General features: G+C 75.0%; 54 protein-coding genes and 3 pseudogenes (1 of these 57 cut by a window edge). 45 read left to right on the top strand and 12 right to left on the bottom strand.

Annotated features, from left to right (window positions below):
- The 14 genes and pseudogenes from ftsZ to AB0F68_RS25680 all read left to right on the top strand — a co-directional run.
- Positions 1-135: the end of a cell division protein FtsZ gene (ftsZ, locus tag AB0F68_RS25745; protein WP_357342732.1), read on the top strand. The gene continues 981 nt to the left of window position 1, outside the view; only the last 135 of its 1,116 coding nucleotides appear in the window; its start codon lies beyond the left edge, outside the window; its stop codon occupies positions 133-135.
- A gap of 9 nt (positions 136-144) precedes the next feature.
- Complete coding sequence (locus AB0F68_RS25740) at positions 145-891, top strand: YggS family pyridoxal phosphate-dependent enzyme (protein WP_357342730.1); 747 nt, start codon at positions 145-147, stop codon at positions 889-891.
- Between the two features lie 193 nt (positions 892-1,084).
- A complete protein-coding gene (sepF, locus tag AB0F68_RS25735) occupies positions 1,085-1,777 on the top strand; it encodes a cell division protein SepF (protein ID WP_357342728.1) in 693 nt (230 codons plus the stop codon).
- 28 nt (positions 1,778-1,805) lie between these two features.
- Positions 1,806-2,111, top strand: a complete 306-nt coding sequence (locus tag AB0F68_RS25730; RefSeq protein WP_091268049.1) for a YggT family protein — start codon at positions 1,806-1,808, stop codon at positions 2,109-2,111.
- 41 nt (positions 2,112-2,152) lie between these two features.
- Positions 2,153-2,959 carry a DivIVA domain-containing protein gene (locus AB0F68_RS25725; RefSeq protein ID WP_357342725.1) on the top strand — a complete coding sequence of 269 codons (807 nt, stop codon included), beginning with the start codon at positions 2,153-2,155 and terminating at the stop codon, positions 2,957-2,959.
- A 73-nt stretch (positions 2,960-3,032) separates the two neighbouring features.
- Positions 3,033-3,758, top strand: a complete 726-nt coding sequence (locus tag AB0F68_RS25720; protein ID WP_357342723.1) for a hypothetical protein — start codon at positions 3,033-3,035, stop codon at positions 3,756-3,758.
- A gap of 11 nt (positions 3,759-3,769) precedes the next feature.
- Positions 3,770-4,069, top strand: coding sequence for a DUF167 domain-containing protein (locus AB0F68_RS25715; RefSeq protein WP_357342721.1), 300 nt, complete (start codon positions 3,770-3,772; stop codon positions 4,067-4,069).
- A gap of 22 nt (positions 4,070-4,091) precedes the next feature.
- The gene (locus tag AB0F68_RS25710; protein WP_357342718.1) at positions 4,092-5,597 is read left to right on the top strand and encodes a potassium/proton antiporter; all 1,506 of its coding nucleotides are present in this window, start codon (positions 4,092-4,094) and stop codon (positions 5,595-5,597) included.
- A gap of 223 nt (positions 5,598-5,820) precedes the next feature.
- The gene (locus tag AB0F68_RS25705; RefSeq protein WP_357342716.1) at positions 5,821-6,240 is read left to right on the top strand and encodes a TraR/DksA C4-type zinc finger protein; all 420 of its coding nucleotides are present in this window, start codon (positions 5,821-5,823) and stop codon (positions 6,238-6,240) included.
- Positions 6,241-6,307: 67 nt separating this feature from the next.
- On the top strand, positions 6,308-6,910 hold the full coding sequence (lspA, locus tag AB0F68_RS25700) for a signal peptidase II (protein ID WP_357342714.1): 603 nt from the start codon (positions 6,308-6,310) through the stop codon (positions 6,908-6,910).
- Complete coding sequence (locus tag AB0F68_RS25695) at positions 6,907-7,851, top strand: RluA family pseudouridine synthase (protein WP_357342712.1); 945 nt, start codon at positions 6,907-6,909, stop codon at positions 7,849-7,851. The genes lspA and AB0F68_RS25695 overlap by 4 nt, the downstream gene beginning before the upstream one ends.
- 7 nt (positions 7,852-7,858) lie before the next feature.
- Positions 7,859-8,719, top strand: coding sequence for a hypothetical protein (locus AB0F68_RS25690; RefSeq protein WP_357342710.1), 861 nt, complete (start codon positions 7,859-7,861; stop codon positions 8,717-8,719).
- 117 nt (positions 8,720-8,836) lie between these two features.
- Positions 8,837-10,441, top strand: coding sequence for an AAA family ATPase (locus AB0F68_RS25685; RefSeq protein WP_357342708.1), 1,605 nt, complete (start codon positions 8,837-8,839; stop codon positions 10,439-10,441).
- A gap of 47 nt (positions 10,442-10,488) precedes the next feature.
- Positions 10,489-11,398, top strand: a pseudogene (locus AB0F68_RS25680) (DUF2567 domain-containing protein).
- Here AB0F68_RS25680 and AB0F68_RS25675 read toward each other — a convergent pair.
- Positions 11,376-12,068, bottom strand: a pseudogene (locus tag AB0F68_RS25675) (LON peptidase substrate-binding domain-containing protein); the annotation flags it as partial. The pseudogenes AB0F68_RS25680 and AB0F68_RS25675 sit on opposite strands and share 23 nt — an antisense overlap.
- Positions 12,069-12,175: 107 nt before the next feature.
- Between AB0F68_RS25675 and hisD the strand changes: the two are divergent.
- The 12 genes from hisD (at position 12,176) to hisF (ending at position 20,330) form a co-directional block, all read left to right on the top strand.
- Positions 12,176-13,498, top strand: a complete 1,323-nt coding sequence (gene hisD, locus AB0F68_RS25670; RefSeq protein ID WP_357342706.1) for a histidinol dehydrogenase — start codon at positions 12,176-12,178, stop codon at positions 13,496-13,498.
- Positions 13,495-14,568 (top strand): histidinol-phosphate transaminase, encoded by a 1,074-nt coding sequence (locus tag AB0F68_RS25665; RefSeq protein ID WP_357342704.1) that lies wholly within the window; start codon positions 13,495-13,497, stop codon positions 14,566-14,568. Before hisD ends, AB0F68_RS25665 begins: the two co-directional genes overlap by 4 nt.
- On the top strand, positions 14,565-15,176 hold the full coding sequence (gene hisB / locus AB0F68_RS25660) for an imidazoleglycerol-phosphate dehydratase HisB (RefSeq protein WP_357342702.1): 612 nt from the start codon (positions 14,565-14,567) through the stop codon (positions 15,174-15,176). The genes AB0F68_RS25665 and hisB overlap by 4 nt, the downstream gene beginning before the upstream one ends.
- A 58-nt stretch (positions 15,177-15,234) precedes the next feature.
- Positions 15,235-15,408 (top strand): hypothetical protein, encoded by a 174-nt coding sequence (locus tag AB0F68_RS25655; protein ID WP_355637865.1) that lies wholly within the window; start codon positions 15,235-15,237, stop codon positions 15,406-15,408.
- Entirely contained in the window at positions 15,405-16,028 is a 624-nt protein-coding gene (gene hisH, locus AB0F68_RS25650; RefSeq protein WP_357342699.1) for an imidazole glycerol phosphate synthase subunit HisH, read from the top strand. The genes AB0F68_RS25655 and hisH overlap by 4 nt, the downstream gene beginning before the upstream one ends.
- Entirely contained in the window at positions 16,025-16,345 is a 321-nt protein-coding gene (locus tag AB0F68_RS25645) for a hypothetical protein (RefSeq protein WP_357342697.1), read from the top strand. The genes hisH and AB0F68_RS25645 overlap by 4 nt, the downstream gene beginning before the upstream one ends.
- A 19-nt stretch (positions 16,346-16,364) precedes the next feature.
- On the top strand, positions 16,365-17,093 hold the full coding sequence (gene priA / locus AB0F68_RS25640; protein WP_357342695.1) for a bifunctional 1-(5-phosphoribosyl)-5-((5-phosphoribosylamino)methylideneamino)imidazole-4-carboxamide isomerase/phosphoribosylanthranilate isomerase PriA: 729 nt from the start codon (positions 16,365-16,367) through the stop codon (positions 17,091-17,093).
- Complete coding sequence (locus tag AB0F68_RS25635) at positions 17,090-17,536, top strand: RidA family protein (RefSeq protein WP_357342693.1); 447 nt, start codon at positions 17,090-17,092, stop codon at positions 17,534-17,536. Before priA ends, AB0F68_RS25635 begins: the two co-directional genes overlap by 4 nt.
- Before the next feature lie 80 nt (positions 17,537-17,616).
- On the top strand, positions 17,617-18,063 hold the full coding sequence (locus AB0F68_RS25630) for a MarR family transcriptional regulator (RefSeq protein WP_357342691.1): 447 nt from the start codon (positions 17,617-17,619) through the stop codon (positions 18,061-18,063).
- Positions 18,064-18,068: 5 nt separating this feature from the next.
- Positions 18,069-18,494, top strand: a complete 426-nt coding sequence (locus tag AB0F68_RS25625) for an organic hydroperoxide resistance protein (RefSeq protein ID WP_357342783.1) — start codon at positions 18,069-18,071, stop codon at positions 18,492-18,494.
- A complete protein-coding gene (locus AB0F68_RS25620; RefSeq protein ID WP_357342689.1) occupies positions 18,491-19,489 on the top strand; it encodes an NADP-dependent oxidoreductase in 999 nt (332 codons plus the stop codon). Before AB0F68_RS25625 ends, AB0F68_RS25620 begins: the two co-directional genes overlap by 4 nt.
- Before the next feature lie 73 nt (positions 19,490-19,562).
- Positions 19,563-20,330, top strand: a complete 768-nt coding sequence (gene hisF, locus AB0F68_RS25615) for an imidazole glycerol phosphate synthase subunit HisF (RefSeq protein WP_355637853.1) — start codon at positions 19,563-19,565, stop codon at positions 20,328-20,330.
- A gap of 35 nt (positions 20,331-20,365) precedes the next feature.
- On the opposite strand, the gene AB0F68_RS25610 is transcribed toward hisF, so the two are convergent.
- Both AB0F68_RS25610 and AB0F68_RS25605 read right to left on the bottom strand, forming a co-directional pair.
- Positions 20,366-20,827 carry a hypothetical protein gene (locus AB0F68_RS25610; protein WP_357342686.1) on the bottom strand — a complete coding sequence of 154 codons (462 nt, stop codon included), beginning with the start codon at positions 20,825-20,827 and terminating at the stop codon, positions 20,366-20,368.
- A 142-nt stretch (positions 20,828-20,969) separates the two neighbouring features.
- Entirely contained in the window at positions 20,970-21,635 is a 666-nt protein-coding gene (locus tag AB0F68_RS25605; RefSeq protein ID WP_357342684.1) for a hypothetical protein, read from the bottom strand.
- A gap of 58 nt (positions 21,636-21,693) precedes the next feature.
- On the opposite strand from AB0F68_RS25605, the gene AB0F68_RS25600 reads away from it, so the two are divergent.
- The 3 genes from AB0F68_RS25600 to AB0F68_RS25590 all read left to right on the top strand — a co-directional run bounded on the left by AB0F68_RS25600 (position 21,694) and on the right by AB0F68_RS25590 (position 26,088).
- Positions 21,694-23,151, top strand: coding sequence for a PLP-dependent aminotransferase family protein (locus AB0F68_RS25600; protein ID WP_357342682.1), 1,458 nt, complete (start codon positions 21,694-21,696; stop codon positions 23,149-23,151).
- A gap of 70 nt (positions 23,152-23,221) precedes the next feature.
- Positions 23,222-24,499 (top strand): low temperature requirement protein A, encoded by a 1,278-nt coding sequence (locus tag AB0F68_RS25595; RefSeq protein ID WP_357342680.1) that lies wholly within the window; start codon positions 23,222-23,224, stop codon positions 24,497-24,499.
- A gap of 80 nt (positions 24,500-24,579) precedes the next feature.
- Entirely contained in the window at positions 24,580-26,088 is a 1,509-nt protein-coding gene (locus AB0F68_RS25590; protein ID WP_357342678.1) for a low temperature requirement protein A, read from the top strand.
- Here the strand turns inward: AB0F68_RS25590 and AB0F68_RS25585 are convergent.
- The 3 genes from AB0F68_RS25585 to AB0F68_RS25575 form a co-directional block, all read right to left on the bottom strand.
- Positions 26,012-27,838, bottom strand: coding sequence for a long-chain fatty acid--CoA ligase (locus tag AB0F68_RS25585; RefSeq protein WP_357342676.1), 1,827 nt, complete (start codon positions 27,836-27,838; stop codon positions 26,012-26,014). The two genes, AB0F68_RS25590 and AB0F68_RS25585, sit on opposite strands and share 77 nt — an antisense overlap.
- Positions 27,839-27,976: 138 nt before the next feature.
- Positions 27,977-28,927, bottom strand: coding sequence for a terpene synthase (locus AB0F68_RS25580; protein ID WP_357342674.1), 951 nt, complete (start codon positions 28,925-28,927; stop codon positions 27,977-27,979).
- A gap of 128 nt (positions 28,928-29,055) precedes the next feature.
- Positions 29,056-29,685: a TIGR03085 family metal-binding protein gene (locus AB0F68_RS25575; RefSeq protein ID WP_357342672.1), complete on the bottom strand. Its 630-nt coding sequence runs from the start codon at positions 29,683-29,685 to the stop codon at positions 29,056-29,058.
- A gap of 214 nt (positions 29,686-29,899) precedes the next feature.
- Between AB0F68_RS25575 and AB0F68_RS25570 the strand changes: the two genes are divergently transcribed.
- Positions 29,900-31,774 (top strand): ABC transporter ATP-binding protein, encoded by a 1,875-nt coding sequence (locus tag AB0F68_RS25570; protein WP_357342669.1) that lies wholly within the window; start codon positions 29,900-29,902, stop codon positions 31,772-31,774.
- Positions 31,771-33,552, top strand: coding sequence for an ABC transporter ATP-binding protein (locus tag AB0F68_RS25565; RefSeq protein WP_357342667.1), 1,782 nt, complete (start codon positions 31,771-31,773; stop codon positions 33,550-33,552). Before AB0F68_RS25570 ends, AB0F68_RS25565 begins: the two co-directional genes overlap by 4 nt.
- Here the strand turns inward: AB0F68_RS25565 and AB0F68_RS25560 are convergent.
- From AB0F68_RS25560 to AB0F68_RS25550, 3 genes are read right to left on the bottom strand one after another with little or no spacing between them, the layout of a single operon-like run.
- Complete coding sequence (locus AB0F68_RS25560; protein ID WP_357342665.1) at positions 33,549-34,142, bottom strand: TetR family transcriptional regulator; 594 nt, start codon at positions 34,140-34,142, stop codon at positions 33,549-33,551. The genes AB0F68_RS25565 and AB0F68_RS25560 overlap by 4 nt on opposite strands.
- Positions 34,142-34,897 (bottom strand): ABC transporter permease, encoded by a 756-nt coding sequence (locus AB0F68_RS25555; RefSeq protein ID WP_357342663.1) that lies wholly within the window; start codon positions 34,895-34,897, stop codon positions 34,142-34,144. Before AB0F68_RS25555 ends, AB0F68_RS25560 begins: the two co-directional genes overlap by 1 nt.
- Positions 34,894-35,619, bottom strand: coding sequence for an ABC transporter ATP-binding protein (locus AB0F68_RS25550; RefSeq protein WP_357342661.1), 726 nt, complete (start codon positions 35,617-35,619; stop codon positions 34,894-34,896). Before AB0F68_RS25550 ends, AB0F68_RS25555 begins: the two co-directional genes overlap by 4 nt.
- A 105-nt stretch (positions 35,620-35,724) precedes the next feature.
- On the opposite strand from AB0F68_RS25550, the gene AB0F68_RS25545 reads away from it, so the two are divergent.
- The 6 genes and pseudogenes from AB0F68_RS25545 to AB0F68_RS25520 all read left to right on the top strand — a co-directional run bounded on the left by AB0F68_RS25545 (position 35,725) and on the right by AB0F68_RS25520 (position 40,728).
- Positions 35,725-36,114 carry a MerR family transcriptional regulator gene (locus AB0F68_RS25545; protein WP_262282487.1) on the top strand — a complete coding sequence of 130 codons (390 nt, stop codon included), beginning with the start codon at positions 35,725-35,727 and terminating at the stop codon, positions 36,112-36,114.
- Positions 36,111-37,115, top strand: coding sequence for an aldo/keto reductase (locus AB0F68_RS25540; protein WP_357342659.1), 1,005 nt, complete (start codon positions 36,111-36,113; stop codon positions 37,113-37,115). The genes AB0F68_RS25545 and AB0F68_RS25540 overlap by 4 nt, the downstream gene beginning before the upstream one ends.
- 213 nt (positions 37,116-37,328) lie before the next feature.
- Positions 37,329-38,003, top strand: a pseudogene (locus tag AB0F68_RS25535) (phosphoribosyl-AMP cyclohydrolase); the annotation flags it as partial.
- Positions 38,004-38,183: 180 nt separating this feature from the next.
- A complete protein-coding gene (hisI, locus tag AB0F68_RS25530) occupies positions 38,184-38,618 on the top strand; it encodes a phosphoribosyl-AMP cyclohydrolase (protein ID WP_357342782.1) in 435 nt (144 codons plus the stop codon).
- Positions 38,615-40,168, top strand: coding sequence for an anthranilate synthase component I (locus AB0F68_RS25525; RefSeq protein WP_357342657.1), 1,554 nt, complete (start codon positions 38,615-38,617; stop codon positions 40,166-40,168). Before hisI ends, AB0F68_RS25525 begins: the two co-directional genes overlap by 4 nt.
- On the top strand, positions 40,165-40,728 hold the full coding sequence (locus AB0F68_RS25520) for a Trp biosynthesis-associated membrane protein (RefSeq protein WP_357342655.1): 564 nt from the start codon (positions 40,165-40,167) through the stop codon (positions 40,726-40,728). The genes AB0F68_RS25525 and AB0F68_RS25520 overlap by 4 nt, the downstream gene beginning before the upstream one ends.
- 37 nt (positions 40,729-40,765) lie before the next feature.
- Here the strand turns inward: AB0F68_RS25520 and AB0F68_RS25515 are convergent, their stop codons facing one another.
- On the bottom strand, positions 40,766-41,041 hold the full coding sequence (locus AB0F68_RS25515) for a hypothetical protein (protein ID WP_357342653.1): 276 nt from the start codon (positions 41,039-41,041) through the stop codon (positions 40,766-40,768).
- Positions 41,042-41,530: 489 nt separating this feature from the next.
- On the opposite strand from AB0F68_RS25515, the gene trpC reads away from it, so the two are divergent.
- The 3 genes from trpC to trpA are packed head-to-tail and all read left to right on the top strand — an operon-like array spanning position 41,531 to position 44,415.
- Positions 41,531-42,334 (top strand): indole-3-glycerol phosphate synthase TrpC, encoded by an 804-nt coding sequence (gene trpC / locus AB0F68_RS25510; protein WP_210406325.1) that lies wholly within the window; start codon positions 41,531-41,533, stop codon positions 42,332-42,334.
- Positions 42,335-42,374: 40 nt separating this feature from the next.
- Positions 42,375-43,607, top strand: a complete 1,233-nt coding sequence (trpB, locus tag AB0F68_RS25505) for a tryptophan synthase subunit beta (RefSeq protein ID WP_357342651.1) — start codon at positions 42,375-42,377, stop codon at positions 43,605-43,607.
- Between the two features lie 4 nt (positions 43,608-43,611).
- Positions 43,612-44,415 (top strand): tryptophan synthase subunit alpha, encoded by an 804-nt coding sequence (gene trpA / locus AB0F68_RS25500; RefSeq protein ID WP_357342649.1) that lies wholly within the window; start codon positions 43,612-43,614, stop codon positions 44,413-44,415.
- A 2-nt stretch (positions 44,416-44,417) separates the two neighbouring features.
- On the opposite strand, the gene AB0F68_RS25495 is transcribed toward trpA, so the two are convergent.
- Positions 44,418-44,921, bottom strand: a complete 504-nt coding sequence (locus AB0F68_RS25495) for an NUDIX domain-containing protein (protein ID WP_357342647.1) — start codon at positions 44,919-44,921, stop codon at positions 44,418-44,420.
- Between the two features lie 103 nt (positions 44,922-45,024).
- On the opposite strand from AB0F68_RS25495, the gene lgt reads away from it, so the two are divergent.
- Together lgt and AB0F68_RS25485 are read left to right on the top strand one after the other, a co-directional pair.
- A complete protein-coding gene (gene lgt / locus AB0F68_RS25490; protein WP_357342645.1) occupies positions 45,025-46,242 on the top strand; it encodes a prolipoprotein diacylglyceryl transferase in 1,218 nt (405 codons plus the stop codon).
- Between the two features lie 11 nt (positions 46,243-46,253).
- Positions 46,254-47,441 carry an NAD(P)/FAD-dependent oxidoreductase gene (locus tag AB0F68_RS25485; RefSeq protein ID WP_357342643.1) on the top strand — a complete coding sequence of 396 codons (1,188 nt, stop codon included), beginning with the start codon at positions 46,254-46,256 and terminating at the stop codon, positions 47,439-47,441.
- Positions 47,442-47,490: 49 nt separating this feature from the next.
- On the opposite strand, the gene AB0F68_RS25480 is transcribed toward AB0F68_RS25485, so the two are convergent.
- Positions 47,491-48,336, bottom strand: a complete 846-nt coding sequence (locus AB0F68_RS25480; RefSeq protein WP_357342642.1) for a GNAT family N-acetyltransferase — start codon at positions 48,334-48,336, stop codon at positions 47,491-47,493.
- A gap of 146 nt (positions 48,337-48,482) precedes the next feature.
- Here AB0F68_RS25480 and gltB point away from each other — a divergent pair, with 146 nt between their 5' ends.
- From gltB to AB0F68_RS25465, 3 genes are all read left to right on the top strand, one after another.
- A complete protein-coding gene (gene gltB, locus AB0F68_RS25475) occupies positions 48,483-53,150 on the top strand; it encodes a glutamate synthase large subunit (RefSeq protein WP_357342640.1) in 4,668 nt (1,555 codons plus the stop codon).
- Positions 53,143-54,651, top strand: a complete 1,509-nt coding sequence (locus tag AB0F68_RS25470; RefSeq protein WP_357342638.1) for a glutamate synthase subunit beta — start codon at positions 53,143-53,145, stop codon at positions 54,649-54,651. The genes gltB and AB0F68_RS25470 overlap by 8 nt, the downstream gene beginning before the upstream one ends.
- Before the next feature lie 212 nt (positions 54,652-54,863).
- A partial coding sequence (locus AB0F68_RS25465) for an MFS transporter (protein WP_357342636.1) occupies positions 54,864-56,188 on the top strand: 1,325 nt, incomplete at its 3' end.

The raw sequence follows: 56,188 nt of genomic DNA, 5'->3' as shown, positions 1-56,188 counted from the left end.
ACCAACCAGAACCCGCCGACCCAGGCGAACGCGCCGGTCAGCCCGCCGGCCACCATGCCGGCCCCGCAGCAGTCGCCGCGCCGGGTGCTCTTCGACGACGTCGACGTGCCGGACTTCCTGAAGAACGGGTCCTGAGCCGCGCCGATGACCGACTCACCCACCACGGTGCGACCCGACCGTCGCGCCGAGCTCGCGGCCGGCCTCGCCCGGGTCCGGGCCCGCATCGCCGACGCCTGTGCGGCGGCGGGCCGGGACCGGGGCGAGGTCACCCTGGTCGCGGTGACCAAGACGTACCCGGCCGCGGACGTGGTCGCGCTTGCCGGGCTCGGGGTGACCGACGTCGGGGAGAACCGCGACCAGGAGGCGGCGCCGAAGGCCGCCGAGGCGGCCGCCGCCGGGGCCGCGCCGCGCTGGCACTTCATCGGCCAGCTCCAGCGCAACAAGGCCCGCTCGGTGGTCCGCTACGCCGACGTGGTCCAGTCGGTCGACAGCGTGCGGCTGGCGGCCGCGCTGGACGGCGCCGCGGCTGCCGGCCGGGAGCGGCCGTTGGACGTGCTGGTGCAGGTGAGCATCGACGGCGACCCGGCCCGCGGCGGGGCGCTGCCGGACGCGGCCGACCCGGACCGGGGGCTCGGCCCGGTGGCCGCGGCGGTGGCCGGCGGCGGCGCGTTGCGACTCGCCGGCCTGATGGCGGTCGCCCCGCTCGGCTGGGAACCGGACCGGGCGTTCGCCCGGCTGGCCGAGGTGACGGCGCGATTCCGCGCCGACCATCCCGGTGCGACGGTCCTCTCGGCGGGCATGAGCGGAGATTTGGAAATCGCGATCGGATATGGCGCGACACATGTCCGCGTCGGCAGCGCGTTGCTCGGAATGCGCCCCACGCTGCGGTAGCCTGACCGCGAAAGAGCAAATTACAGCAGTGTTGTTTCAGGAACGGCGTTCCCGTAGTCGGGGGCCGTGGCGGGCGGACCGCGAATCGCTCGCCAGGGGATTGCCGATCCGGTCCGGTGGGCAGTTGTCCACCCGTGATCAAGCGACACGGCAACGGGGGCGCGTGCCGCACGGCGGACGGAAGGGCGCGGGGATGGGTGCACTGCGCAAGGCGGGGGTCTGGCTCGGTCTCGTCGAGGAGGACGATGAGCGGGCGTACGAGGACGGTGGCTACGACAAGGGTGGCTACCGCGAGTCGCGCTACCGGTCGAGCCGTTACTCCGAGGAGTTCGCCGACGACGAGGACGACGAGTCCGAGGAGCCGCCGGCGACCCGGGGCCGGGTCGGCGACCGCGGGCGGCTGACCGAGCGCGCGTCGAGCCGCGCCGTCGAGGCCGACCGGGCCGAGGAGCGGCCGGAGCGGGCCGAGCGGTCCAGCGTCCGGTCGATCACCCGGTCGGGCGCGGGGGAGACCTCCGGCGCGCTGACCTACCACACCCGCGACAACCTCGCCCTGGCGCCGCAGGCCCAGCCGCGCGAGCGGGCGGTGGTGCCCGAGGACGAGCAGCGCTACCAGATCACCACGCTGCACCCGACCACCTACCGGGAGGCGCGCACCATCGGTGAGCACTTCCGCGACGGCGTGCCGGTGATCATCAACCTCACCGAGATGGATGAGGCGGACGCCCGCCGGCTGGTCGACTTCGCCGCCGGGCTCGCGTTCGGCCTGCGCGGTACGATCGAGCGCGTGACCAACCGGGTGTTCCTGCTCTCACCGGCCAACGTCCAGGTCACCGCGGAGGACAAGGCCAAGATCGCTGAGGGCGGCTTTTTCAGCCTGAGCTAGCCCGCACGACCGAGGGACGTCGCCTGCCGTGTTGTCGATCCTGTTCCAGGTGCTCTATTTGCTCCTGTATTTCTTCCTGCTTGTGCTGTTGGCCCGATTTGTCCTCGGCGCCGTTCTGGCCTATGGTCGCCGTTGGCAACCGGGCCGGGGAGCATCGGCGGGATTGGAAGTCGTGTGGAGCGTCACTGATCCGCCCCTGCGCGCGTTGAGGCGTGTGATCCCACCACTGCGAATTGGTACCGTGAGCATCGACCTGGCCTCCCTTGTGCTCCTGGTTATCCTGTTCGTGCTGATGGAGTTCGTGTTTAGGCGCCTGATCCTGGCCTTCGCCTGACCAGAGCGCTTTCGCGGCCGCAACTGACCCGAGGAGTTTCGATGCCGCTGACCCCGGCCGACGTCCACAACGTCGCCTTCAAAAAGCCGCCGATCGGCAAGCGGGGGTATGACGAGGAGGAGGTCGACGCCTTCCTGGACGAGGTCGAGCGCGAGCTGGCCCGTCTGATCGAGGAGAACAACGAGCTGCGCGCCCAGGTGGAGCGCGGCGGTCGGGGTGGCGCTCCCGCCGGCCCCGGCGGCGACGCCCGCCTCGCGGCGGAGCTCAACGACGTCAAGGCCCAGCTCGACCGGGTGCAGCGCGACAAGGCGGCCGCCGAGCAGGCGGCCCGGGCGATGCAGGCCGAGCTGGAGCAGGTCCGCGCGCAGGGTGGCCCGGCGGCCGCCGCCGCGGACGGCGAGCAGCAGGCGCTTCGCGTGCTCATGATGGCCCAGCGCACCGCCGACGACCACGTGTCCGACGCCCGGCGCGAGGCCGACCAGCTGCTCTCCGAGGCCCGTTCGAAGGCCGAGGAGGTCACCCGCGAGGCCCGCGCCAAGGCCGACGCCCTGGAGCGCGACGCCCGCCAGCGGCACCAGGAGGCCATGGGCGGCCTGGACGCCAAGCGCACCGCGCTGCAGAAGCACATCGAGGAGCTCAAGCAGTTCGAGCGCGAGTACCGCACCCGCCTCAAGGCCTACCTGGAGAGCCAGCTGCGTGACCTCGACGGTCGCGGCCAGGGCCTGGAGGCCGAGATGACCCGCTCCGAGGGCACCCGTGCCACCGGCGGCAGCAACGGCCTCGCCACCGCCGGCCTCGCCGGCTCCTACGGCGGCGGCCGCGCGGGCTCCCTCGAGTCCGGCCGCTGATCCCGCCGTCGGTGGCCGTCCCAGGGGCGGCCACCGACCGCGCAGACCGACACGACGCGGCCGGGGGTGAGCCGTGATAGCCGTCAGCATCCCGCTCATCCTCGTCGCGGTCGTGCTCCTGGTGGCCGGGCTGGCCGGTGGGTCCAGCCCGCTGCTGATCACCTCGATCGCGGCCAGCCTGCTGGCCGCCGTAGCCCTTGTCGCGGGCGCCCGCCAGGCGGTCGCGGCCCGGGGCGCGGCGGGCCGGGAGACCGGGTCGCGCCGCCGGACCGCGCCGACCGGCCCGTCCCACGACGGACCGCAGGTCGAGGTCCCGCACGTCACGTCGACGGTCGGCGCCGGTGCACCCGGGTGGCGGCAACCACCCGAGTCACCGGCGGCCGACCCGTTCGACGCTCCGGCCCGCACGGTCGACGCGCCGGCCGCCGCGTTCGAGCCGGCGGCCGACCCGTTCGACCCGCCGGCCGAGCCCTACTCGCCGCCCGCCCCGCGCGGACCGTCCCGGGCCGAGGCGGCGTCGGACGCCCCGGCGCCCACCTCGCCGGCGCCGGACGGCCCGTTCGAGGGCGACCCGCCCGCCGAGGTCCTCTCCGCCGGGGAGGTCGCCCGGCTGGTCCGGCTCGACGGCGAGGTCCGGGTGGTCGACGGCCACCCCCGCTTCCACCTGCCCGGATGCCCGCACCTGGTGGGCCGGGTCGACGAGCCGCTGCCGGTCGCCGAGGCGGTCGCGCTGGGCTTCACCCCGTGCGCCGGCTGCGCGCCCGCGACCACCCTGCTCGCCGAGGCCCGGCCGCACTGATCATGGTGGCCATGGACGACACGCTCACCGTCGCCGTACGCGTGAAGCCGGGGGCCTCGCGGGCCCGGGTCGGCGGCCGGTTCGACGGGCCGCACGGGCCGGCCCTGGTCATCGCGGTGAACGCGCCCGCGGTCGACGGCCGGGCCACCGAGGCGGCCCGCCGGGCCCTGGCCGACGCGCTCGGCGTACGGCCGGCGGCGGTCGCCCTGCGGGCCGGCGCGGCCAGCCGGGACAAGCTCTTCCTGGTCGAGCATCCGGCCCCCGGGCTGCCCGAGGTGCTCCGGCGGCTGCGGGACGGATCGGTCGGGTGAGGACCGTCCGGACCGGTCCCGGATGACGCCGGGGCTCGATGTCGCGCTGCTGATCGGCGCGGGCGTCCTGCTCGTCGCGGTGGGCGCGGTGCGGTTCTCCACCCGGCTCGGCGTGCCGAGTCTCCTGGTCTACCTGGCGCTCGGGGTGGCCATCGGCGAGGCCGGCCTGGGCATCCGCTTCGACGACGTCGAGCTGACCCGGGTGCTCGGCTTCTGCGCGCTCATCGTGATCATCGCGGAGGGCGGGCTGACCGCCCGGTGGAGCACCCTGCGGCCGGTGCTCGGCCTGGCCGCCGCGCTCTCCACGGTCGGCGTGACGGTCAGCATCCTGGTCGTCGGCGTGGTGGTGCACCTGCTGCTCGGCCTGGACTGGCGGCTGGCGCTGCTCTACGGCGCGGTGCTCTCGTCCACCGACGCGGCGGCCGTCTTCGCCACCCTGCGCCGGCTGCGCCTGCCGCCCCGCCTGGTCGCCACCCTGGAGGCCGAGTCCGGGATCAACGACGCCCCGGTGGTCATCCTGGTGCTGCTGCTGTCCCGGGCCGGGGTGGCGGCCTCCCACCCGTGGTGGCACGAGGTGCTCCTGGTCGGCTACGAGCTGAGCACCGGCGCCGCCGTCGGGGTGGCCGCCGGGATCGCCGGCCGGTACGTGCTGCGCCGGGCCGCCCTGCCGTCCGCCGGCCTCTACCCGATCGCGGTGGTCGGCTTCACCGTGCTGGCGTACGCGGCCGGCTCGGTGCTGCACGCCTCGGGCTTCCTCGCCGTCTACGTGGCCGGAGTGTTGCTCGGCAACGCCCGGCTGCCGCACCGGCAGGCCATCCTGGGCTTCGCCGACGGGCTGGCCTGGCTCGCCCAGATCGGTCTGTTCGTGCTGCTCGGCCTGCTGGTCTCGCCGAGCCGGCTGGACGCGGCGGTGCTGCCGGCGGTGGTCACCGGGCTGGCCCTGCTGCTGCTCGCCCGGCCGCTGTCGGTGGCGGTCTCCGCGCTGCCGTTCCGGCTCCGGCTGCCCGAGCAGCTCTTCCTCTCCTGGGCCGGGCTGCGTGGGGCGGTGCCGATCGTGCTGGCCACCATCCCGCTCTCGCTGCGGGTGCCGGGCGCCGACCGGCTCTTCGACGCGGTCTTCGTGCTGGTGGTGATCTTCACGCTGCTCCAGGCCGGGACCCTGGCGCCGGCGGCCCGCCGGCTCGGGGTGACCGCGCCGGCCGAGGCGGCGGAGATCCTGCTTGAGACGGCCCCGCTGGAGCGGATGCGGGCCGACCTGCTCCAGCTGGAGGTGCCGCCGGGCTCCCGGCTGGGCGGGGTGCACGTCGACGAGCTGCGGCTGCCGGTGGGCGCCTCGGTGACCCTGGTGCTGCGCGACGGGGTGGGCTTCGTGCCCGGCCCGGACACCCGGCTGAAGGTCGGGGACAGCCTGCTCATCGTGGCCACCGCGGAGGTGCGGGACGAGGCGGAGCGGCGGCTGCGGGCGGTGAGCCGGCGGGGTCGGCTGGCCCGGTGGTTTGGCGAGTACGGCGAGGACCGGACCGGCTGATCTGCTAGCGTTCCCTTTGCCCCAATTGGTGGCTGTTCGGGGCTGAATCGCGGTGCGACGGTGCGGCACGTTGTCGGAAGCCTGTACGTTCCGTATTCTTGCCACCCTCCGGAGTGCGCGGCCCCCGTCGCCGCGCGCCCGTTCTGTACATGGGGGACGCCGATGCCGGCGAGCCCCGCCCAGGCACGCTGACCGCCGCGGCACGCGGCTGAGGGAGCTGACGATGGCGAAGCCAGCCGACACCAGGACTGCCGGCCGTAAGCCGGTGGTGAAGGCCACCCGCAGCGCGGCGGAGACCGAGAAGATCCGGGCCGCCCTGGCGGCACGGCGGGACGAGCTCAACGCCGAGTACGATCAGACGCTGAGCGAGATCACCGAGCTGCAGCGCGACCGGCTGACCGACTCGGCCGGGGACGACCAGGCCGACACCGGCACCAAGACGTTCGAGCGCGAGCAGGAGATCTCACTCGCCAACAGCATCAAGGAGCGGATCACGCAGGTCGAACGCGCGCTGGAGCGCCTCGACGAGGGTGGCTACGGCTGGTGTGAGAAGTGCGGCAACCCGATCCCGGTGGAGCGGCTCGCCGCCTTCCCGTCGGCGACCCTCTGCGTGAGCTGCAAGCAGCTGGAGGAGCGGCGCTGACGTCCGTTCCCCGGCGGCCGAACGGCAGACGGTGACCGCCACCGTCGCGAGCGTCGATGGGGAGCAGATGACCGCAGCACCGCCCGCCGGGTCCGGCACCGCCGAATCGGGCACCGGCACGCCCCGCCGCAAGGCGACCGGCCTGCTGCTCGGCGTGGCCCTGGCCTCGCTCGTCGCCGACCTGGTCACCAAGCAGCTCGCGCTCTCGGAGCTCACCGGGCGGGGGCCGGTGTCGCTGCTCGGCGGCGCGGTCTACCTCAGCCTGACCCGCAACAGCGGCGCGGCGTGGAGCATCGGCTCCGGCCACACCTGGGTCTTCCCGCTGATCACCATCGGCGTGATCGCCTGGATCGCCTGGATGGCGCTGCGGCTGCGGTCGGTGCCCTGGGCCGTGTCGCTGGGGCTCGTGCTGGGCGGTGCGCTGGGCAACCTCACCGACCGGATCTTCCGGGCCCCCGGGCACTTCGTGGGCCACGTGGTCGACATGGTCAGCCTCTTCGACCCGTACGGGCAGGTCTGGCCGGTGTTCAACCTGGCCGACAGCTCGCTGGTCTGCGGCGTGCTGCTGGCGGTGTTCCTGGAGCTGACCGGCCGGCAGCGGGACGGCTCCCGGGCCACCGCCGAGCGGTCCGACGTCGAGGCCCCCGCCGAGCAGCGGGAGCGCGCGTGACCTCCGCCTTCGCCGCCGGCGGCGACCACCGGTCCCTGCCCGTCCCGGACGGGCTCGACGGCATGCGGCTGGACCAGGCCGTCTCCCGGCTCTTCGGGCTGTCCCGGACGGCCGCGGCGGCGCTGGTCGACGCCGGGGACGCGCTGGTCGACGGCGCGGCCCGGCCCAACTCGCACAAGGTCAAGGCGGGCTCCTGGCTGGAGGTCACGCTGCCCGCGCCGGCCGCCCCGCCGACCGTGGTGCCGCAGGCCGTGCCGGGCCTCACCGTGGTCTACGCCGACGACGACATCGTGGTGGTGGACAAGCCGGTCGGGGTGGCCGCCCACCCCAGCCCCGGCTGGACCGGCCCGACCGTGATCGGCGGGCTGGCCAGCATCGGCCACCGGATCTCCACCAGCGGCGCCGCCGAGCGGCAGGGGGTGGTGCACCGGCTCGACGTGGGCACCACCGGGGTCATGGTGGTGGCCAAGAGCGAGCAGGCGTACACCGCGTTGAAGCGGGCGTTCAAGTACCGCGAGGTGGAGAAGCGCTACCACGCGGTGGTGCAGGGCCACCCGGACCCGCTGCGCGGCACCATCGACGCGCCGATCGACCGGCACCCGCACCACGACTACCGCTGGGCCGTGGTCTCCGGCGGCAAGCCGAGCATCACCCACTACGACACCCTCGAGGCGTTCCCGTCGGCCAGCCTGCTCGACGTGCGGCTGGAGACCGGGCGTACCCACCAGATCCGGGTGCACCTCTCCACGCTGCGGCACCCCTGCGTGGGCGACCTGACCTACGGCGCCGACCCGACCCTGTCCGCCCGGCTCGGGCTGAGCCGGCAGTGGCTGCACGCCCGCTCGCTGAGCTTCCTGCACCCACGCACGGGCGACGAGGTCACCTTCGTCAGCGACTACCCGGACGACCTGGCCCGGGCGCTGGAGATCCTCGGCGACTGACCCGCCGATGACGACCGACACCCAGCCGCCGCGCCGGTCGCGCGCCGGCGCGCTCACCTGGCTCGCCCTGGCGTGCGCGCTGGTGGTGCTGGCGGTCGCCGTCGCGCAGCGGCGGGACCAGCCGGTCGGGGACCGCACGGTCGGCGAGGTGACCCGGGTCGGGGTGGCCGACGGCGACGCCGTCCCGGCCTACCTGCGCGGCGCCGCCGACGAACTCGCCCGGCTCGACGCCCCGGCGCCCGGCAGTTACGCCCTGGTCTCGTTCGCCGCGTACCTGACGCCGGCGCAGGTGGCCACCGCGCTGGGCGACGCCCCGGTCGCCGCCGTGGTGGCCCGCGTGCCGGTGCCCGGGCGGCAGACCGAGATCGTCCGGATGGCCGCGCTGCGCCTGCCCGACGACGTGGTCGCCGGGATGGCCGAGGTGGCCGCGCGCAAGGACCGGGAGGCCGCCGACTACCGCGCCCGCGCCGCCGCCCCGGCGGCCACCGCCGATTCCGAGCTGCGCCGGGTGTACGACACCGGGGCCGCCGTGGCGGCGCGGGAGGCGGCCGGCTACCGGGCGGGCTGCGCGTGCGTCTACGCCGCCGTGGTCCGGGACGCCCCGGAGGCCCTCCGGAAGCTGGCCGCCCGCCCCGGCGTCCGCGCGGTCGACCCCGCCCCGGAGGTGACCCGGTTGGATCGCGCGGTGTTCACCCCGCCGCTGCCGGAGCAGCGGGACGTGGCCCGGCCGCCGGCCGACACCGGACTCGCGCCGGCCGCCGGTATGGGCGATTCGTCGGAAGCCGCACCGACGGTGACCGGATCATCACCGGCCACCGGCCGGCCCGCCGCCGGGACGGGACCGCCCAATCCCGCTCCCACCTCCTGAGACGTGCAGGTGGGCGGCTTCGGGCCCGGCCGGGCGGTGAGGAGACCCCCCGGGGGATGTGCGAACCGGGGTGTGTTCCGAATAGGGTTTCGTTCGTAGCCTGTCAGGCGGAGATCGATGGGCTGGGGGAGGGGCGAGGCCTTGGACGGCAGCGAAACCGGTTGGGGTCGGCAGGCTGAGCCGGCACCACGGTGGCGCGCGCTGCTCGACCGGGCCCGGCTCGGCGCTCGCGGCGCGGAACACCCCGACGCCGACGGTCGCGTCGAGGAGAGCCCGCCGCCGCCACCGGAGCCGCTGCCCCGGCGCGCCGCCGGCACCGGCTGGACGGGCCGGGCGCAGGCCGTCGCCCACCCCGCCGACGGCTCGTACGGCGCCGAGCCGGGCTACCGCGTCGAGGCGACCTACCGGGTGGAGCCGGCCTACCGGGTCGACCCGCGCTACGGCGGCGAGCCGGCGTACCGGGCAGAGCCCGCCTACCGACCCGAGCCGGAGCCGCACGGCGAACCGTCCTGGCGGGCCGAGCCGGAGTCGCACGCCGAGCCGTCCTGGCGGGCCGAGCCGGAGCCGCGCGCCGAACCGTCGTGGCGGGCCGAGCCGCTCCACCAGCCGGAGCCGCGCGCCGAGCCGTCGTGGCGGGCCGAGCCGGCCCACCAGCCGGAGCCGCGCTACCCCGAGCCCGAGGCGCGCGGCCGGGGCACCGCCTCGGTCGAGTCCCGGTACGCCCTGCTCGACAGCGGCTACCAGCCCGACCCGCCCCCGGCGGAGTCCCGCTACGCGCTGCTGGACCGGGGCCGCTACCGGCCGGAGACGCCACCGGCGGCCGAGCCGACCCCGGCCTATCCGGCGCAGATCGAGGGCTACCCGGCCCGGATCGAGGCGGCCCGGGTGGAGTGGCGCGCCCCGGAGCCCGATACCGAGCTGGAGCGGGCGGCCGGGGTGCTCCGCCGCGAGCTGGGCGGCCCCCGGGTGCTCGCCTTCGCCAACCCCAAGGGCGGGGTGCACAAGACCACCGCCACCGTGCTCGCCGCGGCCACCGTGGGCAGCGTGCGGGGGCGCGGGGTGCTCGCCTGGGACGACAACGAGCTGCGCGGCACCCTCGGCCTGCGCGCCGGCAGCGCCCGGCACGCCCGCACCATCCGGCACCTGATCCACGATCTCGCGCAGATCGAGATCCTGGAGGGCGACATTCTGCTGGAACACCTCGACGACTACCTGCGGCACGCCTCCGACGGCTCGTACGACGTGCTGGCCGGCGAGGAGAGCCCGCGCTTCGCCCAGCGGCTGGACCAGTTCACCGTCAAGCGGGTGCTGGAGCTGCTGCGCCGCACCCACGACGTGGTCTGCGTGGACACCGGCAACAACGTGGAGAGCCCCAACTGGCGCACCGTCATGCAGGCCGCCGACCAGCTCGTGGTGACCACCGTGCCGCGCGAGGACGCCGCGTTCAGCGCGGACTGGATGCTCGACCTGCTGCACGAGGAGGGCATGGGCGAGCTGGCCGACAACGCGGTCACCCTGATCTCCTGCCCCACCCCCGAGCGCACGCCGCTCCAGGACGACCTGGAGCGCCACTTCGCCACCCGGACCCGGGCGGTCGCCGTGGTGCCCTACGACCCGGCGCTGGAGACCGGCTCCTCGATCGAGTACCACCAGCTCCAGGCCGCGACCCGGCAGGGCTGGCTCAAGGCCGCCGCGGTGATGCTGGAGCCGTTCGCCCGCTGACCGCCACCGCCGCCGCGCGCCGCCCCGTCGCCTGAGAGGATCACCGGGTGAGTCCGGACACCCCTGATTCGGAGCGGGCCGCCGACGGTTCCGGCGCGCCCGGCGCCGCCGCCCGCCCGCCCGCCGGTGCGGAGAGTTCCCCGCCCGCCGGTGCGGAGAGTTCCCCGCACCCCGAGCGGCAGGCCGACGGCACGCCCGACCGGTCCGCGGGCGAGGGTGCCACGGCGCCCGGCTGGCCCGGCGGCCTGCCGGTGCCCGCCGGCACCCCGGTCACCGCGCCCGGCGCGGACCCGCTGGCCGGCTATCCGGGCGTCGTGGGCGAGGTGGCCGGTGCGCCGTCCGCCACCCGGCGGGCCGGCGCGCGGACGGCCGCGACCGCCCTCGGCATGGCTTTGCTGCTGACCGTGCTCGGCGCGCCCCTGGGCCTGCTCTGGGCGCTGGTCGCCCCCGGGACGCCGGTGCAGATGACCGCCGAGGGCGCCGTCTACGCGACTCCGCAACCGGAGCAGCCGGTCGCCGCGGACGGCTGGTTCAGCCTGCTCGGGCTCGGCTTCGGGGTGCTCGCCGCGATCACCCTCTGGGTGGTGCTGCGCCGCCGCCGCGGCCCGGCCGGCCTGCTCGCCGGGGCGTTCGGTGGGCTCGGCGCGGCGGTCGTGGCCTGGCAGGTCGGCCGCCGGATCGGGCTCGGCACCTATCAACGGCTGCTGGACAGCGCGCCGCCCGGGACCGACTTCACCAAGCCCGCCGACCTGCGCGCCGGCGGGATCGACTGGTACGGGCCGCTGCCCGTGCCGCACGGCAACCTGCTGCTGGCGGCGTTCGGCGCGGCCGTGACGTACACCCTGCTGGCCGGCTGGTCGCGATGGCCCTCGCTGCGCCCGGAGCCGGAGTGGGACGGCGGCTGGGCGCCCGGCGGGCCGGGGATCAGCGGAGCCGGGGGACCAGCCAGCTCGCTGAGCGGCACCGGGACCGCCCGCACCTCGCGCAGCAGGGCGGTCTCCCGGTTGAGCAGGCGCAGCTCGGCCCGGAGCCGGCCGGCGGTGTCGTCGATGGCGAGCAGCCGTTGCCGGTCGTCGACGGTCAGGGCCGCGGTCGCGGCGACCAGGTGCGACAGCACCGTCGGATCCTCCGGCAGCTGCTCGGAGATCTCCTGCGGGTCGGGCCGGACCAGGCCCAGATACTGCCGGAAGACCGAGATCACCCGGGCGGCCAGCAGGTCGGTTACCTCGTCGGTGCCGGCCGGCTCGGGCAGCCACTCCACCTCGGCGGTCAGGTACGGCGCGGCGGCGTCGTCGACCTCGGCGATGCGGAACCGCCGCCGCCCCACGGTGACGATGTCGAACCCGCCGTCGGCCAGCTCGGTGACCTGGCGCAGCTCGGCGGTGCAGCCCACCTCGTGCAGGGTGACCTCGCCGCCGGCGAGGCCGGACCGGTCCGGTGGCCCGGCCGGCGCGACCTCCCAGCCGGCCTGGATCGCCACCACGCCGAACTCGCGCGGGGCGCCCTCGGGCAGCCCGACCAGGTGGCGCACCAGTGCCCGGTAACGCTCCTCGAAGATGTGCAGCGGGAGGACCAGCCCCGGGAAGAGGACCGTCCCGAGCGGGAAAACCGGCAGCCGTGCGGTCACGTGATCGAGAGTATCCCGAGCGCGTCCCGGCGGCGTGTCCCGGCTCACCGTCCCGGCGTACGGGCGGCTCCGGTCGGCGCGCGGGCGGGCCGCCTAGACTCGCAAGGGTGTTGAACCGGATCGACCTGCGCGGCGGGTCCCGCGACCCGCGCCGCCTGCTGCCCCGTGCCCAGCTCGACGTCTCCGTGGCGGTCGAGCGGATCCGCCCCCTCGTGGAGGCGGTCCGGGAGCATGGGTACCCGGCGATCCGCGAGGCGAGCGAACGGTTCGACGGCGTCTCCCCGGAGCGGCTGCGGGTGCCGGTCGAGGTGATCCGCGCCGCCGAGGGCGGCCTCGATCCGAAGGTCCGCGCCGCGCTGCTGGAGTCGATCACCCGGGCCCGCAAGGTGCACGCCGACCAGCGTCGCGTCGACCACACCACCCAGGTGGTGCCGGGCGGCACGGTGACCGAGCGCTGGGTGCCGGTCGACCGGGTCGGGCTCTACGTCCCCGGCGGCCTGGCCATGTACCCGTCGACCGTGGTGATGAACGTGGTTCCCGCCCAGGCGGCCGGGGTCCGCTCGCTGGTGGTGGCCAGCCCGCCGCAGAAGGACAATGGCGGCCTGCCCGACCAGCGGGTCCTCGCCGCCTGCGCGCTGCTCGGCGTCGACGAGGTCTACGCCGTCGGCGGCGCCCAGGCGGTGGCCATGCTGGCGTACGGGGCGACCGTCGACCCGGAGGGCGCCGAGCGCTGCGACCCGGTCGACATGATCACCGGCCCGGGCAACATCTGGGTCACCGCCGCCAAGCGGTTGCTGCGTGGCGTGGTCGGCATCGACGCCGAGGCCGGGCCCACCGAGATCGCCATCTTGGCCGACGACACCGCCGACCCGGCGCACGTCGCCGCCGACCTGATCAGCCAGGCCGAGCACGACCCCCTCGCCGCCAGCGTGCTGGTCACCCCGTCGCCGGCGCTCGCCGACGCGGTCGACGCCGAGCTGGCCCGGCAGGTGCCGGCCGCCAAGCACGCCGAGCGGATCGGCACCGCGCTGCGCGGCGAGCAGAGCGGGGTCGTCCTCGTCGACGACCTCGAGGCCGGGCTGCGGGTGGTCGACGCGTACGCGGCCGAGCACCTGGAGATCCAGACCGCCGACGCCCGCGAGTGGGCGCTGCGGGTGCGCAACGCCGGCGCGATCTTCGTGGGCGCCTGGTCGCCGGTGTCGCTCGGCGACTACTGCGCCGGCTCCAACCACGTGCTGCCCACCGGTGGCTGCGCCCGGCACTCCTCCGGCCTGTCCGTGCAGTCCTTCCTGCGCGGCATCCACCTCGTGGAATACACCGAGGACGCGCTGCGCGAGGTGGCCCCGCACGTGGTCACCCTGGCCGGGGTCGAGGACCTGCCGGCGCACGGCCAGGCCGTCAGCGCGCGCTTCCCGGGGGAGCGGCCGTGACGACCCTGGACGACCTGCCGATCCGCGACGACCTGCGGGGCCGCAGCCCGTACGGCGCGCCGCAGCTCGACGTGCCGGTGCGGCTGAACACCAACGAGAACTCCTACCCGGTGCCCGAGCCGGTGGTGGAGGCGATCGGCAAGGCCGTCGCGGCCGAGCTGCGGGACCTCAACCGCTACCCCGACCGGGACGCCGTGGCGCTCCGCGCCGATCTCGCGGAATGCCTCGGCCACGGGCTCACCGTCGAACACGTTTGGGCGGCCAACGGCTCGAACGAGGTCCAGCAGCAGCTGCTCCAGGCGTTCGGCGGCCCGGGGCGCACCGCGCTCGGCTTCACCCCGGCGTACTCCATGCACCCGCTGCTGGCGCTCGGCACCGGCACCGGCTGGATCCCGGCCGCCCGCGACGCCGACTTCGGGCTGACCGCCGCCGACGCGGTCGCCCAGGTCCGGGCGCACCGGCCCGACGTCGTCTTCCTCTGCTCGCCGAACAACCCGACCGGCACCGCGCTCGACCCGGCCGTGGTCGCCGCCGTGCTGGCCGAGGCGCCCGGCATGGTGGTCGTGGACGAGGCGTACGCCGAGTTCGCCCGGCCCGGCACGGTCAGCGCGCTCGCCGTGCTGCCCGGGCACCCCCGGCTGGTCGTCACCCGGACCATGAGCAAGGCGTTCGGCTTCGCCGGTGGCCGGCTCGGCTACCTGGCCGCCGACCCGGCCGTCGTGCAGGCGGTGCAGCTGGTCCGGCTGCCGTACCACCTCTCCGCGCTCACCCAGGCCGCCGCCCGCGCGGCGCTGGCCCACCGCGACGCCCTGCTCGGCACGGTCGCCGCGATCATGCGGCAGCGCGACCGGATCGTCGCTGAGCTGCGCGCCCGCGGGCACCGGGTGGCCGACAGCGACGCCAACTTCGTGCTGTTCGAGGTCGGCGGCGACCAGGCCACCGCCTGGCGCACCCTGCTCGACGCCGGCGTGCTGGTCCGTGACGTCGGGCTGCCCGGCTGGTTGCGGGTCACCGCCGGCACCCCCGCCGAGACCGACGCCTTTTTGTCTGCGATGGAGAAGCTGTCATGAGCCGGACCGCCCGGGTGGAGCGGATCACCAAGGAGACCAAGGTCCTCGTCGAGATCGACCTCGACGGCACCGGCAAGGCCGACATCGAGACGGGCGTCGGCTTCTACGACCACATGCTCAACCAGATCGCCCGGCACGGCGGCTTCGACCTGACCGTGCACACCGTCGGCGACCTGGAGATCGACGCCCACCACACCATGGAGGACACCGCGCTCGCCCTGGGCTCGGCGTTCGACCAGGCGCTGGGGGACAAGGCCGGCATCCGGCGGTACGGCTCGGCCACCGTCCCGATGGACGAGGTGCTGGTCCGGGCCGCGGTCGACCTCTCCGGCCGGCCGTACGTGGTGCACGACGAGCCGGCGCTCGCGCCGTACATCGGGCCGGTCTACCCGACCAGCATGACCCGGCACATCTGGGAGTCGTTCGGCCAGGCCGCCCGGGTCACCCTGCACGTGGATGTGCTGCGGGCGGCCCGGCCCGGCGGCAACCCGGACGCCCACCACGTGGTCGAGGCCCAGTTCAAGGCGGTCTCCCGGGCGCTGCGCGAGGCCACGTCGATCGACCCGCGGGCCGCGGGCGCGATCCCCAGCACGAAGGGCGCCCTCTGATGAGCGCGAGGAACGCAGCGCAGCGGAGTACCGCAGTCGCGAATGAAAGGCGGCTTTAATGGGGCGGGCGCTGCCGACGCTGCTGCTGATCCTGGCCGGGGTGCTGGTCGGCGGGACCTGGTCGCTCTACAAGCAGGGCGCCGCCCGCGGCGCGGTGGTGATCACCGGGCTGCTGGCCGTGCTGGCCACCGCCGGCGGCCTGCTCTGGCTGCTTCCCGGGGAGGGCGCATGAGCAGGCGGGTCGTGGTGCTCGACTACGGCTCGGGCAACCTGCGGTCGGCCGAGCGCGCCTTGGAGCGGGCCGGCGCCGACGTGACCGTCACGGCCGACCTGACCGCCGCCGCCGAGGCCGAGGGTCTGGTGGTGCCGGGCGTCGGCGCGTTCGCCGCCTGCATGGCCGGGATCGAGGCGCTGGGCGCCGGCCCGGTCATCGCCGACCGGGTCGCCGCCGGCCGCCCGGTGCTCGGCATCTGCGTCGGGATGCAGGTGCTCTTCGAGCACGGCGACGAGCACGGCGTGGTCACCAAGGGGCTCGGGCTGCTGCCCGGCGGGGTGACCCGGCTGCCGGCGCCGCGGCTGCCCCACATGGGCTGGAACACGGTGCACGCCCCGGCCCGCTCGGTGCTCTTCACCGGTCTGCCGGCCGACGCGCGGTTCTACTTCGTCCACTCCTACGGGGTGACCGAACCGGCCGCGCTGACCGCCGCCGGGGCCACCGTCACCACCGCGCACCACGGCACCGACTTCGTCGCCGGGGTCGAGCGCGGCCCGCTGTCGGCGGCCCAGTTCCACCCGGAGAAGTCGGCCGACACGGGTGCTACCCTCCTGCGCAACTGGCTGGGCAGCCTTTGAGCAAGGAGCGGGCCCGGCGCCGGGAGGCGCGCCAGGCCGAGCTGGAGCGGGAACGCGCCGCGCGCGCCCGCCGGGTGGCGCGCCGGGCGCGGCGGCGAGCGGTCGTACGCCGATTGACGCCCACGCCGCGGCGGGGCCGGACCGGCCGGCTGCGCCGGCACAGCCGTGGCGAGCGGGCGGCGATCGTGCTGCTCACCGGCGCGGCGGTGGCCGGCATCTGGAGTTTCGTCGACGACCTGGCGCTGCGGCTGGCGTTGGTCGTGTTGTTGCTGCTGGTCCTGCCCGCGGTCGTGGTGATCGCTCTGGACCGCCGTTGAAGATGCGAGGAGAAGAGCGTTGACTCTCACCCTGTTGCCCGCCGTGGACGTCGCCGACGGCCAGGCCGTCCGGCTCGTCCAGGGCGCCGCCGGTAGCGAGACCGCGTACGGCGATCCGGTGGAGGCCGCCCTCGCCTGGCAGTCCGACGGGGCGGAGTGGATCCACCTGGTCGATCTGGACGCCGCGTTCGGCCGGGGCACCAACGCCCATCTGCTCGCCGAGGTGGTCCGCCAGCTCGACGTGAAGGTCGAACTCTCCGGCGGCATCCGGGACGACGAGTCGCTGCAGGCCGCGCTGGGCACCGGAGCGGCGCGGGTCAACATCGGCACCGCCGCCCTGGAGAACCCGGAGTGGTGCGACCGGGTCTGCGGCGAGTACGGCGACAAGGTGGCCATCGGGCTGGACGTGCGCGGCCGTACCCTCTCCGCGCGTGGCTGGACCCGCGACGGCGGCGACCTCTACGAGGTGCTGGACCGGCTGGACAAGGCCGGCGCCGCCCGCTACGTGGTCACCGACATCACCAAGGACGGCACCATGCGCGGGCCCAACCTGGACCTGCTGCGCGAGGTCTGCGCCCGCACCGACGCCCCGGTGATCGCCTCCGGCGGTGTGTCCACCCTGGACGACCTGCGCGCCCTGGCGACCCTGGAGTCGGTGGGCGTGGAGGGCGTGATCGCCGGCAAGGCGCTCTACGCGGGGGCGTTCACCGTCGCCGAGGCGCTCGCCACGCTGCGGGCCGGGGCGTGACCGCCGTCGCGGGCGACAGCGCCGGAGCGGGGCTGGAGCTCCCGGGTGACGGTGCGGCCGTCACCCGGCTCGGCTCGGGCGGCCCGTGGGAGGCGCTCTACGGCTACTGCCGGGTGGTCCGGGCCGGGCGGCTGGCCATCACCGCCGGCTGCACCTCGACCGTGGACGGCCGGGTGGCACACGTCGGGGACGCCGCCGCGCAGACCGCCCAGGCGATCCGGATCGGCCTGGACGCGCTCGCCGAGGTCGGCGCCGAGCCGGCCGACGTGGTGCGCACGCGGATGTACGTGACCGACCGGATCTACGCCGACGAGGTCGGCCGGGCGCACAACGCGGTGTTCGGCTCGGTCCGCCCGGTGGCCACCATGGTCGTGGTGGCCGGGCTGATCGACCCGGACCACCTGGTGGAGGTCGAGCTGGAGGCCTGGCTCGGCGACCGCTGACGGTCGTTCCCACGGTGTGGGGGCGGCCACCCCGGCGCAATTAGATTGTGCGCAACTCAATTGGGCGCTACGGTTTCGGGGTGACCGATGATCTGGTGCTGCGCCGGCAGGTGTGCTTCGCCCTCTACGCGGCGTCGCGCGCCCTCACCGACGTCTACCGGCCCATCCTCGACGAGCACGGCCTGACCTACCCGCAGTACCTGGTGCTGCTGGTGCTCTGGGAGCGCGGCGACGACGCCCCCACGGTCTCCGAGCTCGGCGCGGCGCTGCGGCTGGACTCCGGGACGCTCTCCCCGCTGCTCAAGCGGCTGGAAGCGGCGGGCCTGGTGGTCCGGACGCGCTCGGCGAGCGACGAGCGACGGGTGGAGGTGGGGCTCACCGCCGACGGTGTGGCCCTGCGGGAGCGGATGACCGAGGTGCCGGTGCGGGTCGCCTGCGCCACCGGTCTCACCGAGGCCGAGCTGGTCGCCCTGCGCGACACCCTCACCCGGGTCACCGAGACGATCCACCGACAGAAGGAGCAGTGACCACCATGCAGGTGCTCTACACCGCGTCCGCGCGGGCCACCGGCGACGGCCGGGACGGCCACGTCCGCACCTCCGACGGCGGCCTCGACCTGGACCTGGCCATCCCGAAGGAGATGGGCGGCGCCGGCGGCGCGACCAACCCGGAGCAGCTCTTCGCGGCCGGCTACGCGGCCTGCTTCCACTCCGCGCTGCGCCTGGTGGCCCGCAAGGCCCGGGCGGACGTCTCGAACTCCGTCGTCGAGGCCGAGGTGGGCATCGGCCCGAACGGCGGCGGCGGCTACGGCCTGGCCGTGACCCTGGTGGTCGACCTGCCCGCCGTCGAGCGGTCCGCCGCGCAGCAGCTCGTCGAGGCGGCCCACCAGGTCTGCCCCTACTCCAACGCGACCCGGGGCAACATCGAGGTCGCCCTGACCGTCCGGGATGCCCGATGACGGCCAACCGGGAGATCCACCTGGCGTCCCGGCCGCAGGGCTGGCCGACCGCCGACAACTTCCGGCTGGTCACCACCGAGGTGCCCACCCCGGGTCCGGGCCAGCTCGTGGTCCGCAACCGGTTCATGTCGGTGGACCCGTACATGCGCGGGCGGATGAACGACGTCAAGTCGTACGTGCCGCCGTTCGCGCTCGACGCCCCGCTCGACGGCGGCGCGGTCGGTGAGGTGGTCGCCGGCGAGGCCGAGGGCTTCGCGCCCGGCGACGTCGTGCTGCACGGCCTGGGGTGGCGGGACTACGCGCTGGTCGACGCCAAGGGCGCGCGGAAGGTCGACCCGGATCTGGCCCCGGTCAGCGCCTACCTGGGCGTGCTCGGCATGACCGGGCTCACCGCGTACGCCGGGCTGCTCGACGTGGCGGCCATGAAGCCGGGCGAGACGGTCTTCGTCTCCGGCGCGGCCGGTGCGGTCGGCAGCATGGTCGGGCAGATCGCCAAGCTGCGCGGCGCGGCCCGGGTGGTCGGCAGCGCCGGCTCGCCGGCCAAGGTCGAGCGGCTCCTGGCGCTCGGCTTCGACGCCGCGTTCGACTACCACGACGGCCCGGTCCGGGACCGGCTCAGGGCCGCCGCGCCGGACGGCGTCGACGTCTACTTCGACAACGTCGGCGGCGAGCACCTGGAGGCCGCCATCGGCGCGATGAACCTGCACGGCCGGGCCGCCATCTGCGGCATGATCGCGCAGTACAACGCCACCGAGCCGCCCGCCGCCCCGCGCAACCTGGCGCTGCTCATCGGCAAGCGGCTCACGCTGCGCGGCTTCCTGGTCGGCGACCACGGGCACCTGCGCGAGCAGTTCGTCCAGGAGATGGCCGGCTGGCTGCGGGACGGCCGGATCTCCTACGACGAGACGGTGGTCGACGGCATCGAGCGCGCTCCGGAGGCCTTCCTCGGCATGCTGCGGGGCGAGAACCTGGGCAAGATGCTCGTCCGCGTGTGACCCGGACCTCGTTCACGGCGGTCGGCCCGATCGGGCCGGCCGCCGTGCCGTGCCGGTTGGATAGGCTCGCGGCATGACGGTGGCGGTACGGGTGATTCCCTGTCTGGACGTGGACGCCGGGCGGGTGGTCAAGGGGGTCAACTTCCTCGACCTGCGCGACGCCGGTGACCCGGTCGAGCTGGCGGCCGCCTACGACCGGGCAGGCGCGGACGAGCTGACCTTCCTCGACGTCACCGCCTCCAGCAGCGACCGCGGCACCATGCTCGACGTGGTGCGGCGCACCGCCGAGTCGGTCTTCATCCCGCTCACCGTCGGCGGCGGCGTCCGCCAGGTCGCCGACGTCGACACCCTGCTGCGGGCCGGCGCGGACAAGGTCGGGGTGAACACCGCGGCCATCGCCCGCCCCGAGCTGATCGCCGAGATCGCCGACCGGTTCGGCCGCCAGGTGCTGGTGCTCTCCCTCGACGTACGCCGGGCCCCGGCCGGCACCACGCCGAGCGGGTTCGAGGTGACCACCCACGGCGGGCGCCGGGGCACCGGCCTCGACGCCGTGGAGTGGGCGGCGCGCGGCGCCGAACTGGGCGCGGGGGAGATCCTGCTCAACTCGATGGACGCCGACGGCACCAAGGCGGGCTTCGACCTGCCGCTGATCGAGGCCGTCCGCGCGGTCGTCGACGTGCCGGTGATCGCCAGCGGCGGCGCCGGCCAGGTGGCCCACTTCCCGCCGGCCATCGGCGCGGGCGCCGACGCGGTGCTCGCGGCCAGCGTCTTCCACTTCGGCGAGCTGACCGTCGGCGAGGTCAAGGACGCCCTGCGCGGCGCCGGGCACCCCGTGCGCTGACCGTCCGCCCCCTGCTCCTGCGGGGCAGGTGCCGGTCAGGGGCGGCCGGAGTGGCCCTCCGGCGAGCGGCGCGGCATCGGTATCGAGCGGACCGCATACTCCTGGACCGCCGCGGCGTGGTCGTCCTCGTCCAGTTGCCAGTCGGACTCGTTCGGGGCGGGGCGGCGGCTCAGCACGCCCTGCACCGTGTCCACCGTGGTGCCCAGCCCGGCGCTGGGCCGGGTGCGCCAGAGCCGCTCGCCGTCCGGGGTCACCCGGAACCAGCCGTCGGTGACGCTGACCAGGCCGGCGCTCACGAGCCGGCGGACCGCCCCCTCCACCTCGTGCCGCTCGGGGATGGCCTGGTTGAGGTGGTCGGCTGTGGAGAGGACGTCGGCGAGGCGCACGCCCTCCGGGCGCCGGGTGGCGGCGGCCCGGCGGTGCCGACCGGCGCCGCTCGCGATGATCAGTGAGACGAAGATCCAGGCGTCGCTCCAACGCCAACCGTTCTCCCCCATGAACGAATGATGCCCGGCCGCGACGGCGGAGAAAACACCCGGTTTCCCGGCCGGGCGTCGCCGCAGCTCAGCGACGTCCCCGGGCGTCCCAGCCGGTGGCGGTCGGCGTGGCGGGGGTGACGCTGCGTGGTCGAGGTGCGAATCAGGCCGTCTCGCCGGCCGGGCGCGGGGCGGTGGCGACCGCCGGCTCGTCGGCCGGTCGGGCCGGCACCGCGAAGATCGGGATGAAGAACTGGGCGAGCGGCCCGATGGCCAGCGCGTACGCCACGGTGCCGAGGCCCACGGTGCCGCCGAGCAGCCAGCCGAGGCTCAGCACGGTCACCTCGATGACGGTCCGGACCAGCCGGATGGAGAAGCGGGGGTGGCGGGCGGTGAAGCCGGTCATCAGGCCGTCGCGCGGGCCGGGGCCGAGCCCGGCGCCCAGGTAGAGGCCGGTGGCGGCGCCGTTGGCGACAATCCCGACGATCAGCAGGGTGGCCCGGATCGGCAGGCCGTCGCCGGGCGGCAGCAGGGCCAGGGTGGCGTCGACGACCAGCCCGATCACCACGACGTTGCTGATGGTGCCGAGGCCGGGGCGCTGCCGCAGCGGGATCCAGAGCAGCAGCACCACCGCGCCGACCGCGATCGTGATCGTGCCGAAGGAGAGGTGGGTCTGCCGGGCGAGCCCCTGGTGGAACACGTCCCACGGGTCGAGCCCCAGGCCGGACCGGATCATCAGCGCCATGCTGATCCCGTAGAGGGCGAGCCCCACGTAGAGCTGGCTGAGCCGCCGGGCCGGCCGGTACCGGAGATTGCCAATCTGTGCCATGCATGCCACCCTAGGGGCCAATCCCGCCCGCGACAGAGCCAATTTAGGAGGGGTGGCCATGACGAGTCAGGTACGTGGCGTCCAATTGGCTCGGCTCCTCGGGCAGTGGCATGCCCTGCCGGGCCGCCGGCGCAGCCCGGACTACGCCGCGCTCGCCGCCGCGGTCCGCGGGCTGCTCGCCGACGGCCGGCTCCCCCTCGGGGTGCGCCTGCCGGCCGAGCGGGACCTGGCCGAGGCCCTGCGGATCAGCCGGACCACGGTCACCGCCGCCTACCGGGAGCTGCGGGAGACCGGCCACCTGGCCAGCCGGCGGGGCGCCGGGAGCTGGACCATGCTGCCGGGCACCCACCGGGTGGCCAGCACCGGCCTCTGGACCCCGCTGGACGACCGCGACATGATCGACCTGGGGGTGGCCGCGCTCTCCGCCCCGGCGCAGCTCGTGCCGGCCGCCCGGGCCGCCGCCGAGGACCTGCCGCGCTATCTCGGCGGGGCCGGCTACCACCCGACCGGCATCATCGAGCTGCGCGAGGCGGTGGCCCGCTCGTACACCGAGCGAGGGCTGCCGACCAGCCCGGAGCAGATCATGGTCACCAGCGGCACACAGCACGCGCTGGACCTGGTGCTGCGGCTGGCCCTGTCGCCCGGCGGCGGGGTGCTGGTGGAGTCCCCGACCTACCCGAACGCCCTCGCCGCGCTCGCCGCCCGGCGGGCCCGGATCACCACCCACGGGCTGGCCGCCGACGGGGTCGGCTGGGACGCCGACCTGCTGCTGGGCAGCATCCGGCAGACCCGGCCGAAGCTCGCCTACGTGATCCCCGAGTTCCACAACCCGACCGGCCACCTGATGGCGGCCGACCTGCGCGAGCGGCTGGTCGGCGCGGCGCACGCCGCCGGGACCGACCTGGTCGTGGACGAGTCCTTCGTGGACCTGCCGCTGGACGGCACCCCGCTGCCGCCGCCGGTGGCCACCTTCGACCGGCACTCCCGGGTGATCAGCATCGGCGGGATGAGCAAGCCCTACTGGGGTGGCCTGCGGATCGGCTGGGTCCGGGCGTCCGCCCCGCAGGTGCAGCGGCTGGCCGCCGCCCGGGTCGGCGTGGACATGGCCAGCCCGGTGCTCGACCAGCTCGTCGCGGTGCACCTGCTGGCCGAGGGGCCGAGCATCGTGGCCGCCCGGCGGGCCCAGCTCGCCGCCCAGCGGGACGCCCTGGTGAAGGCGATGGCCGACCGCCTGCCCGACTGGCGGGTCACCGTGCCGCGCGGCGGCGTGACGCTCTGGGTGGAGCTGGACGGCCCGATCTCCAGCGCGCTGGCCCGAGCCGCCGAGGAGGTCGGCGTACGCCTGGCGCCCGGACCCCGGTTCGGCCTGGACGGCACCCTGGAGCGGTTCCTCCGGCTGCCCTTCACCCTGCCCGCCGCAGACCTGGTGGAGGCCGTCGGCCGGCTCGCCGCGGTCCGCTACGACCTGGATCGGACCGGCCGCCCGCAGTGGCGGGAGCCCTCCGTCATCGCCTGAGCCCGGCCGCGGCGCGCCCGGGCTGCCCGGAGGACAGCGGCCCGGCCGACCGGCTGCCAGACTGTCCGCCGTGACGGACGGGACGCGGCGCGGGCCACGGATGCGGGTGCTGACCGAGGGCGCCTCGGTCACCCCGCTGGAGCTCTTCTTCGACCTGGTCTTCGTCTACGCGCTCACCCAGGTGACCGCGTTGATGGCGGCCGACCTGACCTGGCCCGGCGTGGGGCGGGGCCTGCTGGTGCTGGCCCTGCTCTGGTGGTGCTGGTGCTGCTACGCCTGGCTCGGCAACACCGTCCGCGCCGACGAGGGCGTGGTCCGGGTGGTCCTCTTCGCGGTGATCGCCACCATGTTCGTGGTCGCCGAGACCATCCCGGAGGCCTTCGTCGACCTGCCCGGCGGGCTTCCCGGCCCGGTCGTCTTCGCCGCCTGCTACCTGGCCGTCCGGGTGCTGCACCTGACCATCTACCGGTACGCCGCCCGCGGCGACGCCGGCCTGCGCCGGCAGCTGGTGCGCGCCGCCCTGCCGATGCTGGGCGGCGCGGTGCTGCTCTTCGCCGCGGCGCTGCTGCCCCCGTACCTCACCGACGATCCGGCGCGGGTCGTCCCACTGCGTACCCTGATCTGGGTGCTCGCCCTCGCCGTCGACTACGGCGGCATCATGGCCATCGGCGCGGCGGGCTGGCAGATCTTCTCGGCCGCGCACTGGACCGAGCGGCACGGCCTGATCATCATCGTGGCGCTGGGGGAGTCCCTGGTCGCGATCGGCGTCGGGATCACCGCGCTGCCGATCTCCTGGCCGATCATCGTGGCCTCGTTCCTCGGCGTGACGGTGGCGGGGGCGCTGTGGTGGGCGTACTTCGACGTGGTGTCGATCGCCGCCGAGCGGGTCCTGGCCCGGGCGCGCGGCGCCGAGCGGGCCGCGCTGGGTCGGGACTCCTACACCTACCTGCACCTGCCGATGGTCACCGGGATCATCCTGCTCGCCCTGGGCCTCAAGAAGGTGATGTCGTATGTCGGGCACGAGAGCGACCACCGGCTCACCGACCCGCTGCACGGGCTGGGCCTGTTCGCCCTCTACGGCGGCGTGATCGTCTACCTGCTCGGCCACGTGGGCTTCCGGCTGCGCAACATGCGCTCGGTCAACTGGCCGCGGGTGGCCGCCACGGCGCTGCTGGTGCTGCTCCTGCCGGTGGCCGACCACCTGCCGGCGCTGGCCGCGCTGGGGCTGCTCGCCGTGGTCTGCGCCGGGATGGTGGCGGCCGAGGTGGTGCTCTTCGGGGCGGCCCGCCGGGCGCTGCGCGACGAGTTCCTCGAGGAGCACGGCGTCGGCGGCCCGCCCGGGCGGTAGCCCCGTTCCGGTACGGATCCGGAGGATCGCAGCGGCGCGGGGCGGGATTGCGGAGACTGCCCGGGTGGGGAACGGCGAGGGTGCCCGGTGGTCGCGCCTCGTGCGGCCCGCGGCCCGCGGCGCCCGGCTCCCGGACCACCCGGCTGGAACTCTTCTACGACCTGGTCTTCGTCTTCGCGTTCGTCAACGTCACCACCCTGACCGCCAACCGGCTCACCCCGGCCAACCTCTACCGCTGCCTGCTGGTGCTGGCCCTGCTCTGGTGGTTGTGGACCGGTTTCGCCCGGCTCGGCAACGCGGTACGCGCCGACCAGGGCCTGCTGCCGCTGGTCGGCTTCCTCACGGTGGCCGCGACGTTCCTGCTGGTGCTCAGCGTGCCGGGCGCGTTCGTGGACGCTCCCGGCTCGCTGAACGGCCCGCTGGTCTTCGCGGCCTGCTACTTCGTGATCCGGGCGGCCCAGCTCGCGGTCCTCGGCTGGATGGACTGGTCGGATCGGGTGCTGCGCCGGCGGCTGCTGCCGCGCGTCGTGCTGCCGGCGGTGGCCACCGCGCTGCTGGTGGTGGCCGGCACGGTGCCCCAGCGACTCGCCGACCGGCCGGTCACCGTGGCGCTGCAACTGGGCCTCTGGACCGTGGCGCTGCTCGTCGAGTACGTCGGCGGGGTGATCCTGGCCCAGGGCTGGTGGGTGGTCGTCTCCGCCGGCCACTGGGCGGAACGGCACGCGCTCATGGTGCTGATCGCGCTCGGGGAGTCGATCATCGCGCTCGGGCTCGGCCCGAAGACCGGGCTGCCGCTCAGCGGCCCGGTGGCGATCGCCGCGCTGCTCGGCGTCCTGGTCGTGGCGATGCTCTGGTGGGCGTACTTCGACACCCTGGCGTACGCGCTGGAGCAGGCGCTGCACCAGGCACGCGACCGGGCCGCCCGGCTCCGGCTCGCCCGGGACGTCTACACGTTCCTGCACCTGCCGTTGATCGCCGGGGTCATCCTCTTCGCCCTGGGCCTGAAGGACCTGCTCGCCGAGTCGGCGAGCCCGATGACTCCCACCTGGGGCGAGCCGCTGGGCGGCTTCTGGGTCACCGTCTTCTACGGCGGGGTGGGCCTCTACCTGCTCAGTCTCGCCGGCTGCGCGCTGGTGGCGCTGCGGGAGGTGCACTGGCCGCTGCTGGTCACGATCGTGGTGCTCGCCGCGGTCGCCCCGTTCGCCGCCCCGATCCCGGAGCTGGTCGCGCTCGCGCTGCTGACGGGGCTCACCACCCTCGGGCTGCTGGCGGGAGACGTTGAGCGAAAACGGCCGACGGAGCCGGGTCCGGCAGCTCGCGCTGGAGGAGCAGCTCGCCGCGGAGGCGGAGCAGAGCCACTGGCGCCAGCGGCACCTGTGAGCGCGAGGAGTGAGCCGGGGTTGCGAGCCCCGCAGTCGCGAACGAAGACCGGCACTGTGACCGGGCCCGGAAACCACGGCGGCGGCCGTGCCCCGGGACGGAGGGGCGCGGCCGCCGGGCGGTGCGGGCCGGCTACAGCTCGGCGAGGCTGCCCGCGTACATCTTGTCGATCTCGCCGGCGAAGTTGGTCTCCACGCTCCGGCGCTTGATCTTCAGCGACGGGGTGACCTCGCCGTCCTCGATGGTGAGGTCCCGGGGGAGGATGGTCACCTTCTTGATCGTCTCCCACCGGTTCAGCTTGCCGTTCAGCTCGGTCACGTAGCCCTCGACCATGGCCTGCGCCTCGGGCGAGGTGACGATCGCGGTGTAGTCGCGACCCTCCAGCGGCGTGCCGGCGGCCCAGCCCTTGATCGCGTCCGGGTCGAGCGTGACCAGCATGGTGCAGTAGTTGCGCGCCTGCCCGATCACCACGGCCTGGGAGGTGTACGGGCAGACGGCCTTGAACATGCCCTCGATGTGCGACGGCGCGATGTACTTGCCGCCGGAGGTCTTGACCAGGTCCTTCTTCCGGTCGGTGATGCGCAGGTAGCCGTCGTCGTCGAGGGTGCCGATGTCGCCGGTGCGGAAGAAGCCGTCCTCGGTGAACGCGGCCGCGGTCTCCTCGGGCAGGTTGTGGTAGCCGCGCATGACCGGCTTGCCGCGGACCAGGATCTCGCCGTCGGTGTCGATCCGGCACTCCAGGTCGCCCATGGCCCGGCCCACGCTGCCGATCTTCAGCCCGTCGGGCGGGTTCACGAACGCGCCGGCGCTGGTCTCGGTGAGCCCGTACCCCTCGGAGATGGGCAGGTTGGCCGCGGCGAAGAAGGTGGCGATCTCCTTGCTCAGCGGCGCCGCGCCGGAGACCAGCACCCGCATCCGGCCGCCGAGCCGGGCCTGGAGCTTGCTGAACACCAGCTTCTCGACGAGCGCGTACTTGACCTTCAGGCCGGCCGGCACGGGCTTGCCGGCCTGCTCCAGCGCGACCTTCGCCTTGCCCACCGCGACGCCCCAGGCGAAGATCTTCGCCTTCGCCCCGCCGGCGCTCTGGGCCGTGGTCACCGCCTTGTTGTAGACCTTCTCGAAGACCCGGGGTGCCCCGCACATGAGCGTCGGCCGGATCACCCCGAGCAGGTCGACCAGCTTGTCCACCCGGCCGTCGACGTAGGTGGGCAGGCCGACGTGGGTGGCGCCGCAAAGCAGCGTCTTGCCGAACGAGTGGGACAGCGGCAGCCACAGGTACTGCAGGTCGTCGGCGTGCAGCAGGCCCAGCTCGGCCTGCGCCACGCCCTCCCAGCACCAGCCGCCGTGCAGCAGCTCGACGCCCTTGGGTCGGCCCGTGGTGCCCGAGGTGTAGATCAGGGTGGCCAGGTGGTCCGGGCCGATCCCGGCGACCAGCATGTCGATCAGGTCGGGCTCGTTCTCCAGCGCCCGGGCCCCGCGCTCCTCCAGCTCGGCCAGGGTGAGCTGCGGGACGGTGGCGGCCGGGTCGGGCGCGCCGTCGAAGAGCACCACGTGGGTCAGCGCCGGCACCGCCGTGCCGGCGATCTTCGCCGCCTGGGCGGGGTTCTCGGCGAAGAGCACCTTCGACCCCGAGTCGGCGACGATGTACGTCGCGTCCTCCGGCTCGGTGGTCGGGTAGACGGTGGTGGTGGCCCCGCCGGCGCACATGATCCCGAAGTCGGCGAGCACCCACTCCAGCCGGGTGTTGGCCAGGATCGCCACCGGGTTCTCCAGGCCGACGCCGAGCCCGTGCAACCCGGCCGCGATCGCCTTGGCGCGCTGCCCGACCTGCTCCCACGTCAGCCAGACCGGCCCCGAGTCGTCCGGGGCGGGATGGGCGAACGCGTGGCGGTCGGGGGAGTCCGCCACGCGCTTGAGGAACATGTCGGGTACGGAACGGTACGGTACATCGAGAGCCATCGCTGTAGCCGCCTTCAGGGGTGGAGGGACGTGACGGGGGTCACGCCATTCTGCGGTTACCGAAGAGTATTGCCTGGACCCGGGCAGCGGCTAGCCCCGGTGGCCTGCGGCGACCCTGTCCCGGGAGCGGGACCGCGCTCAGGCGTACCGGGTGGCGGCGCGGGACCAGTCGTAGGTGGCCCGGATCCAGTTCCGCCGGGTGTCCAGGAGGGCCCGCACCCCCGGGTCGGCCGTCGCGGCCAGCGCCGCGTCCCGCCCCACGTACGCCGCCAGTACCGCGTTGAACCGGGTGGCCGCCGCGCGCAGGGCCGCCTCCTCACCCTGCCCGGTCTCCCCGGCGATGGTGGTGACCAGGTTGTGCGCGTCCGGGCCGGTCGCCCGCTCCTTGTCGTAGGAGAAGAGATCGTTGCACCAGCAGACCAGGTCGGTGGCGAGCGCGTCCAGGTCGGCCAGCGCCGGGTCCGCTCGACTGCCGGGGTCGGACCGCTCGGGGTGGGCCAGGTCGGTCAGCGTGAAGCTGGGCCGGACGCCCCCGGTGTGCCGGCGCATCTGCACGTACTCGGCCACTCCGGGCACCCGGCCGTGCTCCCGGTTGGCCGCCTCCCAGAGCAGGGCCAGCAGGTACTCGCGCAACTGGCTGACCAGGCTCAGCAGTAGGCCCGGCCGGCGCCGGTCGCGGACCCGCCGGCACAGGTCGTCCAGCGCCACCGCGAGCGGGCCGGCGTCGGCCGGGATCGGCGCCGCCGGGTCGCCGTGCCGGTCGAGCACCTCCAGCAGGGCCGCCACGGTCGGCGCGAGCCGGGTCGGGCTGGCCCCCAGGCCGTCCTCGTCGCAGGCGTCGTCCATCACGAACAGCCAGCTGATCAGGTCGGCGAGCAGCCGCAGGCCGTCGACCGACGCGTCCGGGCAGGCCCGTCCGGCCAGCTCGACGGGGTGGGCGGCGGCCAGCCGGCGCAGCCCGGCCGGGGTGCCGATCAGGCCCAGGTCGCGTACCCACCCGGCGCTCTCCCCGACGACCAGCTCGACGGCGGCGTGGCGGCGCGCCGGGAAGGGGGGTTCGTGCAGTGCCGAGAGCGCGAAGCCTCGCATCCGTCTCCCCTGTCCCGCCCGCCCGGGGTCGGGCGGCGGGACAGGAGCGTACGGCAGCGCGGATCGGCCGTCGTCGCTGGGCCGGAGCGATTCCCACGGATCCGTCGACACCGGATCGACTCGCTCCGTCAGAGGCCCAGGCTGGCCGCCCGCAACCGCTCCGCCGGCTCGGCCGGGCCGTCCACCTGGACCCGGGCCACCCGCTGCCGGCCGGAGATGAACAGCACCAGCTCGCCCGGGGCGCCGACCAGGCGCAGCCGCTCGCCGCCGCGACCGACGGCGCGCTCGCCGTAGCCGGGGGCCTGGATCAGCAGGTCGGCCGGGAAGCGCCGCAACGACAGCCGGGCCAGCACGGATGCCCGCTTCCAGAGCGCCGCGTGCTGCCGGGCCGGCAGGTCGCGGGGGAGCCAGCCGGGCCGGGCCCGGCGCACGTCCTCGTGGTGGATGAAGAACTCCAGGCCGTTGACCAGTTCGTCGGTGAGCGGGTTGCTCACCGGGCTCCACAGCGGCGGGCGGCGGATCCGGGCGACCAGGTCCGCGTAGGGACCGGCGGCCACCCGGCGGCGGACCGCCTCGCCGTGCCCGCGCAGCGGCGGCAGCAGGATGCCGCCGGCCGCGTCCGGCCGGCGCTCCCGCACCAGCAGGTGGGCCGCCAGGTCGCGGGTGGTCCACCCCTCGTTGACCGTCGGCGCGTCCGGTCCCAGCTCCAGCATCAGGTCGGCGAGCGCCTCGCGCTCCGACCGGGCGTACCGCGGCATGGCCCGATCGTAGGCCCGGCGGGGCCGGTCGGGGGCCCGGCCCGGACACGGCGCCGGCGCGCCCGGTCACCGGTCGGCCGGCGCCCGGCCGTCCGCCCTGCTCGGCGGGGTCCACGCGGAGGAGTGACAGTCGACATATCGGGGCCGGGTCGGCGGAGGCGGCACCGAGCAGTAAGGATGAGGGGGAGAACTGTGGCTTACGGCGGGGGAGAGCGTGGCGAGCGGGACAAGTCGGGACGTCCTCGGCAGAGGGCTACGGGTGCTCGGCCGGGCCATCCGGGAGCAGCCGCGCATCTTCGCGGTCGCGGTGGCCGGCAGCGTGCTCTTCGGCCTCATGGTGATCGCCAGCGCGTACGTGGTCGGCGCGGTGGTCGGCAAGGTGGTGGTCCCGGCGGTCACCCGCGGCTCGGTGACCGGCGGCGCCCTGGCGCTCGCCGCGGCCGCGCTGTTCGGGATCAGCGTGCTGCGGGTGGTCGGCATCTTCGGCCGCCGGCTCGGGGCCGGCTACATGCAGTACCGGCTCCAGGCCGCCTACCGCCGGCGGGTCACCCGCCGCTACCTCGACCTGCCGCTGGCCTGGCACCACCGCAACGCCACCGGCACCCTGCTCTCCAACGCCAACTCCGACGTCGAGGCCGCCTGGTACCCGATCGCGCCACTGCCCTTCGCCGTCGGCACCCTGGTGATGCTGGTCGGCGCGGTGATCTCGCTCTTCCTCACCGACTGGGCCCTCGCGCTGGTCGGCCTCGCCGTCTTCCCGGCGCTGTTCGCGCTCAACGTGGTCTACTCTCGCCGGATGGCGCCCCGCCAGGCCCGCGCCCAGCGGCTGCGCGCCGAGGTGAGCGGCATCGCGCACGAGAGCTTCGACGGCGCGCTGGTGGTCAAGACGATGGGCCGGGAGGCCCATGAGACCACCCGGTTCGCCGCCCGGGCCGGCGAGCTGCGCGACGCGCTGATCTCCGTCGGCAAGCTGCGTGGCGTCTTCGACCCGATGCTGGAGACCCTGCCCAGCCTCGGTACGCTCGCCGTGCTGGTGGTCGGCGCGATCCGGCTCCGGGAGGGCGCGATCACCGTGACCGAGCTGGTCAGCGTGGCCTTCCTCTTCACCGTGCTGGCCTTCCCGGTCCGGGCCATCGGCTGGGTGCTGGCCGAGCTGCCGCGCAGCGTCGCCGGCTGGGACCGGGTCCGCCGGGTCCTCGACGCCACCGGCGAGATGCCGTACGGCGAGGTGGCCCTCGACCCGGCCGCGCCGGTGCCGGCCACCCTCGCCTTCGAGGACGTGCACTTCGGGTACGAGCCGGCCGAGGCGCACCTGCCCGGCGCCCAGGTGCTCGGCGAGGTCACCTTCACCGTGCCGGCCGGGAAGACGGTCGCCCTGGTCGGGCCGACCGGCGCCGGCAAGTCCACCATCGCCTCGCTGGCCGTACGGCTGGTCGACCCGGACAGCGGCACGGTCACCCTGGACGGGGTCGACGTGCGTGAGCTGACCGCCGCCTCGCTGGCCTCGACCGTGGCCCTCGTCGCCCAGGTGCCGTTCGTCTTCGACGACACCGTCCGCGCCAACATCGCCCTCGACCGTCCCGGGATCGGCGACGAGGAGGTCTGGGCGGCGCTGCGGCTGGCCGAGGCGGACGGCTTCGTGGCCGCGCTGCCCGACGGGCTGGACACCATGGTCGGCGAGCGGGGCACCTCGCTCTCCGGCGGCCAGCGGCAGCGGCTCACCCTGGCCCGGGCGGTCGCCGGCCGCCCCCGGCTGCTGGTGCTCGACGACGCCACCAGCGCCGTCGACCCGCGGGTGGAGGCGGCCATCCTGGCCGGGCTGCGCGCCCCGAATGACGGAGGCGCGGCCGCCTCGATCCTGGTGGTCGCCTACCGGCGAGCCACCATCGCGCTCGCCGACGAGGTGATCTACGTCGAGCACGGCCGGGTGGTGGCCCGGGGCACGCACGCCGACCTGCTCGCCACCGTCTCCGGCTACGCCGACCTGGTCACCGCCTACGAGCAGGCCGAGCAGGAACGCGAGCAGACCCGCACGTACGACGAGGTCACCCCGCTGACCTCCGGCCTGGAAGTCGAGGTTGACCGGTGACGAGCACCACCGTTGCGGCCGAACAGCGGACCGAGTCGACCTGGCGGACCCTGCGGCGCGGGCTGGCGCTCTCCCCGGAGCTGAGGACCGGTCTGGCCGGCACCGTGGCGCTGGCCCTGATCTACATGATCGGCCGGGTCGCCGTGCCGGTGGCCGTGCAGCGCGGCATCGACCACGGCATCCTCGGCGGCCTCGACCTGGACGTGGTCACGCTGACCGTGCTGGTCACCGCCGCCGTGCTGGTGGTCACCACCACCTGCGGCTACCTGATGATGCGCCGGCTGTTCACGGTCAGCGAGACCGCGCTGGCCGGGGTGCGCACCCGGGCCTTCCGGCACGTGCACGACCTGTCCATGCTGCACCAGCAGTCCGAGCGGCGCGGCTCACTGGTCTCCCGGGTCACCAGCGACGTCGACCAGATCACCCAGTTCCTTCAGTGGGGCGGCGTGATCCTGATCGTCAACCTCGGCCAGCTCGTGGTGACCACGGCCGTGATGCTCGCGTACTCCTGGCAGTTGACCCTGGTGGTGCTCGTGGCGTTCGCGCCCGCGGTGCTGGTGATCCGGCTGCTCCAGCGCCGGCTGGCAGGCGCCTACGGGGTGGTCCGGCAGCGGATGGGCGCCCTGCTCGGCACGATCGGCGAGAGCGTGGTGGGCGCCCCGGTGATCCGGTCGTACGGGATCGCCGGGCGCACGGCCCGGCGGCTGGACGCGGCGATCGAGGGGCAGCGACTGGCCCAGCAGAAGGCGATCCGGATCAGCATCGTGGGCAGCTCCGTCGGCGAGCTGGCGGCCGGCCTGGCGCTGGCCGGTGTGGTGGTGGTCGGAGTCAACCTCGGGGTCGACCGCACCCTGTCCATCGGCCAGCTGACCGCGTTCCTGTTCCTGGTGACGCTCTTCATCCAGCCGGTGCAGATCGCCACCGAGGTGCTCAACGAGGCGCAGAACGCGATCGCCGGCTGGCGCCGGGTGCTGGACGTGCTGGACGTCGCGCCGGACGTGGCCGACCCGGGAGAGCAGGGCCGGGAGCTGCCGCCCGGTCCGCTGGACATCCGCTTCGCCGGGGTGACCTTCGCCTACCCGGGCGGGCCGCCGGTGCTGCACGACGTGACGCTGGACATCCCGGCGAAGAGCCGGGTGGCCGTGGTCGGCGAGACCGGCAGCGGCAAGACGACCTTCGCCAAGCTGCTCACCCGGCTGATGGACCCCACCGAGGGCGAGGTGCTGCTCTCCGGCGTCTCGCTGCGCGAGGTGCGCTTCGAGTCGCTGCGGTCGCGGGTGGTGATGGTGCCGCAGGACGGCTTCCTCTTCGACACCACGGTCGGGGAGAACGTCCGCTTCGCCCGCCCGGAGCTGACCGACGCGCAGCTCACCGCCGCCTTCTCCGAGCTGGGCCTGGCCGACTGGCTGGACGGGCTGCCGAGCGGGCTGGACACCCCGGTGGGCGAGCGCGGCGAGGCGCTCAGCGTCGGCGAGCGGCAGCTCGTCGCGCTGGCCCGGGCGTACGTGGCCGACCCCGACCTGCTGGTGCTGGACGAGGCGACCAGCGCGGTCGACCCGGCCACCGAGGTACGCCTCCAGCGCACCCTGGACGCGGTCACCCGGGGCCGGACCACGCTGGCCATCGCCCACCGGCTCTCCACCGCCCAGGCCGCCGACGAGGTGATCGTGGTGGACCGGGGCCGGATCGTGCAGCGCGGCCCGCACGACGAGCTGGTGCGGGACCCGGAGTCGGTCTACGCCCTGCTCTACGCCTCCTGGCTGGAGCAGACCCGCTAGTCCAGGTCGCCGGTGAGGTAACGCTGGACGGTCGGCCCGATCGCGGCGACCAGGGTCTCCGGGTCGGCGGAGGCCACCGGTTCGAGGCGGATGACGTACCGCATCATGGCCAGGCCGGCGACCTGGGTCGCCACCAGCGCGCCGCGCAGCGGCAGCTCCGCCGGGTCGACGTCGAGCTGGTCGAGGACCCGCCGCAGCACCTGGGTGGTCAGGAACTCGCGCAGCATCCGGGCGGTCCACTCGTTGCTCACCGCCGAGCGGAGCAGGGCCACCGCGGCCCCGCCGACAGGCGAGTCCCAGACGCTCAGGAACGTGCGGACCAGGCGTTCGCCCGCTCCCTCCGGGCCGCCGGCCAGCACGGCCGGCAGGAGTCGCGCCGGGTCGACCGGGATCGCCACGGTGGCCCGGAACAGCTCCTCCTTGGTGCCGAAGTAGTGGTGCACCAGCGCCGGATCCACCCCCGCGGCGGTGGCGATCGCCCGGATCGAGGCGGCGTCGAAGCCGCGCTCGGCGAACGCCGCCCGGGCCGCCGCGAGGATGGCCTCCCGGGTGTCCGGGTTGCCGGGTCGCCGGCCGGTGCGCCGGGCCATCACCCGCTGCGCCGGCGCAGCGTCGCGGCGGCCAGCATCAGCGCCGCCACCGCGGCCGCGGCGACGATCGCCACGTCCCGCCACATCGTCGCGGTCGGGTCGGCGTGCCCGCCGACCTCTTGGAGCGCCTCGACGGCGTACGACAGGGGCAGCACGTCGCTGATCGCCTGGAGCCAGCCGGCCATCTCGCCGCGCGGCACGAAGAGCCCGCAGAGCAGCAGCTGCGGCAGGGCCACCACCGGCAGGAACTGCACGGCCTGGAACTCGGTGCGGGCGAACGTGGAGCAGAGCAGGCCGAGCGCCACCGCCAGCACGGCGTTCAGACCGGCGATCAGCAGCACCAGCCACTGGCTGCCGGCGGTGTCCAGCCCGAACACCTGGTAGGCCACCACTGAGGCGAGGGTCGACTGGAGCACCCCGGCCAGCCCGAACGCGATGCCGTAGCCGAAGAGCAGGTCGATCTTGCCGAGCGGGGTGGTGAGCAGCCGCTCCAGGGTCCCGGTGGTCCGCTCGCGCAGCATGGCGATGCTGGTGATCAGGAACATGATGATGAACGGGAAGAAGCCCAGCATGATCAGCGCAACCCGGTCGAAGACGCTCGGCCCGCCGGGCGGGGTGGGCTGGTCGACGTACATGAAGTAGACCAGCGTGAGCAGCACGGTGGGCACGGCCACCAGCATGGCCACGGTGCGCCGGTCGTGCCGGAGCTGGCGCAGGATCCGCCCGGTGGTGGCGGCGAGGATGCGGGGACTCACCGGCCGGCCTCCTGCTCGCTCGCCTTGATCAGCCGGAGGAAGGCCTCCTCCAGGTCGTCCACGCCGGTGCCGGCGCGGACCGCGTCCGGGGTGTCGTCGGCGACCAGCCGGCCGTCCCGGATGAGCAGCAGCCGGTCGCAGCGGGCCGCCTCGTCCATCACGTGGCTGGAGACCAGCAGCGTGGTGCCGGCGGCGGCCATGGCGTGGAACCGGGCCCACAGGTCGGCGCGGAGCACCGGGTCCTGGCCGACCGTGGGCTCGTCGAGGATGACCAGCTCCGGGTCCCCGACCAGCGCGCAGGCCAGTGAGGCGCGGCTGCGCTGCCCGCCGGAGAGGGTGCCGACCAGCTGGTCGGCCGCGCTCGCCAGCCCGACGTCGGCGACCGCCCGGTCGGCCTCGGCCCGGCCCCGCCCCTGGAGCACCGCGAAGTAGCGCGTGTTCTCCCGGACGGTGAGGTCGGCGTAGACGCTGGGCGCCTGGGTCAGGTAGCCGACCCGGCGGCGCAGCTCGGCCGCCCCGGCGGGCCGGCCGAGCACGGTGACCGTGCCGGAGTCGACCGTCTGCACCCCGACAATGGCGCGCATCAGGGTGGTCTTGCCGCTGCCGCTCGGCCCGAGCAGCCCGGTGACCGCGCCGCGGGGCACCGCGCAGGAGATGCCCTGGAGCACCCGCCGCCGGCCCCGCTCGACCACCAGGTCACGGACCGACACCGCGTCGTCCATGCCCGCCTCCAAAAAACTCATCAAGTGTTGAACTCAACGCTAGATGAGTTACCGGCCTTCGCACAAGGTTGACTTCGAGTGCCCTCGAACTGGAAGCCTGGGTGCGTGGACATCAGCACGCGGGAGATGAGCCTCACCGTCGGTGAGGCGGCGGAACGGGTCGGCCTGACCACCTACACGCTGCGCTGGTACGAGCAGGAGGGCCTGGTCGCCCCAGTCGGCCGCGACTCCGCCGGCCGGCGGCGCTACACCGAGTCCGACGTCAACTGGCTGTTCCTGCTCACCCGGCTGCGCCGTACCGGCATGCCGGTACGGGACATGCGGCGCTACGCCGAACTCGCCCGGCAGGGCGACCGCACGCTCGGCGCCCGGCGGGCCCTGTTCGAGGCGCACCGGAGCCGGGTGCTGGCCCGGATGGCCGAGCTGGAGGAGGACCTCAAGGTCCTCGACTACAAGATCGACGCGTACCGCCGAGCGGAGGAGGAGCTGGCATGATCAAGCGACGAGTGGGCGCGACCGGCCCGGAGGTCTCGGCGATCGGCCTGGGCTGCATGGGCATGAGCTTCGCCTACGGCGGCGCCGACGACGCCGAGTCGACCCGCACCCTGCATCGGGCCCTCGACCTCGGCGTCAACCACCTCGACACCGCCGACATGTACGGCTTCGGGGCGAACGAGCGGCTGCTCGGCCCGGTGGTGCGGGCACGCCGGGACGAGGTCTTCCTGGCCACCAAGTTCGGCAACCGCACCAGCGGCGACAGCTTCGGCGGCACCGGCAGCCCGGGCGCCTTCGTGGACAGCAGCGCCGCCTGGGCGAAGCAGGCCTGCGACGCTTCGCTGGCCCGGCTCGGCATCGACACCATCGACCTGTACTACCTGCACCGGCGCGACCCCCGGACCCCGATCGAGGAGACCGTCGGCGCGCTGGCCGAGCTCGTCCAGGCCGGCAAGGTACGGCTGATCGGCCTGTCGGAGGTCAGCCCGGCGACCCTGCGGGCGGCCCACGCGGTGCACCCGGTCTCGGCGGTCCAGATGGAGTACTCCCTGTTCACCCGGGACGTCGAGGGGGAGATGCTGGCCACCTGCCGGGAGCTGGGCGTCTCCCTGGTGGCGTACTCGCCGGTCGGGCGGGGGCTGCTCACCGGGACGATCACGAGCCGGGAGCAGCTCGCCGAGGACGACTGGCGGCGCACCGTGCCCCGGTTCGCCGACGGCAACCTCGACGCCAACCTGAAGCTGGCCGAGGCGGTCCGCGCGGTCGCCGGCGAGCTGGGCTGCACCCCGGCCCAGGCGGCGCTGGCCTGGCTGCTCGCCCAGGGCGAGGACGTCCTGCCGATCCCCGGCACCAAGCGGGTCCGCTACCTGGAGGAGAACGCCGCCGCGGCCGACCTGCGGCTCACGCCGGAGCAGCAGGACCGGCTGTGCGGGGCGGTGCCCGCCGGGGCGGTCGCCGGGGAAAGGTACACCCCGGCAGGAATGCGAACCGTCGGGCACTAGCCCCAGCGGCGGACACCCGGTCCGCCATCGGTCATTGCGCCAAGATCGGACGTCCGGCACCATGACGCCGTGGGTCCCGCTCCGTTGCCCGAGACCGGCGGCGGCTCCAGGTCGCAGCGCGGCGCCAGACGCGACGAGCTGGAGTTGCCGGAATTCCTCGACGAGTGGGCCGCCCGCCTCCGGGAGGCCGCCGACCGTCCCGTCGTGGGGATCATGCTGCGTGGCAGCCATGCCCGGCGGGCCGCCACCGAGCACAGCGACGTCGACGTCGACGTGCTGGTCGCCGCCGACGACGAGCGGCCCGCCGGCGCCGGCGGGCGACCCGCCGCCCCGGCGGCCGGGACGGCGGGCCCGGCCCGGGCCGCCACCCCGTACGCGGCCCGCCGGGCCTACCTGGCCGAGTTCGACGGCCGGCTGGTGCACGTCTCCGTGGCCGCCCGGGACGTCCGCTCCTGGGTGCACCGGCTGGGCCAGCCGGCCGACTGGGCGTTCGGGCTGCCGGTCTGCGCGCCGGCCCGGCTGCTCTGGGCGGCACCGGAATGGCGGCGCCGGATCGACCTGCCGGTGCTCTGCCAGCCCGCCGACGAGCCCCGTCTGGAGGAGCTGATCGCCACCCTCGGCAAGGTGGCCGGCGCCCGCTGGGCCGGCGACCCGGTGGGCGTCCGGCTCGCCGCGGCCGACCTGGCCCGGCTCTGCCCGTCGGTGCTGCGCCTGGCCAACCCCTCGGTCCGGGTGGTGTCCCGCCGGGCGGCCCTGGCCGCCGCGCTGGAGCTGCCGGTCGCGCCGGCCGGCTACCGCGAGGACATGCTGCTCTGCCTCGGGCTGCGCCCCGGCGGCAGCGCCGAGGTGGGCGCCGCAGCCGGCCGGCTGGTCACCGGGATCGTCCCGCTGGTCCGCCCGTACGCCGGGGAGATCGCCGCGGTCGGCGGCGCGGACCTGGCCGAGGCCCTGGTGGACGGCCGGCTGGACCGCTACCTCGGTCAACTCACCCGGGCGCTGGTCCGTCCCGCGCCCGCCCTCCGGGACACGTCGGCGGTGCCGGTGCCCCGTGCGGGAGAATGGTCAACCGTGCCCGCCTCTGACGCGCCGGTGACCGGCGCACCCGCCAGTTCCGGCGGTGCCGCGGCCCCCGGCCCGGCCCGCCCCTCCCGGCTCGACCCTGCCATCGCGGCCCGGTTGCGCCGCAACCCCGACGGCCTGGTGGCCGCGGTGGTCCGCGCGCACGACTCGGGCGAGGTGCTGATGGTCGCCTGGATGGACGACGAGGCGTTGCACCGCACGCTGACCACCGGCCGGGCCACCTACTGGTCGCGCAGCCGGCAGGAGTACTGGGTCAAGGGCGCCACCTCCGGCCACCACCAGTACGTCCGCTCGGTGGCGCTGGACTGCGACGGCGACGCGCTGCTGGTCAGCGTCGAACAGGTGGGTGCGGCCTGCCACACCGGGCACCGCACCTGCTTCTTCACCGAGCTGCCGGTCGGCTCCACGGAGGCGACCTCATGACCGACGGCACGGTCAGCCCCGACCAGGGCACCTTCGCCGACCTGGCGGCCCGCTGGCGGGTCGTGCCGGTCACCCGGCGGCTGCTCGCCGACGCGGAGACCCCGGTCGGCGTCTACCGCAAGCTCGCCGGCGGCCCCGGCACGTTCCTGCTGGAGTCCGCCGAGCAGGGCGTCGGCTCGGCGGGGATGGCCTGGTCGCGCTACTCCTTCATCGGGGTGCGCAGCAGCGCCACGCTGACCGAGCGGGACGGCGCGGCCGTCTGGGCCGGCGAGCCGCCCGCCGGGGTGCCGGTCGACGGCGACCCGGTGACCGCGCTCCGGGAGACCGTCGCCGCGCTGGCCGGCCCGGCCTGGGACCCGGCCAGCGGCATGCCGCCGCTCACCGGCGGGATGGTCGGCTACCTCGGCTACGACCTGGTCCGCCGCTTCGAGCGGCTGCCCGAGCTGACCGAGGACGAGCTCGACGTGCCCGAGCTGGGCATGATGCTCGCCACCGACCTGGTGGTGCTCGACCACTACGACGGCTCGGCGATCCTGGTGGCCAACGCGGTGCTGCCTCCGCTCGACGCGCCCGACCGGGCGTCGCTGGTGGCGGCCGCCTATCACCACGCGGTGGGGCGGCTGGACGCCATGACCACCGCGCTGTCCCGACCGATTCCGCCCATGATCTCGACGGTCGCCCGGCCCGGCGTCGGCGAGGTGGTCAGCCGGACGCCGGAGGGCAGCTACCCGAAGGCGGTGGAGGCGGCCAAGGAGGCGATCCGGGCCGGCGAGGGCTTCCAGATCGTGCTCAGCCAGCGCTTCGAGCGCCCCACCCACGCCGACCCGCTCGACGTCTACCGGGTGCTGCGCACCACCAACCCCAGCCCGTACATGTACCTGCTGCGCTTCGACGGCTTCGACATCGTCGGCTCCTCGCCGGAGGCGCACCTCAAGGTGAGCACCGCCGCCGACGGGCGGCGCCGGGCGCTGCTGCACCCGATCGCGGGCACCCGGCCGCGCGGCGGCTCCCCGGAGGCCGACGCCCGGCTCGCCGCCGAACTGCTCGCCGACCCGAAGGAGCGCGCCGAGCACGTCATGCTGGTCGACCTGGGCCGCAACGACCTGGGCCGGGTGTGCCGGCCGGGCACGGTCGAGGTGCCGGAGTTCGCCACCATCGAGCGGTACAGCCACGTCATGCACATCGTCTCCACGGTCGTCGGCGAGCTGCGGGAGGACCGCACCGCCTTCGACGCGCTCGCCGCGACCTTCCCCGCCGGCACCCTCTCCGGCGCCCCCAAGGTGCGGGCCATGGAGATCATCGAGGAGCTGGAGCCGGTCCGTCGTGGCCTCTACGGCGGCACCGTCGGCTACTTCGGCTTCGGCGGCGACCTGGACATGGCGATCGCCATCCGCACCGCGCTGATCCGCGACGGCCGGGCCTACGTCCAGGCCGGGGCCGGGGTGGTGGCCGACTCCGATCCGGCCGCCGAGGACCAGGAGACCCGGAACAAGGCCGCCGCCGTGCTGGCCGCGATCGCCGCCGCCGAGACGCTGCGGCCCGCCCGATGAGCGCGTCGACCGGCGTGCCCGCCGCCCGGGGCCGGCGCGAGCTGACGTACGCCGTGCTGCTCTGCCTGGCCGGCGCGGGCCTCGCGTTCTGGGCGGTGACCCGGACCTGGTCGGTCGAGCTGACCGCCCGCGGCTCGCTGCCGCCCGCCCGGCACGCCCGCACCGGCGCGGAGCTGCTGCCCTGGGTGTCGGCCCTGGCCCTGGTCGGGCTGGCCGGCGGCGGCGCGGTGCTGGCCACCGGGGGGCGGGTCCGGCGGCTGCTGGGCGGCCTGCTGACCCTGCTCGGGCTGGGCGTGGCGGCCGGCGGCGGCTACGGCCTGACCGGGTCCGGGGTGAGCCGGCAGTGGCCGGCGCTGGTGCTGGTGGGCGGACTGGTCCTGGTGGCCGGCGCGCTGCTCACCCTGCTGCGCGGTGCCGGCTGGCCGGCGATGGGCGCCCGCTACGAGCGGCGGGCGGCGCGGCCGGCCGAGCCCGCCGGCGCGAACCGGCCGGCGGTCGAGCGGGGCACCCGGGACGCCTGGGAGGCGCTCGACCGGGGCGAGGACCCGACGGTCAGCTGACCGACCGGGCGCCCGTCCCGATCGTCACGTGCCCCGGTCAGCTCACCGGCTGGGCGTCGCGCGCGTCGCGGCGCTCCTGGACCGCGGCGCGCGCGGCGGCCAGCTCGGCCACCAGGCGTTCCAGTTCGCGGCGCTGCGCGGCCCGGGCCCGGTCGGCGCAGACCGCCTCCCAGGCGTTGCCCCGGGCCGTGCGCATCCGGCCGTCGCCGGCCACGGCGCGTTCGAGAGTGTGCACCACGCTGACGGCGAGCGAGGCGACGCTCCGGGAGATGGTGGTGAATCCGAGAGTCTGGTTCGGACCGTTGGCGCTCATGGTCACTCCGCACGAGATCGTTAGCGGCGGTCGACGGCCGCCGCATCGAGTCTGCCCGAGGACGATGCTGCCGGGCTCACGTTTCGCCCCCGTGACGCACAGGTCAACTCTGTGGCAGCCGGCCCGACCTGGGTAGGGACCTTCGTCCTTGAGCTTGCTCACAACATCGACGGCCGTCGCAGTCCTGCGCGGACGGGGCGGCCGTGGTGAGATGGGTCATGGGCGGCGGTCGATGTGGCGGCCGGAGGCGCGGGACGCGCCCGGGCGACGCCGGTCGATGGGCGCGGTGGCGCTGCGTGACACCGCGTTCACCCGAAGTCGGTCATCATGCCACAGCCCATTTCGTGAGGAGCGCCATACCCCCGGCGCTTGTCGCCAGGTGGCGCCCCCTAGCATCGGCCCATGACACCCGGAGAGGGGAGTCCGTTGGTGACTGCTGAGCATGCGCACGCGGAGGGGGACGAGGCCGGATCGGCGGCGTCCGCAAGCGTGCTCGACGAGATCCTGGCCGGCGTCCGCGAGGACGTGGCCCGGCGACAGGAGCAGGTTCCGCTCGAGCGGATCCGCGAGCTGGCCGCCGCCGCGCCACCGCCGCTGGACGCGTACGCCGCGCTGCGCCGGCCCGGCGTGGCCGTGATCGCCGAGGTAAAGCGCTCGTCGCCGTCGAAGGGGCGGCTGGCCGAGATCGCCGACCCGGCCGACCTGGCCGGCGACTACGCGGCCGGCGGCGCCCGGGCGATCAGCGTGCTCACCGAGGGCCGCTGGTTCGGCGGGTCGCTGGACGACCTGGCCGCGGTCCGCGCCGCGGTGAACGTGCCGGTGCTGCGCAAGGACTTCGTGGTCTCCAGCTACCAGGTGCACGAGGCCCGCGCGCACGGCGCCGACCTGGTGCTGCTGATCGTCGCCGCGCTGGAGCAGAACGTCCTGGTCGGGCTGCTGGAGCGGATCGAGTCCCTGGGCATGTGCGCGCTCGTCGAGGTGCACACCGAGGAGGAGGCCGACCGGGCCATGGAGGCCGGCGCGCAGGTGATCGGCGTCAACGCCCGGGACCTGCGTACCCTGGAGGTCGACCGCTCGGTGTTCGAGCGGATCGCGCCCGGCCTGCCGAGCAGCGTCGTCAAGATCGCCGAATCCGGCGTGCGCGGCCCGCACGACCTGATCCGCTACGCCTCGGCCGGCGCCGACGCGGTCCTGGTGGGCGAGGGCCTGGTCACCCAGAAGAGCCCGCGCGAGGCGGTCGCCGAGCTGGTCAACGCCGGCAACCACCCGGCCACGCCCCGCCCGGTGCGCTGACCCGCGCCGGGTCCCGACACGTCTCGAGAGGACTCCCGCGATGAGCAGTGACGCCGCGGCCCCGGCCGGCCAGCTCCCCGACGCCGCCGGTCACTTCGGCCGGTTCGGTGGCCGGTTCGTCCCCGAGGCCCTGGTCGCCGCGCTCGACGAGCTGGACGCGGCGTACCGGAAGGCGATGACCGACGAGAGCTTCCTCGCCGAGTTCGACGCTCTCCTGCGCGACTATGCCGGCACCCCCTCGCTGCTCTACGAGGCCCGGCGGCTCTCCGCCCAGCTCGGCGCCCGGGTCCTGCTCAAGCGGGAGGACCTCAACCACACCGGGGCGCACAAGGTCCGCAACGTGCTCGGCCAGGCACTGCTCACCAGGCGGATGGGCAAGCAGCGGGTGATCGCGGAGACCGGCGCCGGCCAGCACGGCGTGGCCACCGCCACCGCCGCTGCCCTGTTCGACCTCGAGTGCGTGGTCTACATGGGCGAGGTGGACACCGAGCGGCAGGCGCTCAACGTGGCCCGGATGCGGATGCTCGGTGCCACCGTCGTCCCGGTCACCACCGGCTCGCGGACTCTCAAGGACGCGATGAACGAGGCGATGCGGGACTGGGTCGCCAACGTCGACAGCACCCACTACCTGATCGGCACCGCCGCCGGCCCGCACCCCTTCCCCGAGATGGTCCGGGACTTCGTCCGCGGCATCGGCGTGGAGGCCCGCCAGCAGTGCCTCGACCTCACCGGCGCGCTGCCGGACGCCGTCGCGGCCTGCGTGGGCGGCGGCTCCAACGCGCTGGGCATCTTCCACGCCTTCGTGCCCGACACCGGCGTGCGGCTCTACGGCTTCGAGGCCGGCGGCGAGGGCGTGACGACCGGCCGACACGCGGCCAGCATCACCGGCGGCTCGGCGGGCGTGCTGCACGGCACCCGGACGTACGTGTTGCAGAACGAGGACGGCCAGACGGTCGAGTCGCACTCGATCTCGGCCGGCCTGGACTACCCGGGCGTCGGGCCGGAGCACGCCTGGCTGCACGACAGCGGCCGGGCCACCTACCTGCCCGTCGACGACGACGAGGCGATGGCCGCCTTCGAGCTGCTCTGCCGCACCGAGGGCATCATCCCGGCGATCGAGAGCTCGCACGCGCTCGCCGGCACCCGCAAGATCGCCCCGCAGCTCGCCGCCGAGCTGGGCCGGGAGCCGGTCATCGTGGTCAACCTCTCCGGCCGGGGCGACAAGGACGTGCACACCGCCGGTGGCTACTTCGGCATCCTCGACAAGGAGTGAGAGCGTGAGCCGGATCGGGGTCGCCTTCGACAAGGCCCGGGCCGACGGACGGGCCGTGCTGGTGGGCTGCATGCCGGCCGGCTTCCCGACCGTCGAGGGCAGCATCGCCGCGATGACCGCCATGGTCGAGGCCGGCGTGGACGTCATCGAGGTGGAGATCCCCTACTCCGACCCCGTGATGGACGGCCCGGTCATCCAGAAGGCCAGCGACATCGCCCTGGCCGGGGGCGTACGCACCCGCGACACCCTGCGCATCATCGACGCGGTCGCCGCGACCGGGGCCCCGGTGGTCACCATGACCTACTGGAACCCGATCGAGCAGTACGGCGTCGACGCGTTCGCCCGCGACCTGGCCGCCGCCGGCGGCACCGGCCTGATCACCCCGGACCTGATCCCGGAGGAGGCCGGCGAGTGGCTGGCCGCCTCCGAGGCGCACGGCCTGGACCGGACCTTCCTGGTCTCCCCGTCCTCCACCGACGCCCGGCTGAAGATGACCGCCGAGCACTGCCGCGGCTTCGTCTACGCCACCGCCATCATGGGCGTCACCGGCGCCCGGGCGCGGACCTCCGAGGCGGCCCCGGTCCTGGTCTCCCGGCTGCGCGAGGTCACCGACCTGCCGGTCGGCGTCGGGCTGGGCGTGGGCACCGGAGCCCAGGCGGGCACCGTCGCCGGCTACGCCGACGCGGTGATCGTGGGCAGCGCCCTGATCCGCTGCCTGCTCGACGCCCCCGACCAGGCCGCCGGTCTGACCGCCCTGCGCACCCTCAGCGCCGAACTCGCCGAAGGCGTCCGCAACCCGTCCCGCTGACCTCACGGCCGGGTGGTGCCCACCTCGCCCGCGGCCCGCTGTCCGGGCGGCAAGTGGTGCGCCGGCTCGCGCAGCACGCCGGAGCGGCCGGCGAGGGCGTCGGCGACGGCCGTGCGGGTGGTCGGGGTGAGCGCCTCGGGCAGCGCGTCCGGCGGATGCCAGTCGAGGTGGCAGCCGCCCGCCGCGGTGCCGGCCGGCGCGTCGCCGAGCACCCGCGCCCGGAACACGTGCACCAGCACGTCCGGCAGGGCGCCGCAGTGGCCGGCCCGGGGCGGGGGAGCGGCGGGGTCGCCGAGCCGGTAGAGGCCGACCAGGTCGACCAGCTCGACCTCCCAGCCGGTCTCGGCGCGGATCTCCCGGCGCGCGGCGGCGGGCGGGCTCTCGTCGCGGCGCAGCCGCCCGCCGGGCAGCGCCCAGCGCCGGCCGCCGCCGGACTGCCGGCAGAGCAGCACCCGGCCGGACGGGTCGGTGACGACCGCGGCGACCGCCCAGGTGAGCGCGCTCATGGACAAAGAGCCTACGACCGCGCAAACCAGAAGTCATCCGAGCCGCGAACCCGGCCGGACCGGGGTGCCGCGAGCACGGTCCGCACCGGTACCGTGTGCACCCGTGACCCTCGCCCCGATGACCCCACTGGCGGCCCTGCCCAGCCCCAGCACCGCCGTCTGGCAGCTCGGACCGGTTCCGATCCGGGCGTACGCGCTCTGCATCATCGTCGGCATCGTGGTGGCCTGCGTGGTCACCGAATACCGGCTGCGCCGTCGGGGCGTCGCCCCGGGCGCCGTGCTCGACATCGCCGTCTGGGCGGTGCCCGCCGGCATCGTCGGCGCCCGGATCTACCACGTGATCACCTCGCCGGAGAAATACTTCGGCGCCGACGGCCAGCCCCTCAAGGCGTTCGCTATCTGGGAGGGCGGCCTCGGCATCTGGGGCGCGGTGGCCGGCGGCGCGGTCGGCGCCTGGTTCGCCGCCCGGCAGCTCGGCATCCCGTTCGGTGTGGTGGCCGACGCGCTGGCGCCCGGGATGCCGCTGGCCCAGGCGGTCGGCCGGTTCGGCAACTGGTTCAACAACGAGCTCTACGGCGGGCGCACCAGCCTGCCCTGGGGTCTGGAGGTCCACGTCATGGACCCCGACAACCCGGGGCACGCGCTGCGCGACGACGCGGGCAACCCGGTCCTCCAGCCGGGGCTCTACCACCCGGCCTTCCTCTACGAGGCGCTCTGGAACATCGGCGTCGCCGCGCTGGTCGTGGTCCTCGACCGGAAGCTGCGGCTGGGCCGGGGCCGGGCCTTCGCGCTCTACGTGATGGGCTACACGGCGGGCCGGTTCTGGATCGAGCTGATGCGCACCGACGAGGCCAACCACATCCTCGGCCTGCGGCTCAACGTGTGGACCGCGGCGCTGGTCTTCCTCGGCGCGCTGGTCTACTTCCTGCGGGTGCGCGGGCCGCGCGAATACCTGATCCCGGTCGGTGAGCCGGCCGCCCCGGTCCCGCCCGCGGGCGGCGACGTGTCGCAGGTCGACCTCTCCGCCCGGGAGGCCGGCGCCCGGCCGGTCGCGCCGGAGGGCTACCGGGTGGTGAGCGAGGAGCAGTTCCGCGCGTACCAGGAGACCGGCGAGGTCCCCGCCGAGGAGCCGGCGGCGACCGACGAGCCCGACCGGGACGGGACCGACGAGGGCGCGGCCGCGGAGGCGGCGACCGCTGCGGAGACCGCGGAGCGCGAGCCGGTGGGCGAGCCGGCCGGCGCGGCGCGGCCCGACCCGGACCGGACGGACGAGGACCGGGCCGGCGCCGGCGGCGCCCGCCCCGCCGACCGGGACAGCTGAGCGGGGGAGTCATGCGGAGCGCGGTGGTGGTCGGCGCCGGCCTCGGCGGGTTGGCGGTGGCCGGCGCGCTGGCCCGGTCCGGCTGGCGGGTCACCCTCCTCGAACGGGCCGACCGGGTCCGTCCGGAGGCGACCGCCGTGGTGCTCTGGCCCAACGGGGTACGCGCGCTGCGCGCCCTCGGCCTCGGCGCCGGGCTGGACGCGATCGCCACCCCGCTGCCCGACGGCGGCGTGCGCCGCCCCGACGGGCACTGGCTGGTGCAACCCCGCCCCACCCCGGCCGAGCGGATGCCGGTGGTGGTGCACCGGGAGGACCTGCACGACGCGCTGATCGCGGGGCTGGGCGACCAGGTGGAGCTGCGCACCGGGGTGACCGTGCGGACGGTGCGGGCGGAGCCCGGTGAGCGTCCCGCGGTCGGCGACGGCCGGCACACCGTCGAGGCGGACCTGGTGGTTGCGGCCGACGGCACCGACAGCGAGGTCCGGCGGCAACTCGCCCCGGAAACGAAGGTGGTCAGCTCCGGCTGTGCCGCCTGGCGGGCCGTCATCCCCTGGTACCGGGCCCCGCGGCTCCCCGACGACCAGCCGGTGCACGGCGAGACGCTGGGCGCGGGCTACCGCTTCGTGGCCGCCTCGCTCGGCGACCGGGGCACCGCGGGGGCCTCCCGCCGGGGCGGCATCTACTGGGTGGCCACCGCCGCCGGGGCGCCCCGCCCGGAGCCGCCGGAGACCCAGCTCGCCCTGCTCAAGCGCTGGTACGCGGGCTGGCCCGCACCGATCGGCACGCTGCTCGACGCGACCGACCCGGCCGACCTGGTGCAGCAGGAGATCCGCGAGCTGCGCCCGCTGCCCCGGGCGTACGGCTTCCCGGCCGGGCCGGGCGGGGTGGTGCTGCTCGGCGACGCCGCACACGCCATGCCGCCCCACCTCGGGCAGGGCGCCTGCCTCGCCTTCGAGGACGCGGCCACCCTGGCGGCGCTGCTGCGGGAGTCCCGGCTCCCCGACGCGGTGGCCGCCTACGACCGGCTGCGCCGGCCGCGCGCCGCCACCATGGTGCGGCAGACCCGCCGGATGTCGGCCGTCCTGCAGACCCGGGGCCGGCTGGCCCTGCGGGCCCGCGACGCCGCGCTGGGCACGATCAGCCCCCGGCTGCGCAGCACGGCCGCGGCAGCCGCCGCCTCCTGGCACCCGCCGGCCTGACCCCGGCCCTTCCGTCAGGAAAGCGCATCGCCCCGGGTCGGGGCGGGAGTCAGCCGAGCACGGCCGTGGGCTCGGCGATGCAGGCGGTGCCGACGCGGCGGAAGCCGACCCGCAGGTAGACCCGGGCGATCTCCTCGCTGCCGGCGGAGAGGAAGATCAGGTCGGTGCCGGCGGCGCGCAGCCCGTGGGCGAGGGTGGCGGTCACCGCCGCGCCAAGGCCACGCCGGCGGGCGGCCGGCAGCGTGGCCACCCCGGCGATCTCCGCGACGTCGTCGACCCGCATGGCCATCCCACTGGCCAGCGCCCCCTCGGCGGGGGTCTCGGCGAGCACCGAGATGCGCCGGCCGTCGGCGATGCGGAGCGCCTCCTCCTCCAGCGCGGCCACGTCCAGCCGGGAGACCGCGGCGTCCCGTTCGGCCGGGCCCGCCTGGCCGCGCGCCGTGCCGCCGTGCGAGAAGCCGACCGCGGCGACGGCGCGGCGCAGCGCCACGTCCGCGGCGAAGCTCGGGTCGGCGGGGTTGAGGACCCGCACCGGTACGTCGCTGAGCGTCGCCGGGTCGGGCAGGCGGTCCGGCTCCAGCACCATGAGCGGCGCCTCCAGCACGCTCAGCCCGGCCGAGCGGGCCACCGCCAGCAGGTCCGGGGTGACCTCGTGCACCCACTCGAACGCCTCCGGCAGGCCGAGCTCGCGCTGCCGGGCCCGGACCGCGGTCACGTCGGCCAGCGAGGGCGGCCCGCCGGCGTCCAGCCGGGGGCGGGCGTAGAACGGCCAACCGGCCCCGTCCCGGACGAACAGCACGAGGGCGCCGTGTTCCTCCGTCCGGGCCCCGTCCCGGGGCACCGCGTCGTAGAAACGCTCCAACCGGTCGAGCACGTCAGCGCGTACGACATCCACCGCGCGAGACTACATGTCCCAGATTCTGGAAGTGTGATCAATCTGAACTGGCCTTGCGCCGGACGCCCTAACGTAGACTCAATAAAACCCCCGAGGGCCGACGTCGTCCCCACCATGTTCCAACCTGAGTGACGACAGGAGGCCCGGTGGCCTTTCCGTACCCTCACAGCCCCCAGCCGGCCCCGCGGACGACGGGGCTCTACGACCCCGCGCACGAGCACGACGCCTGCGGTGTGGCCTTCGTGGCCGACCTGTACGGGCGCCGCTCGCACGAGGTCGTCGCGAACGGCCTCGGGGCTCTCTGCCGGCTGGACCACCGGGGTGCCCGGGGCGCGGAGCACAACACCGGTGACGGCGCCGGGATCATGATCCAGGTGCCGGACGCGTTCCTCCGCGCGGTGGTCGACTTCCCGTTGCCGCCCGCCGGCCAGTACGCCACCGGCCTGGTCTTCCTGCCCGACGACGACGTGGCCGAGGCCCGGGCGCGCCAGGTGGTGGAGAAGTACGCCCTGGTCGAGGGGGCCGACATCCTCGGTTGGCGGGACGTGCCCACCGACCCGTCCGGCCTCGGCGAGACCGCCCTCGCGGCGATGCCCCGGGTCCGGCAGCTCTTCCTGGCCGCGCACCGGCTCACCGACGCGCCCGCCGGGCCGGCCGGCTCCCCGCTGACCGGGCTCGACCTCGACCGGGTGGCGTTCTGCCTGCGCAAGCAGGTCGAGCGGGAGACCGCCGAGCGGGGCGTGGCGGCCTACTTCCCGTCGCTCTCCGGCCGGACGATGGTCTGGAAGGGCATGCTCACCCCGGACCAGCTCCCGGCGTTCTACCCGGAGCTGACCGACGAGCGGGTGGTCAGCGCGATCGCCCTGGTGCACTCGCGGTTCTCCACCAACACCTTCCCGTCCTGGCCGCTCGCCCACCCCTACCGGTTCATCGCGCACAACGGCGAGATCAACACGATCCGCGGCAACCGGAACTGGATGCAGGCCCGGGAGGCGCTGCTGCGCAGCGCGCGGCTGCCCGGCAACATCCGCCGGGTCTTCCCGGTCTGCACCCCGGCCGCGTCCGACTCGGCCAACTTCGACGAGGTCCTCGAGCTGCTGCACCTGGCCGGCCGGAGCCTGCCGCACGCGGTGCTCATGATGATCCCGGAGGCCTGGGAGAACGACCCGGAGATGCGCGCCGACAAGCGCGCCTTCTACCGCTTCCACGCCAGCCTCATGGAGCCGTGGGACGGCCCCGCCTCGGTCGCGTTCACCGACGGCGAGATCGTCGGCGCGGTGCTGGACCGCAACGGGCTGCGCCCGGGCCGCTGGTGGCGGACCGCCGACGGCCTGGTGGTGCTGGGCAGCGAGGCGGGCGTGCTCGACCTCGACCCGGCCACCGTGGTCGCCAAGGGCCGGCTCCAACCCGGCAAGATGTTCCTGGTCGACACGGTGAACGGGCGGATCGTCTCCGACGACGAGATCAAGACCGAGCTGGCCGCCGCCCGTCCGTACGAGGAGTGGCTGCACGCCGGCCTCATCGAGCTGGACGAGCTGCCCCCGCGCGAGCACATCGTCTACACCCACGACTCGGTACGCCGCCGGCAGCAGACCTTCGGCTACACCGAGGAGGAGCTGAAGATCCTGCTCGCCCCGATGGCCCGCAGCGGCGCGGAGCCGATCGGCTCGATGGGCACGGACACGCCGATCTCCCCGCTCTCCACCCGGCCGCGGCTGCTCTACGACTACTTCCACCAGCTCTTCGCCCAGGTCACCAACCCGCCGCTGGACGCCATCCGGGAGGAGCTGGTGACCAGCCTGGCGTCCACCATCGGGCCGGAGGGCAACCTGCTCGACCCGGGCCCGGCGAGCTGCCGGCAGATCGTGCTGCCGTACCCGGTGATCGACAACGACGAGCTGGCCAAGATCCTCTCCATCGACGAGGACGGCGACCTGCCCGGCTTCAAGGCGGTCCGCGTCTCCGGGCTGTACCGGGTCCGGGACGGCGGGCCCGGCATCAAGGCCCGGCTCACCGAGATCTGCCGGCACGTCTCCGAGGCGATCGAGGACGGCGTGCGCATCCTGGTGCTCTCCGACCGGGACTCCAACGCCGACCTGGCCCCGATCCCGTCGCTGCTGCTCACCGCCGCGGTCCACCAGCACCTGGTGCGGGAGCAGACCCGGACCCAGGTGGCGCTGATCGTCGAGTCCGGCGACTGCCGCGAGGTGCACCACGCGGCCGTGCTGATCGGCTACGGCGCGGCGGCGGTCAACCCGTACCTGGCCTTCGAGTCGGTCGAGGACATGATCTCCACGGGCGCGCTGGCCGGCATGGAGCCGGGCAAGGCGATCCGCAACTACGTCAAGGCGCTCGGCAAGGGCGTCCTGAAGATCATGTCGAAGATGGGCATCTCGACGGTCTCGTCGTACTGCGGCGCGCAGGTCTTCGAGGCGGTCGGCCTGGACACCCGGCTGGTCCAGCGCTACTTCCGGGGCACGCCGAGCACGATCAGCGGCATCGGGCTGGCCGAGATCCACGCCGAGGTCGCCGCCCGGCACACCCTGGCCTGGCCGGCCCCGGGCGGGCGGGCGACCGACCGGCTGGAGGTCGGCGGCGAGTACCAGTGGCGCCGCGAGGGCGAGCTGCACCTGTTCAACCCGGAGACGGTCTTCCTGCTCCAGCACGCCACCCGCAGCCGTCAGTACGACGTCTTCCGGCAGTACACCGCCAAGGTCGACGAGCTGGCCGCGCGGGCCGGCTCGCTGCGCGGGCTGTTCACCCTGCGCAGTGGGGTGCGCCCGCCGGTGCCGCTGGACGAGGTGGAGCCGGCCAGCGAGATCGTCAAGCGGTTCGCCACCGGCGCCATGTCGTACGGGTCGATCTCGGCGGAGGCGCACGAGACCCTGGCCATCGCGATGAACCGCCTCGGCGGCAAGTCGAACACCGGCGAGGGCGGCGAGGACGTCGACCGGCTGCACGACCCGCAGCGCCGCTCGGCGGTCAAGCAGATCGCCAGCGGCCGGTTCGGCGTCACCAGCGAATACCTGGTCAACGCCGACGACCTCCAGATCAAGATGGCCCAGGGCGCGAAGCCCGGCGAGGGCGGCCAGCTGCCCGGCAACAAGGTCTGGCCGTGGATCGCCCGGACCCGGCACGCCACCCCGGGCGTCGGCCTGATCTCCCCGCCGCCGCACCACGACATCTACTCCATCGAGGACCTGGCCCAGCTCGTCCACGACCTGAAGTGCGTCAACCCGGCCGCCCGGGTGCACGTCAAGCTGGTCAGCGAGGTCGGGGTCGGCACCGTGGCGGCCGGCGTGGCCAAGCTGAAGGCCGACGTCATCCTGATCTCCGGCCACGACGGCGGCACCGGCGCCTCGCCGCTCAACTCGCTCAAGCACGCCGGCACCCCCTGGGAGCTGGGCCTGGCCGAGGCGCAGCAGACGCTGCTGCTCAACCGGCTCCGCGACCGGGTCACCGTGCAGGTCGACGGGCAGCTCAAGACCGGCCGGGACGTGCTGGTCGCCGCGCTGCTCGGCGCCGAGGAGTTCGGCTTCGCCACCGCCCCGCTGATCGTCGAGGGCTGCGTGATGATGCGCGTCTGCCACCTCGACACCTGCCCGGTCGGCATCGCCACCCAGAACCCGGTGCTGCGCGAGCGCTTCACCGGCCGGCCCGAGTTCGTGGAGAACTTCTTCCTCTTCCTCGCCGAGGAGGTCCGCGGCTACCTGGCCGAGCTGGGCTTCCGCAGCATCGAGGAGGCGATCGGCCGCACCGAGCTGCTCGACGTCGCCGGTGCGATCGACCACTGGAAGGGCCACGGGCTCGACCTCAGCCGGGTGCTGCACCTGCCCGAGCTGCCCGAGGGCGCCGCCCGGCGTGGCGTCCGGGCCCAGGACCACGGCCTGGAGCTGGCGCTGGACAACCAGCTCATCGCCCTGGCCGAGCCGGCGCTGCGCGACGGCACCCCGGTCCGGGTCGAGGTGGCCGTGCGCAACGAGCACCGCAGCGTGGGCGCGATGCTCGGCGGCGAGGTGACCCGCCGCTTCGGCGGCGCCGGGCTGCCCGACGACACCGTCGAGTTCCTGCTGCACGGCACCGCCGGCCAGTCGTTCGGCGCGTTCCTGCCGCGCGGGGTCACCCTGCGCCTGCACGGCGACGCCAACGACTACGTCGGCAAGGGCCTCTCCGGCGGGCGGCTCGTCATCCGCCCGGATTCCGCCGCGCCGTTCGCCGGCGCGGACGCCGACCCCGGCCGGCGCGCCGAGGACCAGATCATCGCCGGCAACACCATCCTGTACGGCGCCACCGGCGGCGAGGTCTTCCTGCGCGGCCGGGTCGGCGAGCGGTTCGCGGTGCGCAACTCCGGCGCGGTGGCCGTCGTCGAGGGCGTCGGCGACCACGGCTGCGAGTACATGACCGGCGGCACCGTGGTGGTGCTCGGGCCGACCGGGCGCAACTTCGCCGCCGGCATGTCCGGCGGCACCGCCTTCGTGCACCGGCTGGACCGGCGCCTGGTCAACGCCGAGCTGGTCGACCTGTCGCCGCTGCGCGAGGAGGAGCGCGACCGGCTGCACGAGCTGGTCCAGCGGCACTTCGCCGAGACCGACTCGGCGGTCGCCGAGGAGCTGCTCAAGCGCTGGCCGGAGGCGGTGGAGGAGTTCACCGCCGTGGTGCCCCGGGACTACCGCCGGGTGCTGGAGATCATGCGGGCCGCCGAAGCCGCCGGCCGTGACGTCGACGACGCGGTGATGAGCGCCCTCTCGGCGCCGCCGGCCGCGCCGCTGCCGCCCGCCCCGCGGGCGGTCGCCCAGGAGGTGGCTCGTGCCTGACCCGAACGGTTTCCTGCGCTACGAGCGGCGGCTGCCGGCCCGCCGCCCGGTGCCGGTGCGGATCATGGACTGGCGGGAGGTCTACCCGCCGGCCGGCGAGGAGCTGATCCGCGAGCAGGCAACCCGCTGCATGGACTGCGGCATCCCGTTCTGCCACGACGGCTGCCCGCTCGGCAACCGGATCCCGGACTGGAACGACCTGGTCCGCACCGGCGGCTGGGACGCCGCGGTGGAGTCGCTGCACGCCACCAACAACTTCCCCGAGTTCACCGGCCGGCTCTGCCCGGCGCCCTGCGAGGCGGCCTGCGTGCTGGGCCTGGGCGGCCAGCAGCCGGTCACCATCAAGCAGGTCGAGGTGGAGATCGCCGACGCCGCGGTGGCCCGGGGCGGGCTGCGCCCGCAGCCGGCGCCGGCCCCGACCGGGCGGTCCGTCGCCGTGGTCGGCTCCGGCCCCGCCGGGCTCGCCGCCGCACAGCAGCTCGCCCGGGCCGGCCACGCCGTCACCGTGTACGAGCGGGACGACGCGCTCGGCGGCCTGCTCCGCTACGGCATCCCCGACTTCAAGCTGGAGAAGCGGCACATCGACCGGCGGCTGGCCCAGCTCGCCGCCGAGGGCGTGCGCTTCCGCACCGGGGTGGACGTCGGCGTCGACGTCACCGCCGAGCAGTTGCGCGCCGAGCACGACGCGGTGCTGCTCGCCTGCGGCGCGCTCCAGGGCCGCGACACCCCGGAGACACCCGGGCGGGCGCTGCGCGGCGTACACCAGGCCATGGCGCACCTGGTGGCCGCCAACCGGGTGGTCGCGGCGGCCGGTGCGGGTCAACCCGCCCTGGCCACCCTCCCGGACGGCAGCCCGATCGACGCGGCCGGCAAGCACGTGGTGATCATCGGCGGCGGCGACACCGCCGCCGACTGCCTCGGCGTGGCCCACCGCCAGGGTGCGGCCGGCGTGCACCAGCTCGACCTCTACCCGGAGCCCCCGGCCGACCGGGACGCGGCCCGCGACCCGTGGCCCACCTGGCCGTGGGTGCTGCGCAGCTACCCGGCGCACGAGGAGGGCGGCGAGCGGGTCTTCGCGGTGGCGGTGCAGGAGTTCGTCGACGACGGCACCGGCCAGGTCCGGGCGGTCCGGATCGCCGAGGTGACGGTCGAGAAGGTGGACGGCCGCCGGATCGTCACCGCCCTGCCCGGCTCGGAGCGGGAGATCCCGGCCGACCTGGTGCTGCTCGCCATCGGCTTCGAGGGCACCGAGGAGCAGCCGCTGCTGACCCAGTTCGGGGTGACCCGCAACGGCCGGGCCGCGGTCGACGCCCGCCCCGACTGGCAGACCGACGCCGACGGGGTGTTCGTCGCCGGGGACATGCACCGGGGCGCCTCGCTGATCGTCTGGGCGATCGCCGAGGGCCGGGCCGCCGCCGCGGCCATCCACGCCCACCTGGGCGGGGTCGGGACGCTGCCCGCGCCGGTCGACCCGGCCCGGCAGCCCCTGGCAGCCCGCTGACCCGACGCTCACCGACACCCCGGTCCCCGGCGGACCGGGGTGTCGGCCGTCGCTGTCCGGTTCGTGCCCGGCCCGCCCCGGACGCCCAGCCTCCCGGGTGAACCCTCTCACCAACTGTCGTCGGGAGGTTTACCGGCCGCCAGACTTGGCCGCTGGCCGGACCCGTGTGGGGTCCGGCTTCGTCGTGCCACCGTCTGGACGGGGAAACACTCATGGCCCTCGGCGCCACGTTCGCCGCGCTGCGCCACCGCAACTACCGGATCTGGGCCGCGGCCGGGTTCGTGTCGGTCATCGGGACCTGGATGCAGGTCCTCGGCGTCAACTGGTACGTGCTGGCCGAAACCGGGTCGGCCACCTCGATGGGGTTCACCGTCCTGCTCCAGGCGCTGCCCACCCTGGTGCTGAGCGTCTGGGGTGGCGCGCTGGCCGACCGCGTACCCGCCAAGCCGCTGCTGATCGCCGCCCAGGCCGCGCACGCGCTGCTCGCCGCCGGGCTGGCCGTGGTCGCCGTCACCGGTGCCGGCGGCCTCCCGGCGATCTACGCGATCTCGCTGGGCACCGGGGCCGTCTCGGCCATCGAGGGGCCGGTGATGGGCCGCTGGGCGTCCACGCTGGTGGACCGGGAGACGCTCGGCAACGCCCTCGCGCTCGGCTCGCTCACCAACTCCGCCGGGCGGATCCTCGGCATGAGCCTCGGCGCCGTCGTGGTCGCCGTCGTCGGCCCGGCGCTGCTCTTCGCCGCGAACGCCGTCAGCTTCGTCGCGGTCGTCGTGGCGCTGTTCGCCGTACGCGAGGGGGAGCGGGACGGCGGCGTGGCCGCGCCGGCCGACGCGGCGCCGGGCGACGGCGGCATCCGGGCCGGCTTCCGCTACCTGCGACGCCAGCCGGTGGTGCTGGTGGCCCTGGCGCTCTCCTTCGTGCTCGGCAGCCTGGGCCGCAACTACCAGGTCACCATGGCCGCGATGAGCGACGGGCCGCTGCACGGCGGCGCGTCCGGCTACGGCTTTCTCTCCACCGTCTTCGCCGTCGGCACGGTGCTCGGCGCCCTGTTCGCGGCCCGCCGCGCGGACCTCGGCTACGCGGTGCTGGTCGGAGCGGGCCTGCTGGCCAGCGGGCTGCAGATCGTCGCCGGGCTGGCCCCGGGCACGCTGAGCTTCGCCGCGGTGATCCTGCCGGTGGCGGCCGCGGCGGTGGTCATCGACACCACGGTCGGCGCCCGGGCCCAGCTCGACACCGACTACGCCATGCGCGGGCGGGTGCTGGCCGCCCTGGCGGTCACCGGCTCGGTCTCCGCGGCCGTGGGCGCCCCGCTGCTCGGCTGGTTCGCCGAGCACGCCGGCCCCCGGCAGACCCTGGTGCTGGCCGGCACGGTCACCGCCGTGGCCACCGCGGCGGCCGGGGTGACCCTGGACCGGCTGCGCGAGCGCCGGCTGCGTCACCGGCTCACCCTGGTGCTGGCCGCGCCCGCCGCCCGCCCGGTCCGCCGGGCCGCCGCCACCGCCGCCCGGGTCGTCCGCCCGGCCGGCGCGGGGCTGGG

This window comes from Micromonospora sp. NPDC023966, from assembly GCF_040639095.1.
GTDB lineage: Bacteria > Actinomycetota > Actinomycetes > Mycobacteriales > Micromonosporaceae > Micromonospora.
This window is presented reverse-complemented; position numbering and strand designations above follow the sequence as displayed.

What these genes read in the sequence shown, in the direction of transcription:
- AB0F68_RS25600 (WP_357342682.1), top strand. Translation starts at nt 21,694, where the DNA reads ATGACGAGTCAGGTACGTGGCGTCCAATTGGCTCGGCTCCTCGGGCAG.
- AB0F68_RS25725 (WP_357342725.1), top strand. Translation starts at nt 2,153, where the DNA reads ATGCCGCTGACCCCGGCCGACGTCCACAACGTCGCCTTCAAAAAGCCG.
- AB0F68_RS25540 (WP_357342659.1), top strand. Translation starts at nt 36,111, where the DNA reads ATGATCAAGCGACGAGTGGGCGCGACCGGCCCGGAGGTCTCGGCGATC.
- AB0F68_RS25610 (WP_357342686.1), bottom strand. Translation starts at nt 20,827, where the DNA reads ATGGGGGAGAACGGTTGGCGTTGGAGCGACGCCTGGATCTTCGTCTCA.
- AB0F68_RS25710 (WP_357342718.1), top strand. Translation starts at nt 4,092, where the DNA reads ATGACGCCGGGGCTCGATGTCGCGCTGCTGATCGGCGCGGGCGTCCTG.
- AB0F68_RS25620 (WP_357342689.1), top strand. Translation starts at nt 18,491, where the DNA reads ATGACGGCCAACCGGGAGATCCACCTGGCGTCCCGGCCGCAGGGCTGG.
- AB0F68_RS25515 (WP_357342653.1), bottom strand. Translation starts at nt 41,041, where the DNA reads ATGAGCGCCAACGGTCCGAACCAGACTCTCGGATTCACCACCATCTCC.
- AB0F68_RS25550 (WP_357342661.1), bottom strand. Translation starts at nt 35,619, where the DNA reads ATGGACGACGCGGTGTCGGTCCGTGACCTGGTGGTCGAGCGGGGCCGG.
- hisF (WP_355637853.1), top strand. Translation starts at nt 19,563, where the DNA reads ATGACGGTGGCGGTACGGGTGATTCCCTGTCTGGACGTGGACGCCGGG.
- AB0F68_RS25690 (WP_357342710.1), top strand. Translation starts at nt 7,859, where the DNA reads ATGACGACCGACACCCAGCCGCCGCGCCGGTCGCGCGCCGGCGCGCTC.
- sepF (WP_357342728.1), top strand. Translation starts at nt 1,085, where the DNA reads ATGGGTGCACTGCGCAAGGCGGGGGTCTGGCTCGGTCTCGTCGAGGAG.
- AB0F68_RS25520 (WP_357342655.1), top strand. Translation starts at nt 40,165, where the DNA reads ATGAGCGCGTCGACCGGCGTGCCCGCCGCCCGGGGCCGGCGCGAGCTG.
- hisH (WP_357342699.1), top strand. Translation starts at nt 15,405, where the DNA reads ATGAGCAGGCGGGTCGTGGTGCTCGACTACGGCTCGGGCAACCTGCGG.
- AB0F68_RS25740 (WP_357342730.1), top strand. Translation starts at nt 145, where the DNA reads ATGACCGACTCACCCACCACGGTGCGACCCGACCGTCGCGCCGAGCTC.
- AB0F68_RS25575 (WP_357342672.1), bottom strand. Translation starts at nt 29,685, where the DNA reads ATGCCGCGGTACGCCCGGTCGGAGCGCGAGGCGCTCGCCGACCTGATG.
- AB0F68_RS25685 (WP_357342708.1), top strand. Translation starts at nt 8,837, where the DNA reads ATGGGCTGGGGGAGGGGCGAGGCCTTGGACGGCAGCGAAACCGGTTGG.
- AB0F68_RS25485 (WP_357342643.1), top strand. Translation starts at nt 46,254, where the DNA reads ATGCGGAGCGCGGTGGTGGTCGGCGCCGGCCTCGGCGGGTTGGCGGTG.
- AB0F68_RS25495 (WP_357342647.1), bottom strand. Translation starts at nt 44,921, where the DNA reads ATGAGCGCGCTCACCTGGGCGGTCGCCGCGGTCGTCACCGACCCGTCC.
- AB0F68_RS25605 (WP_357342684.1), bottom strand. Translation starts at nt 21,635, where the DNA reads ATGGCACAGATTGGCAATCTCCGGTACCGGCCGGCCCGGCGGCTCAGC.
- trpB (WP_357342651.1), top strand. Translation starts at nt 42,375, where the DNA reads ATGAGCAGTGACGCCGCGGCCCCGGCCGGCCAGCTCCCCGACGCCGCC.
- AB0F68_RS25715 (WP_357342721.1), top strand. Translation starts at nt 3,770, where the DNA reads ATGGACGACACGCTCACCGTCGCCGTACGCGTGAAGCCGGGGGCCTCG.
- AB0F68_RS25585 (WP_357342676.1), bottom strand. Translation starts at nt 27,838, where the DNA reads ATGGCTCTCGATGTACCGTACCGTTCCGTACCCGACATGTTCCTCAAG.
- AB0F68_RS25580 (WP_357342674.1), bottom strand. Translation starts at nt 28,927, where the DNA reads ATGCGAGGCTTCGCGCTCTCGGCACTGCACGAACCCCCCTTCCCGGCG.
- hisB (WP_357342702.1), top strand. Translation starts at nt 14,565, where the DNA reads ATGAGCCGGACCGCCCGGGTGGAGCGGATCACCAAGGAGACCAAGGTC.
- AB0F68_RS25560 (WP_357342665.1), bottom strand. Translation starts at nt 34,142, where the DNA reads ATGGCCCGGCGCACCGGCCGGCGACCCGGCAACCCGGACACCCGGGAG.
- AB0F68_RS25525 (WP_357342657.1), top strand. Translation starts at nt 38,615, where the DNA reads ATGACCGACGGCACGGTCAGCCCCGACCAGGGCACCTTCGCCGACCTG.
- AB0F68_RS25625 (WP_357342783.1), top strand. Translation starts at nt 18,069, where the DNA reads ATGCAGGTGCTCTACACCGCGTCCGCGCGGGCCACCGGCGACGGCCGG.
- lspA (WP_357342714.1), top strand. Translation starts at nt 6,308, where the DNA reads ATGACCGCAGCACCGCCCGCCGGGTCCGGCACCGCCGAATCGGGCACC.
- AB0F68_RS25705 (WP_357342716.1), top strand. Translation starts at nt 5,821, where the DNA reads ATGGCGAAGCCAGCCGACACCAGGACTGCCGGCCGTAAGCCGGTGGTG.
- AB0F68_RS25655 (WP_355637865.1), top strand. Translation starts at nt 15,235, where the DNA reads ATGGGGCGGGCGCTGCCGACGCTGCTGCTGATCCTGGCCGGGGTGCTG.